This is a genomic window from Pseudarthrobacter sp. fls2-241-R2A-168 (assembly GCF_030209335.1).
GTDB lineage: Bacteria > Actinomycetota > Actinomycetes > Actinomycetales > Micrococcaceae > Arthrobacter.
Genome location: NZ_JARVSG010000033.1, coordinates 113876 through 168606 on the forward strand (window position 1 = coordinate 113876; position 54731 = coordinate 168606).

Below are 54731 nucleotides of genomic sequence, written 5' to 3' on the forward strand. Positions count from 1 at the left end.
TGCAGCGGATTGACGAAGATGGTGGCCACCACAACGTCGTTCTGCTCAACGGCGGTCCGGGCCAACGCGGCATGCCCCTCGTGGAGTGCGCCCATCGTTGGAACCAGGCCCTGGGACGTTCCGTTTTTCACGGTGAGTAGCCGGGCGCTCTGGGCGTGCAGATCAGCAACAGTTGTGACGAGTTTGATGGGCATCTTCAGTCTTCCTCCGGTTCCAGGGCCTCGCGCAGTTCCCCCAGCTGGTCGGGTTTCAGCAGCCCGCGTCCCTCGGCGCGGAGGGCTGTGGCGCGCGCCATCGCAAGGTAGGCGGCCAGCACGTCGCCCTGCCGCCCGCCGTCGAACTCCCGCAGGGCCTCCGCGTGGGCTTTCACGGTTCCCACATCGCCCCGCGCCACCGGCCCGGTCAGGGCGGACTCCCCCGACGCCAGTGCGTTCTCCAGGGTGGCCCGCAACAACGGACCCAGCATCCGCTCCGGCAATTCGACGCCGACATCGCGAAGCAGCTCGGAAGCCTGCGCAACCAGGGTCACCAAGTGGTTTGATCCGTGCGCCAGGGCTGCGTGATAGAGGGTCCGGTCGGCCTCGGCAATGGCCACCGGTTCTGCGCCCATTTCCACCACCAGCGCCTGCGCAATGGGCAGCATGGCGGCATCGGCGGTGACCCCGAACGTGCAGTCCAGCAGCCGGGTCAGGTCCAGGCTCATCCCGGTGAAAGTCATGGCAGGATGGAGCGCCAGCGGGACGGCGCCGGCTGCACGCACCGGACGCAGCACCCCCACCCCGAACCGGCCGGACGTGTGCGCAACCAGCTGGCCGGGCTGCCAGGCACCTAGTTTCGCCAATCCGTCAACCAGCCCGGGCAGGGCGTCGTCCGGCACGGCCAGCAGCACCAGCTCAGCCCGCTCCACGATTTCCTGGATTTCCAGGACGGGAACTCCGGGCAACAGCGTCTCCGCGCGTTCACGGCTCGCGTCCGAAACAGCGGAGACTCCGACGACGGCGTGTTCGGCTGCGCGCAGGGCTGCGCCGAGTACTGCGCCCACCTTGCCCGCACCGATGATTCCGACGCCGAGGCGCCCGGGCTTAGCCATGATGCTGGCCTTTCTGGGTTGGGATCGGGGTTTCAGCAGGCCCCTCCGCCGGCTGATGCTCACTTGCCAGCTCGGGCCCGGCGGCGGGCTTACCCGGAAGCCCCGCATCACCGAGCGGGGTGCCAGGGGCCACCTGGGCCAGCCACTGTTCAGTAGTCTGCCGCTTCCGGGCCAGCCGCGCCCGGGCGGACTGGGCGTCAAAAAGCGCGAGTGCCTGCTCCTCACCTGCCTGCCGCAACCGCGGCGTAACCGGCCCAACGGTGGTGTGCAATACCAGATCAGCCACGCGGAACCGGCGCGCCAGCGGGCCCTGATGCAGTGCCAGGGACTGGGTCCGCTGGTGCGGCACCATCACAAGTTCACGCCACCAGCGGCCGGACCGGATCAGCAGTGCGGTGTCCGTGGCGGCAAAACCGTTCCGGCGCCAGCCCAGCGGCGCAAGCAGGCGGGCCCTGCGCGGCGTGGTGACGAACCCGCCCTCGGAATCCATGCCATGGAGCCCTGCGCCGAAGACGGCGGCAGGATCCGGCGTGCCTGGATCCGGAAGTACAAGCGCAAGGATCGCCATCACGTCCTCCAGCCGGCCCACCGGCAGGAGCGTAGTCCGGGCGGAGCCCTCGGCAGCGTTCTCGACGCCGCCGTACCCGGCCACGTTGACCTGGATCCGGTACCAGCCGAGCGCCCGCCACAACGGAGGCTGGCCGACTTTCAGCGTCTGGATCCGGCCCGGCGGAAGCGTCTGGGCCTGGGTGTCCAGCAGCCCGTAGCGGAGGCGGATGCCGTCCGGCGAGATGGCCGCTGTGAAGTTGTAGCCCTTGTTGAACAGGTTCCAGTAGCTTGCCGCCAGGCCCAGGGCCGCCGGAATCAGGTAAAAGTAGAAACCGCGGTTGTCAGTGACGGCGGAAAGAACAACGGACGCCACCCCGCCCAGCAGCACAAAGACGCTTTGCTCACTGAGCAGCAGGGAACCGATAAGGCGCGACGGCGGCACTGCCAGTACCGGATATTCCGGCGCCTCGGGTGCCGGCGCGTCGGGGCGGGAGGGGTCCACGGCCACACCCGCGGCGCGCGCCAGGATGGTGGCGCGGAGCTGGCGGGCTTCGTCCATGGTGAGGTAGGCAAGGCGTACGGCGGATTCCCCCGCGTCGGCCACCTCGAATTTGAGCTCGGCCAGGCCGAAGATCCGCGCCAGCAGGGGCTGCTCAATGTCGATGGCCTGCACCCGGTCCAGCCGTGCCTGGCGCTGCTGCCGGAAAATGAAGCCGGTATTCACCCGGACGTAGCCTCCGGACACCTGGTATTTGGTGAAGTACCAGGTGAGGATGAAACCCAGCACCGCGATGGCCAGCATGATGCCGCCGCCGGCCAGCAGCCAGGGCGCCCGGCCGGCGAACTCGTCCTCCAGGATCGGCCGTCCCTGGAGCGCCCGCTCAAAAACGTCCCGGCCGAAAAAGAAGCCGATGGCAGCCAGGGCCACCCAGCCACGCACAAAAGGCGACGCCGGGTGCACCCGCAGCCATTCGGCGTCGGCTGTGCTGGCTGGCGCACCTTGGGGTTCCGCGCCTACGGTGGCGGGGGCAACGCGGGGAGCAGCAGGGTCGGTATTGGCCGGGGCGGGGGCTGTACTGGGGGCGCCGGGCTCGGGACGCGGTCCCTCTGCCGTCACAGTCCAGCCAGCCTGGCTTCGCCCCGCGCCGCGAGCTGTTCACGGAGCCGTGCCCCTTCGGCCGCGGGCAGCCCGGGGATGTGTGCGCGGGTCCCCGGCGAGGCGGTGTGAAGTTTCAGGGTGCACAGGCCCAGCCCGCGCTCAACCGGCCCCACGCCGATGTCCACGTATTGCATGCGGCCGTAGGGGACGGCCATGGTGCGCTGGAAAAAGATCCCGGTCCTGATGAGGAGGTCGTCATCGCGTTCCGCGTAGCCGATGGCGCGGACCTGCCGCGGGATCAGCACAAGCCTCCACAGCGCAAGGACCAGCGCCACGGCGGGCACGGTGACGGCAAGCCACAGCGGCGGCCACGTCCACACACCAAGCAGCACAAACAGCAGGGGCAGGGACAGCAGGAGCACAGTGATGAGGTTCGCCAGCGCCCACTCCACCAGCCGGACGGTGACGTACTTTGGTGATACGCGCTGCCAGCTGATTCCCGGCGGGTCAATCGCCCCGGTATGCATATTCGCCTTCCCCTGTGGCTTCGCCGCGTACCGATCGGCCCGTCTTACCGTCTGTGCCGTTGGTATCGCCATCCTCCGGCGGAATCTTGCAGAACCGCTCCACAAGGAAGCCAACCACGATCATCACCAGTCCGCCGCCCGCCATCGCCAGCGCCAGCCAGGTAATGCCCTGGTTGCTGCGCAGGCTCCAGATCCGCAGCTGGTCAAGGAAGATTCCCACGTGCCAGCCCAGCAGGACCGTCCCCGCATAAGCGCAGGCCTGCGCGAGCACCAGCGTCCGGGCCGCGAGGAGCGGATCGAGCAGTGTCTTTTTCTTGGAGCTGTTGGGTTTGTTGCTGTTGCGCCACCGCAGGATCCGGATGCCAAGGATCAGGGTGATGGCCACAATCACGCCCATAGTGGCCAGCGCGGTGGCCGGCAGGACGGGAGTGGCCATGCCGTAGCGGCTGGTCACCACCGTGGCCGACCAGCCCGCCACCGCCAGGATGACGCAGATCAGCATCAGGCGCAGCGGATTGAGGGGTTTCATCGCTCCTCCACAGCTCCTGCCGTGGGCAGGCCGTCGAAGTCGCCGAAGCCGTCGAACAGGGCAAGGTCGCCGAAGTCATCAGCCCGGGCGGCAAGGACGCTGATGCGTTCACCGTTCAGCGTGGCTGCGGGCTCGATCAGGGACCAGGGGTACAGGACGAAGGCGCGGCTTGCCGCACGCGGATGCGGCAGGGTGAGGACAGGGTCATCGCTGCGCAGGTCGCCGTACGTAATGATGTCGACGTCGAGCGTCCGCGGCCCCCAGCGCACCTCCCGAACGCGGTGGTGTTTGTTTTCCACTGACTGGCAGTGTTCCAGCAGCTCCTCCGGGGTGAGGCTGGTTTCGACGGTGATGACCATGTTCAGGAAGTCCGGCTGGTTCGGCGGACCACCCACGGCTTTGGTCTGCACAATGGGCGAAACCGCGAGGAGGCGGACCTCGGGCGGATCCACCAGGTCCGCGACGGCTTCGGTCAGGGTCTCGTTGCGTTCACCAAGGTTGCTGCCCAGGGCTAGCACCGCCTTGGAATACCCGGAGTTCATGCGGCTTCCCCCTGCGCTGGTCTCTCCCGGTAGACGCTGACCGCCACGTCGCCGAAGGGAACCTCGATGGGTGCCTGCGGTTTATGCACGGTGATGTCCACGGCGGCAAGCCGGAATTCGCTGAGCAGGCTGTCCGCGATCCGCACGGCAAGCGCCTCGATCAGGTTCAGCGGTTCGCCGGAAATCCATTCAGTAATACGCTGCGCAACCTCGCCGTAGTGCGCGGTGTCCCGGACGTCGTCCGATTCCGCGGCCTTGGCGAAGTCCAGGTGGAGCACCGCGTCCACCACAAACGGCTGGCCTTCACGTCGTTCAAAATCAAAGACTCCGTGATGGCCGACGGCAGTGACACCGGTCAGCGTAATCCTGTCCATGGCTGGGCCTACTGGCTGGTTCTTGGGGCGGCCATGCGCGCGGCAACCTTCACGGCGTCCAGGCTGGGGCCGACGTCGTGCACGCGCACTGCCCAGGCACCCCGGTAGGCGCTGATGGCGGTGATAGCTGCGGTGGCGTCATCGCGTTCCTGCGGCGCGGCGGTCTTGCCGGCAACGGTCAGGAGCGTGCCGAGGAACCGCTTGCGGGACGCACCCACCAGGACCTTGTGGCCCAGGCTGTCCAACTGGTCCACGTTCTGCAGCAGTTCCCAGTTCTGGGCATCGTTCTTGGCGAACCCCAGGCCCGGATCGATGATGATCTGCTCCGGGCGGACGCCCGCGGCATAAAGCTTGTCCCGGACTCCTGCCAGTTCGGCCACCACTTCAGCGGCCACGTCCTTGTACTCCGCGAGGGAGTTCATGGTGCGGGCGTCGCCGCGGCGGTGCGTGAGGATGTACGGGGCCTTGGAGGATGCCGCGAGCTCAGCCATTTCGGGTTCCATGGTGAGCCCGGAGACGTCATTGATGATGGCAGCTCCGGCGTTGAGTGCGGCGGCGGCAGTGGAGGCGTGGATGGTGTCGATGCTGACCAGGGCGCCGGCCTTGACCAGAGCCTCGATCACGGGAATCACGCGCCGCTGTTCTTCCTCGGGGCTGACGTCTTCCGCGCCGGGGCGTGTGGATTCGCCGCCGACGTCGATGATGTCCGCTCCCGCGTAGAACATGCGCAGTCCGGCGGCGATGGCGGAATCGGCCGTGCCGTGCTGGCCGCCGTCGCTGAAGGAGTCCGGCGTAACGTTCACAATGCCCATGACGAGCGTGCGGTCTGTGGGCAGGTCTTCGAAGCGGGCTGCCGGGCGCGGTTTGCGCAGGACGGGCAAGGGTGAGGTTGCGGGGCCGGTTCCCGGCGCTGCAGCGAGTGAATCCATGGTGTGTTGATTACCTTCCGAGGATGAGGCTCATGGCTTCGGCGCGGGTGGCCGGGTCATGAAGCTGCCCGCGGACCGCACTGGTGACGGTCTTTGCTCCGGGCTTGCGGATACCGCGCATGGACATGCACATGTGTTCGCATTCAACAACGACGATGGCGCCACGCGGCTTGAGGTGGCGGACCATCGCTTCAACGATCTCCGTGGTGAGGCGCTCCTGCACCTGGGGACGGCGGGCGTAGATATCCACGAGCCGGGCCAGCTTGCTCAGCCCGGTGACCTTGCCCTCATGCGAGGGGATGTAGCCCACGTGGGCCACACCGTGGAACGGCACCAGGTGGTGCTCGCAGGTGGAGTAGAACGGGATGTCCTTGACCAGCACCAGTTCTTCATGGTCCAGGTCGAAGGTGGTGGACAGGACGTCGGCGGGGTCGTGGTGCAGCCCGGCAAACACCTCGGCATAAGCCTTGGCCACCCGCTTCGGGGTGTCCACGAGGCCGCCGCGGTCCGGGTCTTCCCCGATAGCAAGGAGAATCTCGCGGACGGCAGCCTCAATGCGCGGCCGGTCCACCTTCTGGTGCTTTGAATGGTGGGCGCCGCCCTCCGCCGGATAGCCGGCGGAGGCGGGAACGTCGTCGTCGTCGAAGTGGGTCACGTAAGAAAGCTTAGCCGCGAAGGGCGTCAGGCCCCGAGTCGGGGATGCCTCCCTGGAACGGGGCGTCTTCCGGAACACCCTGCGGATGCGGCGGCTGGGCGTCCAGCGGCTCGTCCAGGCGGGCCTGCTTGGCTTCCTCCTGGGCTTCGCGCTCAGCCTGCTCCCGGCGGGACTCCACCGGACCGGCCTTCTGTACCGGACGGGTCTCCTTGGACAGCCACACCTCGCGGAAGTCGCGCTTGCGGATGTCACGGAAGATGTCGGCGATTTCAGCCTGGTTCAGCGTTTCGCGTTCCAGCAGCTCGAGGGCCAGGCGGTCCAGGACGTCCCGGTTCTCGGTGAGGATGGCGTAGGCCTCGTCATGGGCCTGGTCGATCAGCCGGCGCACTTCCTCATCCACCACGTAGGCGATCTGGTCCGAGTAGTTGCGCTCGTGGCCGGCGTCGCGGCCCAGGAACGGCTCGCCGCCGCCCTGGCCCAGCCGGACGGCGCCGACGCGTTCGCTCATGCCGTACTCGGTGACCATCTTCCGGGCGGTGCCGGTGGCTTTCTCGATGTCGTTCGAGGCGCCGGTGGAGGGATCGTGAAAGACGATTTCCTCCGCCACGCGGCCACCCATGGCGTAGGCCATCTGGTCCAGGAGCTCGTTGCGGGTCACGGAGTACTTGTCGTTGTCCGGGACCACCATGGTGTAGCCGAGGGCACGGCCGCGGGGAAGGATGGTGATCTTGGTGACCGGGGCAGAGTTCCGCAGCGCTGCCGCCACCAGGGCGTGGCCGCCCTCGTGGTAGGCGGTGATCTTGCGCTCGTGCTCCTTCATGACGCGGCTGCGCTTCTGCGGGCCGGCCATCACACGGTCGATGGCCTCGTCCAGGGCGCGGTCATCGATCAGGTTTGCATTGGAGCGGGCAGTCAGCAGTGCCGCCTCGTTCAGGACGTTGGCGAGGTCCGCACCGGTGTAGCCAGGCGTTTTCTTGGCAACGGCCTTGAGGTCCACAGCGGGCGCCATAGGCTTGCCCTTTGCGTGCACCTGGAGGATCTGGTCGCGGCCGATCATGTCCGGTGCTTCCACGCCGATCTGGCGGTCGAAACGGCCCGGCCGCAGCAGCGCGGGGTCCAGGACGTCCGGGCGGTTGGTCGCGGCGATGAGGATGACGTTGGTCTTGACGTCGAAGCCGTCCATCTCCACCAGCAACTGGTTGAGGGTCTGCTCGCGTTCGTCGTTGCCGCCGCCAATGCCGGCACCGCGGTGGCGTCCGACAGCGTCGATCTCGTCCACGAAGATGATGGCGGGCGAGTTGGCCTTGGCCTGTTCGAAGAGGTCGCGGACGCGGGAGGCACCCACGCCAACGAACATTTCCACGAAGTCCGAGCCGGAGATGGAGAAGAAGGGGACGCCGGCCTCACCGGCGACGGCGCGGGCCAGGAGGGTCTTACCTGTACCCGGAGGGCCGTACAGCAGCACGCCCTTGGGGATCTTGGCGCCAACAGCCTGGAATTTCGCGGGTTCCTGCAGGAACTCCTTGATTTCCTGCAGTTCCTCCACAGCTTCGTCGGAGCCGGCCACGTCAGCGAACGTCACCTGCGGCATGTCCTTGCTGACCATCTTGGCCTTGGACTTGCCGAACTGCATGATCTTGGACCCGCCGCCCTGCATCCGGGTCATCAGGAACCAGAACAGGGCACCAAGCAGGATGACCGGGATCAGCAGCGAGAGCAGGCCCGAGAACCAGTTGCTTTCGATCGGCTGGTCCGTGAAGCCCTCGGCCGGCTTTGCATCAGTGACTGCTTTAACCACGTCCTGGGCGCGCGCATCCACAAAGAAGAACTGGACGCTCTTGCCCTTGTCCTGCCCCTCCAGCTGGAGGTTATCCTTCAGCACCAGGTCAACACGGTTTTCGCCGTCGAAGATCTTTGCCTGCTCCACCTTGTCGCCGGAGAGCAGTTCCAGGCCCTTATCTGTGTCGATCCGGGCTGCACCGCCGGGAGCGAGCGTTGCAAAGGCCACCAGGAGCATCCCGATCACAACGACGATCCAGATGCCCGGGCCCTTGAAGAAGTTCTTAGCTTTCATCTGTTCGGGGCCTGGCCCCGTCCCTCCTGGTAGTGCTGCACGGCGAGTACTCTGCGCGCGTGATGGTGCTGCGTCAGCTTCTAGCTATACACCGTCCGGAGTAGATCACGCATGGTGTGGGGCAAAAGTTCCCTGTGGGCGTACTGGCGCCACGAGGCCTCCGGACAGGAGCATAGGGCCTAAATCCGGGGCGCGGCCACGGAGCCGCGGGCCACCAGGGGGCAGTTGAGGAGCACCGGTTCGGGGACGGCAGCCCCGAACTGCGGCGCCCCCTCCACCGTGTCGATCAACCGTTCCGCGGCCCACGCACCCATTTCGTAGTGCGGCAGCGCGACGGTGGTAAGCCCGGGGTGCAGGTTGGCGGCGATCAGTTCCTGGTCGTCAAAGCCCACCACGGACAGGTCCGCGGGGATGGACAGGCCCAGCTCGGCGGCTGCCCGGTAGGCTCCCATAGCCATCCGGTCGTTGTAGCAGAACAAGGCCGACGGCGGGTTGCCACCTTGGAGGATCCGGCGGGCTGCGTCGTAGCCGCCCTGTGCATCGGAGGAGGCTGACTGCACGGGTGCGGCGCCGCCGTCGAGCCCGGCCCGGTTCAGGGTTTCGCGGAAGCCGCGGAGCCGCCCGCGGGTAGAGGGCACGTCCTCGGTGTTGTTGATGAAGCCGACGCGGACGTGCCCTGCGGCGAGCAGTGTTTCGACGGCGGTACCAGCCCCGCCGTATTCGTCCGGGACTACGGAGGTGAATGGCTCGCCGGTGCTGACTGCATCAACGAGGACCGCCGGCACCTTGCCCAGGTTGGGCGGAGCGTCCACGGTCCGGTGGTACATCGTGGCGTAGAGGATGCCGTCCACCTGCCGCTCAAGGAGCGCCTCCACGTCCGCTTCCCGGGATGCCGGGCCGGCGGAGCCAGAGGTGTTGATGACCATCAGGGTGTACCCGCGGGCGCGGGCAGCATCATCGGCCCCCAGCAGGATGCGGCCGGCGTGCGGAGTGGTGGCGATGTCCTCGCTGACCAGGCCCAGCATTCCGGTCCGTTTACTCCGCAGTGCCTGCGCCAGGCGGTTCGGCCCGTAGCCCAGCTGCGTGGCTGCGGACCGGACCTTGTCCCGCGTTTCGGCGCTGACCCGGGCGTAGGCAACATCGTTCAGGACATGGGAGACCGTGGTGACAGACACTCCCGCGGCCAGCGCCACGTCCTTGATGCCGATGTTTTTACGCAAGGCCCGGGCGGCTCAGCCTACTCGTAAACGTGCGGGGCGAGGGTTCCCACGAAGTCCAGGTTGCGGTACTTCTCGGCGTAGTCCAGGCCGTAGCCCACCACGAATTCGTTCGGGATGTCGTACCCGACGTACTTGACGTCGATCTCCACCTTGGCAGCGGTGGGCTTGCGGAAAGCGGTGCAGATTTCCACTGAAGCGGTGCCGCGGGATTCCAGGTTGGTCTTCAGCCAGGAGAGCGTGAGGCCGGAGTCGATGATGTCCTCGACGATCAGCACGTCCTTGCCCATCAGGTCCGTGTCCAGGTCCTTCAGGATGCGGACGACTCCTGAGGACTGGGTGCCGGAGCCGTAGGAGGAGACAGCCATCCAGTCCATGGAGATGTGGCTGTGGAGTGCGCGTGCCAAGTCAGCCATTACCATCACGGCACCCTTGAGGACGCCCACCAGGAGGATCTCGCGGCCCTCGTAGTCCTTGTCGATCTGCGCAGCGAGCTCGGTGATCCGCTGCTGGATCTGCTCCTTGGTGTAGAGAACGTGCTTGAGGTCTGCCTGGACGTCGTTTGAATCCACCAATGGCTCCTGTGTAGATGCGGGGGTGCGACTATTTTGCGGGCGGTTTTTGAGGCCGGAATACTAGCTTCCCACAGCGTGCGCCTCCGCGGGGAACGGAGCCGGGGCTGCCCTGGGCCGCCGGAACGCCGGCATCCTTCGATCCCTCCCGCTGCGCCAGCGACAACCTGTAGACGCTCACGCCGCCGGGCAGCTCCACCGGGCCGGCCGAACCCTGCCGCCGCAGCAGCGCTTCCGCGGCCAAAAGGCGCTGGTAGCTGGGCTGCTGCCCGCCGACGTCGGCCGCTGCCTTGGCGATGACGCGGAACCTGATGGCGGGAGCCAGGCCGCGCAAGGCGTCCTCCGGAAGACTGAGTTCGAGGCCGTTCCGCTCCACGAGCGAGGCGAAGGTGCTTTCCGCCACATCCTCCAGGTAGTCGGCGTCCAGCTGCAGGATGGAGGCCGTCCGGGCCAGGGATTCAGCGACGCCGGGCCCCAGCTTTTCCTCAAGGTGAGGGAGCACTTCCACACGGGTTCGCGAACGGGCGAAGGCCGGATCCGAGTTGCTGGGATCGTGCCAGGGGTCCAGTTCCTCGACCGCGCAGATTTCCTCCGTGTCCGCCCGGCGGAGTCCCAGGAAGGGCCGCAGCAGCTTGCCGCGGACAGGCCTCATCCCGGCCAGCGACCGGGTGCCCGAACCCCGGGCCAGGCCCAGGAGCACCTGTTCGGCCTGGTCGTCCAGCGTGTGTCCCAGCAGGATGGCATCCGCACCTTGGTCCTGGGCGGCTGCTTCGAGCGCAGCGTGCCGGGCTTCGCGTGCGGCGGCTTCCGGGCCGAGTCCCGTCCCGTCCACGGTCACGGTCCGAATGTCCACGGGGGCAAGGCCCAGTTCCTGCAGGACGCGGGCTGTTTCGGCCGCCACGTGGGCGGAGCCTTCCTGCAACTGGTGGTCCACCACCACGGCACCCACCGTGACAGAGTGGCCGCCGACGTGGCCGCGGCGGGCGAAGTAAGCGGCCACTGCTGCCAGGGCGAGGGAGTCCGGTCCCCCGCTGCAGGCCACCAGGAGGTGCCGGGGGTAGCCGGCCTGGGCCAGGGCGTCCTGGAGCATCTTGCGTGCGGTGCCGACGACGGGCGCGAGCCGGCCGGGCCGTCGTCGCCCTGTTGGCTGAGGTGGTTCGCTGCGCTGGGCTGGATCGCTGGACTGGGCTGGATGGCTGGACTGAGCTGGCTGGCCGGGGTGGGGAACGGTGTTAATCAGAGTCCCATCCGCTCAAGCCACAGCTTGGCATCGTGGATTTCGGGCTCGGTGGGCAGGTGGTCGGCCGACTCCCACACCCGGTTGAAGCCTTCCATTCCGGCGACGTCCACCACTGCGCGGACGAACCGGGCGCCGTCGGAGTACTGGCGCATCTTGGCGTCCAGGCCCAGCAGGCTGCGGATGAACTTTTCGATCACGCCGCGGTCCTTGCCGCGGTCGTTGAACCGCTGCCGGATGGTCTTCACCGACGGGACAATGCTGGCGTCCACGGCGTCCATCACCACGTTCGCGTGGCCTTCGAGCAGGCTCATCACCGCGGTGAGGTGCGAGATGGCGGCCTTCTCCTCGGGATCCTGCAGCAGGTCCAGGATGGCGCCGCGGCCGGGAGTGTTTCCGTCGGCGGTACGGTCCTTCAAGGAGCGGGCGGCGGCGGTGGCGCGCTCCATCAGCGAATCGACGTTGCCCAGTAGGTGGCCGCTGAGTTCGTCAATCTGCTCCAGCATGTGGTGCCGCAGCCACGGCGCGGCCGCGAACTGGACCCGGTGGGTCTGCTCATGCAGGCAGACCCAGAGGCGGAAATCCTCCGGGGTGACGTTCAGTTCCCGCTCCACAGCAACGATGTTGGGGGCCACCAGGAGCAGGCGTCCACCTGACGGCGCGCTGGAACCCTCGGCGAGCGCCGCGAACGGATCGTACTGGCCCAGGACCTTGCTGGACAGGAACGCCAGGACAGCACCGAGCTGACTGCCGGTGATGGCGCCGCTGACACTCGCGGCGGCCGGGCTCAGGGAACCGCGCCTGCTTTCGAGCATCTTTTCCATTGCCGGCTTCAGCATCACGGCGAAGCTTTGGGTGTTGGCCTTGGCCCAGGAAGCACGGTCCACCACCAGCACCGTGGAATCCCGCAGGTTCCGTGCCGCTTCCAGCCCCGTGATCTCGTGGACATGCTCCACCGAAGCGTCGGCGAGCCGGCGGAGGCTGTCCACGGCGTCACCGATGGCGGCCTGGTTCAGGACCGGGCCGGCCGGAGCCAGCCGCGCCGCGGTGGAGGCGGCAAGGTCCCAGTTGATCAGGGACGAGGCCTGGCTGGACAACGTTTGTGCTGACGACTCACCTGTAGTGGACTCCATAAGTCCCATCAGAACACAGCACCCTGTGGATAGTCCTTAAGTTCGCTCACCGGCGAACCAAAGCAGCGCCCTTTCCTGCACGGACGGCCCGGCCCCGCAAAAGCGGCGCCGGCCAGCAACGGTTGAGCGGGGAAGGGCCGCTCCTGCAGATGGGCGGGGTGCTATCTGCAGCCGCAGTCCGCGAGCGCCGTGGCAGCCCGGTCCAGCGCCACCTTGTTGGCGGCGGCGCCGGGCGTGAGCCCGTTGCCGATAAAGGAGAAGACCAGGAGGCGGCCGTCGGCGTCCACCACGTAGCCGCTGAGCGCCAGCACCGTGTTCAGTGTCCCGGTCTTGGCGCGGACCAGCCCTGCGCCGCGGGCGGTTGAGTCTTCGCCGTAGCGGGTGTCCAGCGTACCGGTGAGACCTGCCACGGGGAAGCCGTCCAGCGCCGCGCGCAGGCGGCCGTCCGTGCCGGCGGCGATAGCCCGTACCACCTCGGTGAACTGGCGTGCTGACACCTGATTGCCCATAGCGAGCCCGCACACATCCACGAGCCTGATGCCGTCAACGTCGATTCCGGCGCCGGTGAGCTGTGCCCGGACGGCAGCCGTGGCGCCGTCGTTGCTGCCCGGTCCCCCTGCGGCTACCGAAGCCATCCGGCCCAAGACTTCGGCAAGGTAGTTGTCCGAGGCCTGCAGCATCAGGTCCACCTGCTCGGCCACCGTGGCTGACTGCGCCTCCGCGAGGACCCCCGACTCCCCTACTTCCCCTCCTGTTGGTGCTGGCCGGGGCGAGCGTTCGACGGCGGCTGCCACAGTCAGTCCCGCGGCCGCGCCTGCCGCCCGCAGCCGGGCCGCGAATTCCTCCGCAACTGTGATGGCCGGGTCCTGTGGACGCGGGCCGGTGGTGACAGAGGGGTCGTAGCGGGCCGAGTTCAGCGCCAGCGGGTACACCGGTGCCACCTCCCCGGCAGCAACATCACCGCTTTCCCAGGCCGGATTCAGTGCCGGACCGGTGAACAGGGAATCGTCCACCAGCACTTTGATCTCACCCGTGGTGCCTGCGGCTTTCAGCGCTTCCACAGTTTCCGTGGCGACGGTGGCGAGGCCGGCGTGACCCATCGCCTGGTCCGCGTTCGACTCGCCAGCTCCGAGGAGGACGTCGCCGCCACCCACCAGCACCACCTGTCCGGAAGCCGGACCTTGGACAACGGACGTGGTGAAGCGGTGTTCCGGGCCAAGGGAACGGAGGGCGGCCACAGCGGTCAGCAGCTTCAGGTTGGAGGCCGGCACCCTGCCCTCGGACCCGCCGCGGTCATAGAGGACCTGCCCGGTGAGTGCATCCTGCACCAGTCCCGTAAAGCTCCCGCCGCCGTCGGCCTTCAACAGCGGCTCCACCTGTGCGGTGACGCTGGACGCGGCGGGAATGCTGGCTGACGCATCCAGCGGGGCAAGTCCACGTGCGGCAGACAGTGTGGCAGGGGCCTGCTGCCATTCCGGCGGCGAAGGGGCGGGGGCAGGCGCCGTCGGGCCCACGAACCCCGGCGCTACGAGCAGTGCTGCGGGGACCATCAGGACCACGAGGAGGGCTGTCAGCGCAACCCAGTGCCAGGACCGCTTCAGGGCCGTGACTGTGCCCCGGAAACTGCGGCGGACACGGTCAAGCCACGGTTCCGCGGCAGTTGGTTTGGTCATGCTGGTGCTGGTCCTCAAGTCCTGAAATTTCCCCACAAGTTCCTGATTCCAGGGCCTCTCGCTATATCCTCAATAATAGTCGGCGGCACGGACACTCCCCTTGGTGAGCAGTCAAGTGTGCCGCGAACCCCCTGCAATTGCCGAGGAGCATTCCATGAAGCATGACGTGACCATCGAGATCCCCAAGGGATCACGCGTCAAGTACGAAGTTGACCACGAGACCGGCCGCGTCCGCCTGGACCGCGTCCTCTTCACCTCCATGCAGTACCCCACGCACTACGGATACTTCGAAAACACCCTCGGCGAAGACGGCGATCCCCTGGACGCACTGGTGCTCCTGCAGGACTTCGACCTGCACCCCGGCGTCATCGTTGAGTCCCGCCCCATCGGCGTCTTCAACATGACCGACGACGGCGGCGGAGACGCCAAGATCCTCTGCGTTCCGGTGGATGCCCGCTTCGACCACATCCAGGAAGTCAGCGACGTCAACGAGTTCCTGATCAAGGAAATCGAGCACTTCTTCACCCGCTACAAGGACCTGGAGCCGGGCAAGTGGGTCAAGGCCGAGGGCTGGGGCGACCGCGCCGCCGCCGAAGCCGAGCTGGAAGCCTCCATCAAGCGTTACGTGCCCACCGGCCACTGATCCCCCGCATAAAGCAACGTGGGCCCACGCCCGCAGGGTTCCTTGGCCGAGCTTGCGAGGCTAGGGGGCGGGCGGGGAGGGTCACATCTCGCCCAATTCACCACCGAAATTGGGCCGGAAGTGACCCCGCGTTGTGGTTTAAGAGTTGTGCTTTAGGGTAGGTCGGTGAGCTCATCACCCATCTTTACCCCGCCCTGCGGTCCCGTTACCGGCCGGCGCGACGGGGACGTCCTTCGGGCCACCGGCATCCCCTACGCCCGGGCCGCGCGTTTCCAGACTCCCGTTCCTGTGCCGGACTGGACCGAACCGTATGCGGCCACCTCCCCCGCCCCAGCCTGCCCGCAGGGACCGGTTCCGTTCCTCGACGACGTCCTGGGCACCCGCTACGGGGAACTTCCGGGCAGCGAGGACTGCCAGAACCTCTCCATCACCATGCCTGCGGATCTGGCCGTGGGCGAGCGGCTGCCGGTGATGGTGTGGATCCACGGCGGTTCCTACACCACCGGTTCGGGGGACCTGGCCATCTTTGACCCCGCAGTTCTGGTGGCCGAGAACCGCGTGGTGGTGGTTTCGGTGACCTACCGGCTGGGGCTGTTCGGATTCCTGGCCACGCGGTCGGGGCGTCCCGGAAACTTGGGCCTGCTGGACCAGTTGGAGGCCTTTCGCTGGGTGCAGCGGAACATTGGCGCGTTCGGCGGTGATCCGGGGCGCGTGACGGCATTCGGGCAGTCCGCCGGTGGCGACGCCATCGCGCACCTCATGGCCACCCCTGAGGCGCCGCAGCTGTTCCAGCGGGCCATCATCCAAAGCGCCCCGCTGGGCATCTCCCGGGGCAGGGCAAAGATGAACCATGCGATGGGCATCGCCGCCGAGGCAGTTGACGGCGACACCCCGGCCATGGATGTGGTGGAGCGGGAGGACCACGTGGCGCAGGTGGCCCGGAAGTTCGGAATGCTCGCCGCCATGCCGTTCGGGACTCAGTACGGGCACGCGCCCCTGCCGGAGGAACCGGACATCGAGGCTGCGTGGAACCGTTCCGCGCCCGGGATACAGGTGCTGATCGGGCATACGTCTGAAGAGGCGCGGCTGTTCCTGCCGCGCAGCCCGTACCTGAGCCGGCTGGCCCGCGTTCCGGTTGCTGGAACCGCCGCCGTCCGGGCCATTGACTGGGTGGTCACCGAGACCGTGTACGGCAGGGCCGCCCGGAGATTCGCCCGCCGCCATGCCAGGGCAGGCGGGAAAGCCCACCGCTACGTGCTTCACTGGCATGCGCCGGGCAACATTTTCGGCGCGGCCCACACCATCGACCTTCCCCTTCTCTTTGGCAACCGGAGCACCTGGGACGGCGTGGGGCTGATCGCCGGCGCGGCCTGGAAGGACGTGGACGACGTCGGGCGGCAAGTGCGGAGCCTCTGGGCGGCTTTCGCACGGGGAGACTCTCTCGGCGAAAAGGGCGGGGTCCCGGGCGCGCTGACGTACCAGGCGGCCTGACTAAGGACTTCGTGTCAGGCGGCAACCAAGTTGCGGATGGCTTCCACCAGGATGTCCTGGCGCTGGAAGTAGGCGTTGTGTCCGGCGTCCTCGACCACCAGGAGGCTGGCACCCGGAACGGTGGCGGCCACGTGCTCCGCACCGCGGCGGATGAGCGGCCTTTCCTGGTCTCCGATCAGCACCAGCAGCGGGCTGGTGATGGATTCCAGTCCTTGCTGGAACCAGTCCACATCCGCCGGATCGGCGCTGAGGAACTCGCCCTGGCTTTGCTCGAGGCTGCGCGGGTAGCGGGCGGCTTCGATGGCGGCAGCTGTGGAGCGGACGCGGATATAACGGGCATAGTCCTTGGGGTTCTCGGCGATCCACCACTCCGTGAAGGAATTCCCCACCCCCAGCCAGATCCGCTCGTCCGCATCAAGCGAGCTGAACACCTCGAATTTCTCTGCCTGGCCGGGCTGCCCGGGCGGCGGCACCACCAGCGGCCACCCCATCCCGCAGACCACCAGTGCTGAAGCGCCGCCGGGGTTCCGGACCGCCCAGCGGAGGGCCGTCATGCCGCCCATGGATTGGCCCACAATCACCGGATCCTTAAGGCCGAGTGAAGCGATGAACTGATCCAGCTCTGCGGCCCGGTCCACCAGTGGTCCCTGGCGGGGCGAGTTCGACGACCAGCCGTGATCGTAGGTGTCGTAGGTCAACACCCGGAAATCCTGCTCGAGTTCGGCCGTGATCGGCTCCCAGCAGGCTGCCGCGGAGGCATGGCCGTGCAGCAGCACAATTGGCTGGCCCCGGCCGGAGTCCGTGTAGTGGATGTCGTTGCCGAGCACGTCGAGCCAGGGCATGCGGTTGATCCTTTCGGGCATTGTTGGCAGGCGGCCCACATGCACCAGAGTTCCAGATCAAAGGGTCCGGAGTCACCAGGTGTCCAGAACGGGCCAAGCCATCCTGAACCGGGCCAGGCCGTCACAAATGCAGCCGGAGGTAGAGTCTGGTTCCGTGAGAACGCTCGGAGTGGACCTTGCCGCGGCCACCAAAAAGACGGCGGTGGCGGTCATCGAATGGGGCCAGGGCTCCGCGCGGCTGGCGCACCTCGCACTCGATGTGTCTGACCAGGAGATCGTGGAGCTGTTCGGAGCCACAGACATGACGGGCATTGATTGCCCCGTCGGCTGGCCGCAGGCGTTGATCCCGTTCCTTACCGGGCATCTGGAGTTCGACGGCGGCCCCGTCCTGGCATACGACGGCATTGAGGGCCGGCGCCTCCTCGCCTACCGGGACACGGACCGCTTCGTCACCGCAAGGACCGGCCTGATCCCGCTCAGTGTCTCGGCGGACCGGCTCGCGCACCCGGCCATGCGGTGCGCCGTCATCCAGGCAAAGATCGCAACCCTGCACGGCCCACAGCCAAGGGACGGCTCCGGCAAGCTGGCCGAGGTCTATCCTGCTGCCTCGCTCAAGCTCTGGGGCCTGGCAGCCCGCGGCTACAAAGGACGCGGCACCACGGAGGCCGAACGCCTCTCCGTGCTGCTCGAAAGCCTGCGCGGGCACGCACCCTGGCTGGACTTAGCCGGGCACGAGGAACGGCTGGCCGGCTCGGACGACCTGTTTGACGCCGTCGTCGCTTCCCTTACCGCCCGCGCGGCCGCCGTCGGATTCACCGCGCAGCCTGATGACGCACATTCCGCAGCCGCCATCAAGGAAGGCTGGATCCACCTGCCCACGGGCGGCCTCGACGGGCTGGTGGGCCCGGGCGGCTAAGAGGCGGGGGTCAGCCGAGTTTCCAGTTCCGGATCTCTTCCGGATCCTCGCCGTGTGTACGCGTGTGCTCGCGGGCCCGGATCCGGCGGTCCTGGAGCTCCTGCCGCAGCATGGAGTGCTTCTCCGCCAGGCCAGGCACGCGGTCGATGGCGTCGATGGCCAGCTGGAACCGGTCGATGCCGTTCAGCATGGCCATGTCGAAGGGTGTGGTGGTGGTCCCTTCTTCCTTATAGCCGCGCACGTGCAGGCCCTCCTGGTTGGAGCGGCGGTAGGCCAGCCGGTGGATCAGCGACGGATAGCCGTGGTACGCGAAGATGACGGGCTTGTCCGCGGTGAAGATCCCGTCAAAGTCCCGCGCCGGCAGCCCGTGCGGGTGTTCGCTCTCGTCCTGCAGCCGCATCAGGTCAACAACATTGACTACGCGGACCTTCAGCCCTGGCGCCCCCAGCCGGAGCAGCTCCGCCGCCGCCACCGTCTCCACCGTAGGCACGTCGCCAGCGCAGGCCAGGACGACGTCGGGCTCCTCCCCCGGCACCTCCGAGCCCGCAAACTCCCAAATCCCCAGCCCGCGCTGGCAGTGGGTGGCGGCGTCGTCCGGCCCCAGCCAGGTGGGTGAGGGCTGCTTGCCGCTGACCACGATGTTCACGTAATCGGTGGACGCCAGGCAGTGTTCCATCACCGACAGCAGCGTGTTCGCATCCGGCGGCAGGTACACCCTGATGACTTCGGCCTTTTTGTTCACCGCGTGGTCGATGAACCCGGGGTCCTGGTGCGAAAACCCGTTGTGGTCCTGCTGCCAGACGTGTGAGGACAGCAGGTAGTTCAGCGACGCGACCGGTTGGCGCCACGGCAGTTTCCGGTGCACCTTCAGCCACTTGGCATGCTGGTTAAACATCGAATCAACGATGTGGATGAACGCCTCATAGCAATTGAAGACCCCGTGCCGGCCGGTCAGCAGATAACCCTCCAGCCAGCCCTGGCACAGGTGCTCGCTCAGCACCTCCATCACCCTGCCGGAGCGCGCAAGGTGCTCATCGACGTCGTCAATCCGGTACTGCCACACCTTGTCCGTGACCTCGTAGACGTTCTGGAGCCGGTTGGACGCCGTCTCGTCCGGGCCGAACAGCCGGAACGTTTCCATGTTCAGGGCCACCACGTCCCGCATCCAGGAACCCAAAGTGATCATGGGACTGACGCGCTCGGTCCCGGCCTTGGCAACCTCGACGGCGTGGTCACGGTAGGCGGGCAGCTTCAGCGCGCGGCGGAGCAGGCCGCCGTTGGCGTGCGGTGTGGCGCTCATCCGGAAGTCGCCGGTGGGCGCACCCTCGGCGACGTCGGGCCGGAGCCGCCCGTCGCCGTCGAACAGTTCCTCCGGGCGGTAGGACTGCAGCCACTCCTCCAGCAGCCGCAGGTGGTCGCCGTTGGTGCGGACCTCGGACAGCGGTACCTGGTGGCTCCGCCACGTTCCCTCAACCTGCAAACCGTCCACCTCGCGCGGCCCGGTCCAGCCCTTCGGCGAGCGAAGCACAATCATGGGCCAATGCGGCGCCTCAGCAGCATCCCCGCCTGCCTGCCCGCCGCTCTCCGGCGTCCGCCGGGCGTCCTGGATGGCACGGATATCCGTCATGCAGCTTTCCAGCGCCGCCGCGAAGTCTCGGTGGGCCTGCTCCGTGTTGTCCGGATCCTTCACCGTCACGAAATAGGGCTCGTGGCCGTAACCGCGCAGGAGCTGCTCGAGCTGCGCTTCAGGCATGCGCGCCAGGACCGTGGGGTTGGCAATCTTGTAGCCGTTCAGGTGCAGGATGGGCAGGACCGCGCCGTCCGCTGCCGGGTCGAGGAAGTTATGGGAGTGCCAGCTCGCGGCCAGCGGCCCGGTCTCCGCCTCGCCGTCGCCAATCACGACGGCGGCCACCAGCTGGGGATTGTCGAGGACCGCACCGTAGGCGTGGGCGAGGGAGTAGCCGAGTTCGCCGCCCTCGTTGATGGAGCCGGGAGTCTCCGGGGCGGCATGGCTGGGGATGCCGCCGGGGTAGGAAAACTGCCGGAAGAGTTCCGCCAGGCCATCCTCGTCGTTGCCCACGTGGCCATAAATTTCAGAGTAGGTGCCTTCCAGCCAGGCGTTCGCGACGACGGCTGGACCGCCATGGCCGGGTCCTGCAACAAAGAGCATCTCGGCTGAGTCGCGGCGGATGACGCGGTTCAGGTGGGCGTAGATGAAGTTCAGCCCGGGCGTGGTGCCCCAGTGCCCCAGCAGCCGGGACTTGGTGTGCCCGGCCTTCAGCGGTTCGCGCAGCAGCGGGTTGGAGCGGAGGTAGATCTGGCCTACCGAAAGGTAGTTGGCAGCCCGCCACCAGCGGTCCACCAGTTCGAGTTCGTCCTGCCCCATGCTGCTGGTCATACCCATCCTCACGTCGCGGTCACCGCCCAAAGGCGGCCGTTGCTCCATCGCACCAGATGGGCCCGGACGAGGCAACCCCGCTTGCCCCGCGGAGGCTACCTGCGGGTAGGCTGTGCTTTCAGATGTTCACGCTGACAATCAACCAGACCGATAGCCGGCGCGATGGTGACCGGGTGCCGCAGCTGCTCAAGGACCTGCGGCACATTCCCGCGCGCCTGGACTTCGACCGGTCCGTGGAAGACGAAGTCCAGGGCATCGTGGAGTGTCCGCACCAGGCTGTGGAAGCGGCACTGATCGCGCTGCGGGCCGGTGCGTGGTACGTGGGGATCGGCGTCGGGCCGGTGAATGAACCCCTGCCCAACCAGATCAAGGACGCATCCGGCCATGGGCTGGTGTATGCCCGGCGGGCGGTGGACCGGCTCCGGAACAGCAATTACAGGGTTCCGTTGGCAGTGGAGGGTCCGCTGGCCGAGGTTGCCCATGACGCCGAGGCCGTGCTGCGGCTGCTCGGGCATATTGTCCGTGACCGCTCCGATGCCGAGTGGCGGGTCCTGGACCTGCTGACTCCGGGAGTCCGAGGGCAGCAGAAAGCCGTGGCCCAGGAACTCGGGATCACCACGCAGGCTGTCAGCAAGGCGGTGGCCCGGGCACAGTGGAACGAGGAGCACGCGGCCCGGCCGGCCGCAGCACGGTTGCTGGCCCTGATCCTCGAGGCGCGCTGAGCAGGGTCAGCCCTGGCTGGCCGCCATCACCGGCTCGCCGTTGAAGTATTCGAGCTGCCAGCCGTCGATCGCGTGGTGATGAGCCAAGTTGAGCACCGCGTTGTCGATGCTTTTCAGCGTGCTGCCCACAGCGCGGCTGAGGCTCACGCGCAGGAGCGTCCCGTGCGCGACGACGAGAAGGCGCCGTCCGCGATATTCCGCGGCCAGTGCCTCCAGGGCGGCCAGGCCCCGGTCGGCTGCTTCGTCTTCGCTTTCGGCGCCGCGGAAGCCGCCAGGGATGCGGAGCGCGTCCAGTTCGGGGCCAGCCTGCATCCCCTCGGCCGGCCCAAAGCTCCGCTCCGTGAGTTCGGGCATGCGGCGGACCTCGCTGAGCCCCAGCCCGGCGGCGATCACATCAGCTGTCTCCGCCGCGCGGCTCAGTGGCGAGGACACGATGGCGTCCCATTCGTACGCGGACAAAACGGCGACGGCGTTACGCGCCTGTGCCCGGCCGACGTCGTTCAGCGGGATATCCGTGGAGCCCTGCAGGCGGCGCTCCGCATTCCAGTCAGTCTGGCCGTGGCGGATGAGGGCAAACGTCGTAAGGGTCATGCCTTCCATTCTGCCCGACGGCGGGACCTGGCCAGGAATTGCCGGCCGCCCCGGTAACCGCCCAGGTCCTCCCGGCTAAAGGAGGCTGCGCAGCACGTAGGCGGCGCCGTCGTCGTACACCGAGTGGGTGACCTCGTCAGCTGCCTCGATCACTTCCGCCGGAGCCTGGCCCATGGCAACTCCCCGCCCGGCCCAGGTCAGCATCTCGATATCGTTCCGGCCGTCGCCGACTGCCACTGTGAGGTGGGGTTCGATGCCGAGCCGGCCGCGCAGGTTTTCCAGGGCGCTGGCCTTGGTAACCCCCGCCGCAGCGATGTCCAGCCACGCCGTCCAGCCCACCGAGTAGGTGACACCGGCGAGGCCTACGTGCTCAATGGCCTCATTGAACTCTTCGGGTGTGTTTTCGGTGCTGAAGACCACCACGCGCACGGCGGTTGCTTCGAGCATGGTGTGAAAATCGACCCCCACCGCCTCCACACCAAAACTGGGGTCCTGGAAGCGTTCGGTGGACAGGAAGTTGCCGTCCTCGTCCTCCAGCGCGTATTTGGCGGATGGAAGCCGTTCGCGGAGAGCGCGGAGGGCGGGAGCCGGATCGAACGTGGCCTTGTGGATGACCTCGTAGCCGTTGTCCAGATCGGGGTGCAGCCGCAGGGTCACGCCGCCGTTGCAGCACACGGCGTAACCGCGGTCAATGCCGATGTTTTCAATGATGGGCAGCATGGCGTTGAGCGAGCGGCCGGTGGCGATCATGACCTCGTGGCCGGCGGCTACTACTGCCTGCGCCGCTTCACGAACAGCCGGGGACATGTGCCCGTCGTGGTCCACCAGGGTGCCATCCACGTCCAGGGCGACCATCAGCTTTTGGTCTACGTTGTTGTTTTCGTTGTCTCGCCGGTCATCGTTGCCGGCGACTGAGGTTTCAGTCAGCGTTGTCATCCATCAAGTAGAGCAGAAACCCCCAAAAAACCGCTAGGACGCGCGCCACAGAGTTATTGAACAGTTGGTTAATGGGAGTTGGCGTCCCGCGGGTCCTGCGCTCCTAAGACCGAATGGCACCCGCCAACGGACAGCGCACCCCCGCATGCGCCGGTGTAAAGTCCGTTCCCGGGTGTGCTGAGCCGTTTCCGATTGTTGTCCACATACGCCGGCAGTCGCTTCAGTGCCAACCACCGTTGCAGCAACAGTAATGGACATGCAATTGATTGATGCCGCAGCGTTCCACCGCAGTACCGGAGACTTCCGTTCACTCAGCAGGCGCTATGCCCGCGGGGAGTTGGTCCGCGTCCGGAAAGGCGTCTACGCCGCCAAGGATGAGTGGATCTCCCTGACGCCTTGGGAAAGGTACCGGCAAACAGTCCTGGCGGTGAAGCTTGAACTTCCTCAGTCCAAGTTTTGCCTCAACACCGCAGCGTCGTTATGGGATCTGGAATTGCTCGAGGTTCCGAGCCATGTCCACCTTTCCCGAGCCTCAAGGGGGCACAGGGGTGAGACGCATCCCACGACGTCTGCAGCCGTACTGCCTTCGGGACTAACCGGAATCGAAGGGATCACCGCCTACGGCATCGCACGCCACGGTCCACAGGAACCAACCGTCCGCCACCAGGAGCTGTTGCTGACGCCCCTGCGGGAGACTGTGGCGGCAGTTATCGCAAGGGACAGCTTTGCAGCCGGGGTAGTACTGGCCGACCATGCGATCGGCACCCGGCGCACCTCCGGGCCTCGTGTCAGCCGGGAAGAGTTGCTGGAGCTGGCCGCACGTCTCGATTCAGGGGCGCGCCGACGATGGGTAACCCGGGTGCTCGACTTCGCCGTTGCTAATTCAGGGTCAGCCGGCGAATCGCTGAGCAGAGCACAGATGCACGTTCTGGGTTTCCCCGCGCCCCTGCTCCAGGCAAATTTCCACATAGGAGGGCACTTCATCGCCCGAACCGACTTCTTCTGGCCGAAGTTCAAACTCATCGGGGAGTTCGACGGCGACGCGAAGTACCTGCGCGACGAGTACCTCGGCGGCCAGACCGCACGCCAGGCCGTGTTGGCCGAGAAGAAACGCGAGGACAAACTCCGCGCAGCCGGGTTCAAAGTGGTGCGCTGGGACTGGGCGACCGCTTCGGATGCAGCCCGGCTCGGTGCGCTGCTACGAAATGCGGGGCTGCCTGGCAGCGGGAACAGGAACAAGAACACCCTCTAACGGACTTTGCACCCGTGAACGCGCAGGTGCAGAGTCCGTTAGAGGGTGCGAAACCCAAGCTAGGGACGAGGGCCGAAACCTACAGGACCGGGAGGACCTCGAGCCCGCCCAGGTACTTCTGCAGCGCCTTGGGCACGTTGACCGAGCCGTCGGCGTTCTGGTGGTGCTCCAGGAGCGCCACGATCCAGCGGGTGGTGGCAAGTGTTCCGTTCAGCGTGGCCACAGCCCGGGTGCCCTTGGTGACACCTTCGGAGTTCACGGCCCGTTCGCGGATGTTCAGGCGGCGCGCCTGGAAGGTGGTGCAGTTGGAGGTCGAGGTCAGCTCACGGTACGCACCCTGGGTGGGAACCCAGGCTTCGCAGTCGTACTTGCGGGCTGCGGACGTGCCGAGGTCGCCGGCAGCGGTATCAATTACCCGGTACGGCAGCTCGCACTTGGCCAGCATCTCCTCTTCCCACGCCAGGAGCCGCTGGTGCTCGGCGGCGGCCTCTTCAACCGTGGTGTAGATAAACATTTCCACCTTGTTGAACTGGTGGACACGGATGATGCCGCGGGTGTCCTTGCCGTGCGAACCGGCCTCACGCCGGTAGCACGAGCTCTGGCCGGCGTAGCGGATGGGCCCGGCAGAGAAGTCCAGGATCTCGTCCGCGTGGTATCCGGCCAGCGCCACCTCGGAGGTGCCCACCAGGTAAAGGTCGTCTTCGGCGAGACGGTAGATCTCGGCGTCGTGCTTGACGTCAAAGCCCGTACCCTGCATGGTCTCTGGACGCACCAAAGTGGGGGTGATCATGGGGATGAAACCGGCTTGGATAGCCTGGTCCATGGCCATCTGCAGCAGCGCCATCTCCAGCCGGGCACCCACGCCACGGAGGAAGTAGAAACGTGCACCGGACACCTTGGCGCCGCGCTCCATGTCGATGGCACCGATCAGCTCGCCGATCTCCAGGTGGTCCTTGGGCTCAAAGTCGGGGAATTCGCGGGGCGTGCCCACGGTCTTGACCACCACGTAGTCGTCCTCGCCGCCTTCGGGCACACCGTTCTCGATGAGGTTGGGGATGGTGCGCAGGAGTTCCTCCTGCTTGGTCTGCGCGGCATCGGCTTCGGCGGAGGCTGCCTTCACCGAGTTGGCGAGCTCCTTGACCTCGGCCAGGAGGGCCTTCTTCTCGTCCCCCTTGGCCTGGGCCACCTTCTTGCCGAAGGCGTTCTGCTCCGCCCGGAGGTTCTCGAAGCGGATCAGCGCCGCGCGGCGTGCGGAGTCGGCGGAAATGATCGCGTCCACCACCGATTCGTCCGCGCCGCGGGCGCGCTGGCTGGCTCGGAACTTCTCCGGGTTTTCGCTGAGGTCTTTTACGTCGATCACCACATAAGGGTATCCAATCCGGCGGAGTACGACGGCGGCCGGCCACTATGCCCGAAAGCCCGCCTCCCGCCGGGATACTGTTGAGGAACCATGAGCGACCTGATTCTCTACCTGTTGATAGCGGTGGCGCTTGCCTTCGCCATCTCCAGCTGGTGGGGAGTCCGCAGGCTCAAGGCCCTGCACGTGCGCAGCGCGGTTGCCGGCGAAGCACACGAGGCAGGCCTCAGCCAGCAGCGCGTGGCGGTGATACTGAACCCCATCAAGGCACGCTCCCCCGAAGCGAAAGCCGCCATCCACCGCGCCTGCCTTACGGCCGGGTGGGACGAGCCCGTCTTTTACGAGACGACGGCGGAGGATCCGGGCTTCTCGCAGGTGCGGGCAGCGTTGGCGGACAAGCCCGACGTCGTCCTGGTGGGCGGCGGCGACGGTACCGTGCGGGTGGTGGCTGAGTCCCTCGCAGGCACGGGAGTTGCCATGGGCCTGATCCCGCTGGGTACCGGGAACCTGCTGGCGCGGAATGTGGACCTGGACGTCTACGACCTCCACGGCAACGTCCAGACTGCCCTCTTCGGCCGCCAGCGCTACATCGATACCGCCCGGATGGGCATTGAGAACTCCCGGACCGGGCATTCGTCCGAACACGTATTCCTGGTGATCGCGGGACTCGGCATGGATGCTGAGGTGCTGGCCGATACCAATGCAGGCCTGAAGAAGACCTTCGGGTGGCTGGCCTATACGGAGGCCGGAATGCGCCACCTGCCCGGCCGTCGGAAGAAAATCTCCATTTCCCTGGACGGCAGTCCGGACCAGATCCGCAATGTCCGCAGCATCCTCTTTGCCAACTGCGGCCTGGTTCCGGGCGGCATCGATTTCATCCCGCAGGCCATGATCGACGACGGCATGCTGGACGTGGTGGTGATGAGTCCCCGCAGTGCCATTGGCTGGCTGCTGATGTACGTCAAGATCATGTTCAAGCACAGCGGGAAGCTGCCCATCATGACCGTCTACCGGTCCGGCAGGATCATCATCAAGTGCCCGGAACCGATGCCCACCCAGCTCGACGGGGACACGGCAGGCGAGGCCACCAAGGTCACGGTCCAGGTGGAACCGCGCTCGTTGTTGATCAGGGTTAAGGGTCAGGCGTCACTGGGCTGAACCAGCGGCTGAAGCAGCGGCTGGACCAGCGGGTCAGGCGTGGGCTTCCTTGTTCGCCTCTGCTGCGGCTTTAGCGGCGGCGCGGGCCTCGGACTGCTCACGGATCATGGCCTGTTCCTCTTCGAAGCGCAGGCGGTCAGCACGGTCAGCGTCGTCGCCGTCCCAGTCCTGGTTGTCGGCAGTGGGACGGGGATTGACGATCATTCCCTGGCCATCATTGTCAGTGCTGTTGCTAGTCATGACCCGCTCCCTTCGTTAGGGGCCATCCCCATTGTGGATCAAGCAAGCATACGCATTGTCCACAGCCCGCGGAAGTGGTAGGGAAGGCAATTGCCTACGCTGTGGGCGAAGCGGCGGAACCGTTTTCCGTGCGCGCAGGTCCCGGCTGCAGCCCTGCCACCCATGCCCGGGCCGCCCGGAACGCCGCGTCCGAGGTGTGCGGTTCCACCACTGTCTCCTGCTGGTCCGCCCCCGGGTACGAGCCCAGGAAACGGGTGGCCGGGCTGATGCGGTGGAGCCCCGCCAGGGCATCAGCCAGCCGCGCGTCAGCAAGGTGGCCATCGGCGTCGATGCTGAAGAAGTAGTGGCCCAGGTACTGGCCGGTGGGCCTGGACTCGATCCGGCTGAGGTTCACGCCACGACTCGCGAACTGGTCCAGGATCTCCATCAGGGCGCCCGGCCGGTCTTCGGGCAGCGGCACCACAACTGTGGTCTTGTCCGCGCCGGTGCGCTGGGGGAGGATGCCCGGACGGCTGACCAGGATGAACCGTGTTACCGCATCCGGATTGTCACCAATGTCCCGTGCGAGCGCGGAGAGTCCTGGCTGTTCGTCGGCAACGAGCGGGGCGCAGATCGCGGCGTCATAGGAGCAGTCGTCGGCGAGTAGCCCCAAGGCAGCCGCAGCGGTGGAGGATCCTGGAACGTATTCCGCGTCCGGAAGGTGGGCGTCCATCCACAGCCGGCACTGCGCCCAGGCATGGCCATGTGTGGACACCCGCCGGATATCCTGCAGCCGCACACCCGGCCGGGTCACCAGGACAAAGCTGACAGGCACCAGGACCTCGCGGACGATCCGCAGTTCCTGCCCGCTGGCAATGGCGTCAAGGGTGGCGGTGACACCGCCCTCCACGGAGTTTTCGATCGGCACCATGGCGGCGTCGGCGGAACCCTCGCGGACTTTGTCCAGTGCTGCGTTCACGTTCGACGCCGGCACGCGCCTCGCCTGCGCAGCGCCCGGCACCTGCAGCAGCGCGGCCTCCGTGAACGTGCCTTCGGGCCCAAGAAAGGCATAGGTGACGCGGGACGCAGGCATAGGTATTCCTTTTGAAGCATATGAGCGCCCTGGACAGGCGGCGGAAGGGCGGGGACGCGCGCGGAGGCTAGAGCACCATGGGCTTCAACCCGTTATCCGAGACCAGGGGCTTTCCGGCTTCCAACCACTGGTCCATGCCTCCGGAGACATTGATGGCGGTGTAGCCCTGGCCGGTCAGCCACTGTGCGGCGCGGAAGGACCGGCCGCCGGTCCGGCAAATGACGTAGAGATCCTGGTCCGGATCGAGTTCATCGAGCCGGGCAGGCAACTGGTCCAAGGGAATGTGGAGGGCGCCGTCGGCATGGCCGGCCACCCATTCGTAGTCCTCACGGACATCAAGGATCGCGGCGTCGTCGGGGATGTCATTGACGGGGACGGTATCGAAATCGCTCATGGGGAGTCCTGTCTGGCAGATCGTGGGTCAGCTTTAAGCCTAGTACCCTGCCCTAAGCCATCGGCCGGCACGTCACCGTCCCCGGGACCAGCACCGTCGCCGAACCCAGCGCTGTCCCCCGCATCAGTCCCACTTGCGGCGGCCCGCACCCTTGCCTTTGCGGAAGGGCCGCGGGTTAGGCTTTTTAGGACCATCTTGCAGCAAGAAGCCTGGGAGGATCCTTGCCGGTAGACCACCCCGCCGCCTCCAGCGGCGCGGCCCCGGAGTCCCTGGAGCTGTGCGGAGAGTCTTGGGACCCGGGGCACTTTGGCTGAGCTCCACGAACTTTCCGCCGTTGCGCTCCGGGAGAGCCTGCGCACGGGAGAGGTTTCCTCAGCGGAGGCCACAGCCCACTTCCTGGCGCGGATTGAAGAGCAGAATCCCCTGCTGGGCGCGTTTGTCACGGTGACGGCCGAGCAGGCGATGAAGAGTGCCCGCGCCGCCGACTCGCTCTTTGCCCGAAACCTCCCGGAAGAGCTCCCGCTCCTGCACGGTATGCCCCTGGCTTTCAAGGACCTCACCGACGTAGCCGGCATAGTGACCACCCACGGCAGCGCGGCCCTGGACCACAAACCCGCTGTCACCGACAGCCCCCTGGTGGCGCTGCTCAAGGAAACGGGCGTGGTCTCGCTGGGCAAAACCCAAGTGCCGGAATTCGGACTGACGGCTTACAGCGAAAACCGGGTGGCGCCGCCGTCGCGCAATCCCTACGCCCTGAGCAGGAGCTCGGGTGGATCCTCCGGCGGCAGCGCGGCGGCTGTGGCCGCCGGACTGCTTCCCTTCGCTCCCGGCACGGACGGCGGCGGTTCCATCCGGATCCCTGCCGCGGCGTGCGGCCTCGTGGGGCTTAAACCCGGCCGCGGGCTGGTGCCCGCTGGGGAAAGCCTGGGCGACCCCGGCAGGTTGGTGGTGGCCGGTCCCCTGGCGCGGAGCGCCGCTGATGCGGCATTGATGATGGATGCGCTGGTCCCGGCCGGGTCCGCGGAAGGCAGCTACCTTGCGTCGGTGGAACAGGAGCCGCCTCGGCTGCGGATCGGCGTCACGCTGGACAGCCCCTGGCAGGGGACCTTCCCGTTCACCCCGGACCAGGAGGCCATGGACGCACTCCGTGCGGGGGAGAAACTCCTGGAAGGCGCCGGCCATTCGCTCAGCGAGGCAGCGGTCCGATACGACAACCGGTATCCGGATGCGTTCACTACGGCCTGGACGGCGGCAGTGGGTGCGGCGCGGATCAGTCCCCACCGTGAAGCGTTGCTGGCGCCGCTCACCCGGACTTTCCGCCGCAGGGCCCAGCAGCGAAGTTCTGCCAAGCTGAACGAGGCTCTGGCCTTCCTGCGGCAGTTTGAGCGGGACACGGTGACGCAGTACGCACAGTGGGACCTGCTGCTGATGCCGGCACTCGCCCAAACGCCACGCCCCGTGGGCTGGTTCACGGGAGCGTCGCACGGCAACTCGCCTTGGCCGTCGGCACAGTGGGCCGGTGATGCCGACGGCGACTACCGGAAACAGTGCGAATTCGCCCCGTGGTCCTCGATGGTTAACGTGTGCGGCCTGCCAGCGATCAGTATTCCCGTCCACTGGACCGGTGGCCCACCCGGCGAAGGGCTGCCGATGGGGGTTCAACTGGTGGGCCCCTTGGGCTCTGAGACGCTCCTGCTGCAGGTGGCCCGGCAACTGGGCTTCTAACACTTCCCCGTTCCAAACCTTGGGGTTGTTGACCTGGATCTAACGCCGGCTTCATCCGCCTGTAACCCCGGGGAAGCAGACTGGGCAGGACCAGACAGTTTCCCGTTCCGGGATGTGCCATCACTCGAAGGGGAGTTGCCGCAATGAATGCAGAATCCTCCACCGCAACAAGCAGCGGCACATCGCAGCCGGCAGGTGACAGGCCGGACCTCAGCAACGCCAATGTGAGGGAGGACCTGGCCACCACGGGACGGTGCGCCCTGGTGCACCTGCCCACCGGCTGGACCTGCCTGCTGCCGCTCCGCCACCCGGGGCCTTGCCAGTTCCATCAGCCGCAGGAGGCCGAGGACGTACTGTCCGGTGGCCATTGACCAGGCGTCCAGGCCTTCCCGTCCGCTGCCTGTTTCCACCCTGGCGGTTCACAGCTCATGGACAAGGCAGCACTGTCCACACCTCGACTCCGGGGGCTAACAGGAGGACGATTAAAGGGCAGTCACTATGAGGAGGCCTGTGATGTGCTATTCATCCAGCAAGGACTTCGGGTGGGGCATCAGGAAAGAAACTGAACGCCAGCCCGAGGCGAAGCAGGAAACCCCGGCGGAAACTCCGGAGAAGCCGGTCAAGGCGCAGGACTTCACGTTCTGGGCATTCCCCAACTGGCGCAGGACGCCAGCTCCGCGCACTCCCTCGGCTGAAAAGAGCAAAGAGAGGGTCTGACGCCTTGACGGTGCGTTAACACGGGAGGGACTCCGCCGGAGCCCCTTCCGCTTTGTTTGCGAGGGTTGTGTTCGCGAGGGTTGTGTTTGCGAGGGTTGTGTTTGCGAACTTTGGTTTGTGGTGGCGTAGGTTGCAACGGTTGCCTGCGGAGGGTGTGTTTTATGGAGCATGCCGGGCTGCGGCAGCACGAATCATGTTTTGGCGGAAAGGATCAGCGCGGTGAACGGACTGTATGTGCATGCGGCCACCCTGTTGATGGAAGGCGCCGCCGATCCTGCTGCTCCCGGTGCCGCCATCACTACCGCCTTATGCGGGAACTGGGAACACCCGCCGCCGTGCCCGCTGGCCGCGCACCATACCGGCTGGTCCCGCGAGGGGGACAGCGTTTCGCTGCGGATCGTCTTCGCCACCGCGCCCGCATCCGAGCCCGAGGTGCGGCGGCTCATCGGCAGCGCCCTGGCAGCCGGCGCGTTCGACACGCCTGACGGCACCACTTCCCGGTGGAAACTCCTCACAAGCGGCCTGGCAGAACTGAGCATCGAGGAACTGCAGCACGCTGAACGGATCTCCGGAACGTAGCAGCGATTTCGGGAACCAGGATTGCCGGAACCTGAGCTGCCAAAAGCCGGCCAAGGCATTGTGGGATGCTTGCGTTGGCGGTAGCGGTAGGACTCACCGGGCAGGCCCAGGAGGGACTTCGGCGACCGGACCTGCAGTGCCGGATACCGCTGAATCTCCATCCCGTTGTACTGTTCCGCCGACTCCCATTAGGGTAGGACCATAAGCATGCTTAGTATCAGTCCATAGGAGTCCTGGGAAGGGAACCAGCATGAGCACCGGAAACTACCCGCCAGCCGGACAGCCGGAATCCGCGGGACGTTACGTCGAACCCAACCCGCCTGGCGAAACACCCGCACACGTCGACGCCAACACCGGTCACGGCACGGCCCCGGACACCGCTGGCGTCCAGGCACCGAATTCGACGCCGTCAACCACCCCACCGCCCGCCCGCCCTGCCACCAACCATGCGCCGGTGACCCGCGCCGGCGTAGTGTGGGCCGCCGTCGTGGCAGCGCTGGTACTCCTGATTTTGCTGATCATCTTCATCCTGCAGAACCAGGACCTGGTGCTCGTCCGGTACTTCGGGTTTGAGGGTACGGTCCCGCTGGGGATGGCCCTGTTTATTGCCAGCGTGTCAGGGGCAGTAGTGGTTGCCGTCGCCGGCGGCGCCCGGATTCTTCAGCTCCGCAGGAACGCCCACCGCGCCCGCGCCGCCCAGCGCAGGTAGCCTCCCCCAGTAACAAACGCCTGCAATAAGCAACCTTAACAAGCGTGGCGGCATGCGCCGGTGGCGCAGTCGAGGCAGCCATGGTGGGGTTCAGTGCCGCCAGCGGGCGCGGCACAAGAAGCACTGCCCCACCGGAGTCACCCGTCGCCCAGGCTCCGGTACTTCGCAGAGCGGGCCGCCACCAGCTCCGGCACGGGACTGCTCGCAACGGATGCCAGCTCGTATTCGATAGCGAGCGCCATCCGCCGGCAAAACTCCTGGGGTTCCAGCGAGGCGTCGTCGCGCTCATCCACGATGTGGTCCACCAGGCCGTTCGCGTAGAGTGACGCAACATTCACGCCCTGGGCCTGCGCCATGGCCGGAGCATGTGCAGTGGTCCGGTGGACGATGGCACTGGCCCCTTCGGGCGGCAACGGTGAGAGCCAGCTGTGCTGCGCTGCGATGGTCCGGTCCGCCGGCAGCAGTGCCAGGGCTCCTCCCCCGGCGCCCTGGCCCAGCAGCACCGAAACGGACGGCGCTTCCAGCCCGATGAGCTCGTGCAGCGAGCGCGCGATCTCGCCCGCCAGCCCGCCTTCTTCCGCTTCCTGCGAGAGTGCCGCGCCGGCGGTGTCGATGACAGTGAGCAGCGGCAGCCGCAGTTCCTCGGCCAGCTTCATGCCGCGCCGGGCCTCACGCAGCGAGCCGGGACCCATCCCGGCCGCGTCCCTGCGCAGTGGGCGGGCGTGCCCCAGGACGATGCAGGACTGTCCGCCAAACCGCGCAAGGGCCAAGAGGAGCCCGGGGTCCTTCTCCCCCTGCCCCGTTCCGTTCAGGGGCAGGGCATCGGAAGCGCCGTGTTTCAGGAGCTGCCGCAGGTCCGGCCGGCGGGGCCGCCGGGAAATGCCAATGGAGGTCCATGCGTCCACCGGAGCCGGCGGGACGGCAAGCGAGGGCGGCGGCGCCGGCAGCGGACCACGGCGGGCGCAGAGGATATCCAGCGCCCTGGCCACCAGGCAGGCAAGGTCAGCAGGCTCCACCACGCCGTCGATAAGGCCCTTGTTGAACAGGTTTTCCGCCACCTGGACGTTCTCCGGGAACGCTTCGCCGTGCAGGGCTTCGTAAACCCGCGGGCCCAGGAAGCCCAGGAGGGAACCCGGTTCGGCCACGTTGATGTGGCCCAGGGATCCCCAGGAGGCCATGACGCCGCCGGTGGTCGGGTGGCGCAGGTAGACCAGGTAAGGCAGGCCGGCCTGGCGGTGGGCGCGCACCGCACCGGTGATCTTCACCATGGACAGGAAGGCCAGCGTTCCCTCCTGCATCCGGGTGCCGCCGGACGCAGGCCCGGCCAGCAGCGGCAGTCCCTCCGCAGTGGCCCGTTCGATGGCGGCCACGATCCTTTGAGCTGCAGCATGGCCGATCGATCCCGCCAGGAAGGAAAACTCACTGACGATCACCGCCACCCGTCGTCCACGAATGAGCCCGGCACCGGTGATGACGGATTCGTCAGTCCCGCTGCGTTCACGGGCTTTGGCGAGGTCGCGGAAGTATTCCTCGGACAGTGCGGGCTCCTGCGCAGGTGAATCCCAGGAGACAAACGAGCCGTCGTCCACTACGGCGGCCAGCAGTTCGGCGGCATTGAGGTGCCGCACCTTCTCAACGGTGGGCATGTCAGGACACTCCCGCTGCAACAGCCGCCAGGCCCAGCCATTCACGGATGGCAGGGCCGTCCTCATCCAGCAGCGGCGGCGCGTCGTGCTCGGTGACGGTGGTTTCCGCAGTGTCACCGGGGGCAAAGAACCTCAGCGGCGGCCCGGGCAGGCTGACCTTGCCGAGTACCGGATGGTCCACATCCACCACGAGGCCCTGGGACGCCACCTGCTCCCACGCGTACACCTCATCAAGCGAGCGCACCTTCCCGGCCGGGATCCCGGCGTCGTTCAGTTTCTGCAGCAACTCTGCTGCTCCGTAGTCCGCGAAAGCGCGTTCGACGGCGGCAATCACCGCGGCGCGGTTCCGCACCCTCTCGGCGTTGCTGGCAAAGCCCGGCGCTGCCGGGTCCAGGCCGAAGGCGGCGGCGAAGGAGGCCCAGAGCTTTTCGCTGCCGACGCTGATCTGCACGCTGCCGTCCTTGCAGTTGAACAGGCCGTAGGGGGCGATGGAGGGATGGTGGTTCCCTTGCGCTTCGGGGACTTCCCCCGCCACCGTGGTCCGGGTGCCCTGGAAGGCGTGGACCCCGATCAGGGATGCCAGCAGCGAGGTGCGCACCACCTGGCCGCTGCCGGTCCGCTCCCGCTCAACCAGCGCCGCCAGGACACCGAACGCACCGTTCATGCCCGCAAGCAGGTCTGCAATGGGGACACCGACGCGCTGGGGGTCGTTCGGGCCGGACCCCGTGAGCGACATCAGTCCCGCCTCGCCCTGGAGGATCTGGTCGTAGCCGCTGCGCTGGGATTCCGGCCCGTCATGGCCGAAACCAGTGATCGAGAGAATCACCAGCCGGGGGTTCAGCCCGTGCATGGCCGCGGGCGGGAAGCCCAGCCGGTCCATCACCCCGGGGCGGAAGTTTTCGATCACCACGTCGGCTCGTTCCAGCAGCCCGCGCAGCACTTCCTGGCCGTCAGCGCTTTTCAGGTCCAGGCTGATGGATTCCTTGTTGCGGTTGCAGGACATGAAGTAGGTGGACTGGAGGTCATCGGCGGGCCCGACAAAGGGTGGGCCCCAGCCCCGGGTATCGTCCCCGGTTCCCGGGTTCTCCACCTTGATGACGCGGGCACCGAGGTCCGCCAGCATCATGCCGGCGTGCGGACCTGCCAAAGCGCGGCTCAGGTCAACTACAAGGTGGCCGGACAGGGGGCCCCGTGCGTTATCGGTTCTGCTCATGTGCGGGTTCCTTTTCTCGAACAGGCGGGGAAGTTTGCGCGCGGCCGGCCAGCTACAGCCATCCGGGCACCACCAGTGCCAGCCACGCCAGGATGGGCCCGGCGACGATCACGATGCCGCTGTAGCCAAGGATCTTTTTGTAGAACCGGTCCTTGTCCACGCCTTCGGGGGCGTTGGCGAGCACCAGCGCGCCGTTGGTGGAAAACGGGGAAACGTCCACGATGGTGGCGGAAACGGCGAGCGCGCAGATGACGCCGACCGCCCCGATTTCACCGGTGGAGAGGAACGGCACGGCGAGCGGGATCAGGGCCGCCAGGATGGCGGTGGACGAAGCGAAGGCGGACACTACGGCGCCGATGAAGCAGATGAGCAGGGCCGCCAGCAGCGGCATGCCCATGCCGGCCACGCCGTTGGAGACGAACTCGATGGTTCCGGCTTCCTCCAGTACGCCAACGAAGGTGAGCATGCCGCAGATCAGCAGCACGGTAGACCAGCTGATCTTGTTGATGGCACCTTTCTGGGCTGCCGGCGAGACAAGCGCCAGCACGATGGCGATGGTGATGGACACGAACCCGACGTCCACCTTGAACCCGAGGGCGATGACGGCCAGTGCCACCAGGCCGGCGATGGTGACCAGCTGCGGGATCCGCTCGGAGCGCTCTTTGGTGGCTGCGACGCCGTCGCCTGCGGGATCCCGGGGGCCATACATGCCGGAGCCGAAGCCCTTGAACGGCACATCGGAGCCGGCCTTGGCTCCGACGCTGACGGCCATCCGCGCCTCGGCGGCCTGCTCCACGAAGTGCCCCACCTTGGAAGACAACAGTCCGCGACCGCCCAGGACAACAAAGAGGACCAGCGCGATGAGGAAGTTGAAGACGAAGCTGGAAAGGAACAGTGCGGTGGGGCTGAAGGCCAGGTCGGTCTTTGCAAGAATGCCGTTGACCGTGACGCCGTAAACGGCGATGGGCGAGAAGCCGCCGGCCTGGGCGCCGTGGATCACCATCATGCCCATCAGCAGCGGGCTGATCTTGTACTTCCCGGCGAAGCTGAGCGCGATGGGGGCAATGATGGCGACGGCGGCGGGAGACAGTGCGCCCACGGCCGTGATGACTGCGGTGATGGCGAACATGACCCAGGGGATGAGGGCCACCCGGCTTCCCACCAGCCGGACGGCACCGCGCACGAGAAGGTCGATGGTGCCGTTGTTCTGGGCAATGGCGAACAGGTAAGTGACGCCAACGATGGTCAGGAAGAGGCCGCCGGGGAAGTTGGCCAGGATCTCGTTGGTGGACATGCCCAGCACCACGGCGCCGAGCAGGAACGCGCCGACGAAGGCGAGGGCACCCATGTTAAGGGGCAGGACGGTGGCAAGCAGGAACATCGCCGCCAGGATGATGATCGACAAGACAGGAGCGGACATCGTTGGTCCTCCGTTGGGGAAAGAAGAATGTGACGTGAGTAACTGGCTCACTGGACTAGCCTCTTAGACAGTGAGTCTATCTGTCAATAGGAAGTGGCATGTATTCTGGGAGGACCTACGACGTAGACGAGGCTTTGTGGAGAAGACAGCACGGCTTGGACTGGAGCGGGTGACCCGCCCCCGGCTGTACGAACAGCTGGTGGAGCAGATCCTCGCCTATATCGAATCGGCCCAGCTGGGACCAGGTGATCTCCTGCCCGCGGAACGTGACCTGGCCGAGCGGCTTGGCGTTTCCCGTGCCACCCTGGCCCAGGCCCTGGTGGCCCTTGAGGTGCTCGGAGTCATCGATGTCCAGCACGGAACCGGTGCCGTGCTGGCGCGGCGGCCCAGTGTTGCATCCGTGATCAAGGGGTTGCGCGAACACCGCAGCCGGCTCCCGGAGATCGTGGAGGCCCGCAGCACGCTGGAGGTGAAACTCGCGGCCCTCGCCGCCGCCCGGCGCACGGAGGATGACCTCGCGGCAATAGGCCACGCCCTGGACGTGATGTCCAAGGAGATCGACGACGGCGACCGCGGCACCCACGGCGACGAGCTGTTCCACCAGGCCGTCACTGGCGCCGCTCATTCCAGCGTGCTGGCGCAGCTCATGGCGTTCATCGCCGAGATGATCCTTGAGACAAGGATGGAGTCGCTCGGCCAGCCCGGCCGCCCCGAACAGTCCCTGGCTTCACACCGCAAAATCGCCGATGCCATCCGCGCGCAGGATCCGGAAGGGGCGGCCGAAGCCATGCTGGCGCACATCGAGCTCGTCTCGGATGTGGAGCTGCTCCGCTGACCGCGTCCCGGCAGCGACACGCCGAAACCTGCCTCCCCTGTCTCCTATCCCGGACAAAGCCGCGCTGATTCCGGTTCTCATTGGCCGCCTGACCCGGTGTGATTGAACGAACGTTTATCACAAGGAGTTGGCCATGGCCGCAGCAAGCAGTGCCGTAGAGGCACGATCAATTGAAATGATTCCGCCGGGCGAGCGCCACGGCCATCCGCGGGGGCAGTTCACGCTCTGGTTCGGCGCCAACGCCCAAATCACTGCAATCGTCGACGGTGCGCTGGCGGTGGTTTTCGGCGCCGACGCCTTCTGGGCCATTGTGGGCCTGCTGGTGGGCAACGTGGTGGGCGGGGCTGTTATGGCCCTGCACTCGGCTCAGGGACCAAAGCTGGGACTGCCGCAGATGATCTCCAGCCGGGCGCAGTTCGGGGTTTACGGGGCCGTGATCCCGCTTGCCCTGGTGATCCTGATGTACGTGGGGTTCGCCTCCACCGGAACCGTGCTCTCCGGACAGGCCATCAACCTGATGCTCGGCGTGGACGTTCCCGCCGTCGGCATCCTCATCTTCGGCGCCGCGACGGCACTTCTCGCGATCCTTGGCTACAAGTACATCCATGCCCTCGGACGCATCGCCACGGTGATGGGGCTCGCCGGCTTCCTCTACCTGACCGTCGCCGTCCTCACCAAGTTCGACGTCACCCAGGTGATGATGGTCAAGGGGTTCGAATGGCCCACGTTCCTGACCGCGATCGCCCTCGGCGCCGGCTGGCAGCTGACCTTTGGTCCGTACGTGGCCGACTACTCCCGCTACCTTCCCGCCGACACCTCCGAGCGCAAGACCTTCTGGTACACATTCGCGGGATCCGTGGGCGGTGCGCAGTGGGCCATGACCCTGGGCGCCCTCGCCGGCGGGCTCTCTGCCGCAAAACTGGGCGGGGACTTCCTGAAGAACCAGGTGGGGTACATGGGCGACCTCGCCGGCGGCGGGCTGATCGCCGTCTTTATCTACCTGGTGATCGTCACGGGCAAACTCACCGTCAACTGCCTGAACGCCTACGGCGCGTTTATGTGCGGGGTCACCATCAGCACCGCGGTCAACCGGAAGGACACGGTATCGAAGACGTTGCGGATCGTCTTTATCATCGCCGTTATCGGGGCCAGCGTCCTGATCGCGCTGTTTGCGAGCAAGGACTTCCTGAACCTGTTCAAGAACTTCGTCCTGCTGCTTTTGATGGTGTTCACGCCCTGGTCAGTGATCAACCTGGTGGACTACTACAAGATCTCCCGCGACCGGCTGGACATCCCGGCCCTCTACAATCCGGACGGCCGGTATGGGCGCTGGAACACGGCCGCGCTGGTGTCCTACGGGGTGGGCGTACTGGTCCAGATCCCGTTCCTCGCGCAGGCACTCTACACGGGACCGGTCACCAAATGGCTGGGCGGAGCGGACATCTCATGGCTGGTGGGGATCGCCGTCACCCTCGCCGTCTACTACCCCTGGGCAAAGGCCACCAACCGGGCGCCGGCCGAATCCATTTATCCGGACAGTGCGTACCAGGACAGCTCTGCGGAGGACACCGTTCCGCTTGCAGCCGGCGGTAAAGCCTGAAGAACTAAAAATGCCCCATCACTTTTGGTCCCTAAAACCGCATCTTGGGGACCAAAAGTGATGGGGCATCTGCAGGTTTAGAAGGTGTAGGAGGAACTGCTGGTGGAACTGGCGATGGCCAGGCCGATGATGGCCAGCAGCCAGAACGCGCCATAGCCCAAAAGACACAGGTATCCGAGCACCAGGCCGGTGATGGACATGCCCTTGCCGGACGGCTCCCGCTTAAGCGCCAGGTGGCCGGTGACGATTGCGGCGATCTGCGGCAGCAGGATGAAGCCCATGATCACCGAGGCAATGCCGCATACCATGCTGGTGATGCTGAGCGTCTTCGGTTCGGCCGGCATGCCGTAGTAGCCGGGCTGGGCGTAGGGGCCCTGCTGGCCGTACGGGCTGGGCTGGCCGTAAGGGCTGGGCTGGCCGTACGGGCTGGGCGGCTGGTTGTAAGCGGCGTACTGACCCTGTCCTTCGTAGGGGTTCTGGCCGTAGCCGCCCTCGCCATAGTTGCCCTGCCTGTACCGATCCTGTCCGTACTGATCCTGCCCGTACTGATCCTGCCCGTACTGGGACTGGGACGTGGCCTCCGGACCAAACGGCGGGGCGAACCGCGGTTCAAAGCCCGATGGCGGGTTGCCGTCAGGGTGCTGGGATTCAGGCCGGTGGGCGGGCTGGTCAGTCAAAGTTGTCCCCCTGGAAGTTTTGCTTCCAGACTACCGCCGCGAACAGGTCAACGTCCCAGGTAGGGCAGCACGTACACGGCAAAGATGACGAAGGCAGCGAGGAGGGCCAGCCGCCCGCCCCCAGTTGTGCCGCGCTTGCGGCCCTTGGCTTTGCGGGCGCCCGCACGCGCATTCGGGGGATACCCCCGGACTGCGGAGCTTCCTGACCCGGCGCGCCGTGACACTGTTCGCGCGGGCACGGGGCGCGGTTCGGCCGTCCCCGGACCGCCTGTAACTGACGGGGCGGGCCGTGGGTCCGCCGGCCTTACCACCGTTCCGGGCCGCACGCTCCGGAAGGCGGTGATGCCAGGCTCCTGCTCGTGCGTGAGTTGCTGTCCGAGGTGTGCGTAGAGCCCCACCACCGTTTGCTGGTCCAGGACCGGGGGCAAGGCTTCGATGGCGCCCACCACCCGCTGGGCGCCCACCACGGCAACATCCGAGTTGGTCACGCCGAAGAGGTCCGGCTGGGCCGCCATACAAATCAGGGGGCGCACGGTCCGGCGGTGCGGCGGCGCCAGAACGGAGGCGACGGCGGCGCATTGGGCCAGTGCCCCTTCCACCGCCTGCGTGCGTGCGTACCGGCCCTGCCACAGCACGCCGGAAGCGACCCTGACTTCGCCGGTCCAGTTCTTGGCGTCCACCACCACCACGCCGCCGGGCCCTACGAGGACATGGTCAAGGTTCGCTTTCGGCCGGCCGGGCCAGTGCACGTCATGCAGCACGTACCAGCCGCGAGGGACCAATTCGCTGAGCTTCTCCGCCACAACGCGCTCACCGACGGCGCCTGCGTCCCAGGCTTTGGTGGTGCGTTCGGCTTGGTCGAGCTGCCGTTTCAACCTGGCAACCCGTTCGGCCGCCAGCCTGGACTGCTCCGCTGCCCCGTCCCCTGCCCCCATGGCCGTCCCTGCTTCCCTGCCGCACATATGACGGCGGAAAGCCGCCGTCGTCCTTTAGCTCCCGGACATTCCGCCCGATTTTTTCGAAAGTAACAGGGCGCGAAGGCGGCGGTATATAAGTACTTTGCGGGGCCTGTACTCAGGTTGGCTACTTGTTTTGATGACGCTGCGCCGTCACAGGGCCGGACACATGGGCCGGATTTGGGCCTGGTCGTTTTGACTGTGGCTCCCTTCTGGCATGCTGGTCCCATGGCTAGCCGCGCGGGTACAGTTGCCCAACCCCAGGACCTTGTTGACATCACTGCGCTTCTTGACGCGTATTACGACATCTCGCCGGATCTGGGTGATCCCGGCCAGCGCGTGGTGTTTGGCACGTCCGGGCACCGCGGTTCGAGCCTCAAGGCGTCGTTCAACGAGAAGCACATTCTCGCCATCACCCAGGCGATTGTGGAATACCGGGTGGCGCAGGGCGTCACGGGGCCGCTGTTCCTGGCCAAGGACACCCACGCCCTGAGCGAGCCGGCACAGAACTCGGCCCTTGAGGTGCTCGCCGCCAATGGTGTGCAGGTCCTCATTGACGCGCGCCACGGCTACACCCCCACCCCCGCACTGAGCCACGCCATCCTCACCTACAACCGGAATGCCGGTGCCGGGGCACCCCAGGCTGACGGCATCGTGGTCACCCCCAGCCACAACCCGCCGGGCGACGGCGGCTTCAAGTACAACCCCCCGCACGGCGGACCCGCCGATTCGGACGCCACCGGCTGGATCGCCAACCGCGCCAACGAACTGCTCGAAAACGGCCTCCGCGGCGTCAAGCGCGTAGCAGTGGCCGATGCACTGGCCGCCGACACTACCGGCAAGTTCGACTTCCTCAGCAGCTACGTGGACGATCTCCCCTCGGTCCTGGACCTGGATGCCATCCGCGAAGCCGGGGTCCGGATCGGCGCCGACCCCATGGGCGGAGCGTCCGTGGACTACTGGGGAGAGATCGCCGAGCGCCACCAGCTGAACCTCACCGTGGTTAATCCCACCGTGGACCCGCAGTGGGCCTTTATGACCCTGGACTGGGACGAGAAGATCCGGATGGACTGCTCCTCCCCGGCGGCAATGGCCTCGCTGATCAAGCGCATGTCCGACGGCGGTGCTGACGCCGCTTTCGATGTTGCCACCGGCAACGACGCAGACGCAGACAGGCACGGCATCGTGACCCCCGACGGCGGGCTGATGAATCCGAACCACTACCTCGCCGTCGCCATCGACTACCTGTACCGGAACCGCAGCGGCTGGAACCCCGGGTCCGTGGTGGGCAAGACCCTGGTGTCTTCCTCCATTATCGACCGCGTCGCCGAGAGCCTGGGACGCAAGCTCGTGGAGGTCCCGGTGGGCTTCAAATGGTTTGTGCCCGGCCTGCTCTCCGGCGAGGGCGCGTTCGGCGGCGAGGAATCCGCCGGTGCTTCCTTCAACAAAAAGGACGGCAGCGTCTGGACCACGGACAAGGACGGCATCCTGCTGGCCTTGCTCGCCTCGGAAATCACGGCAGTCACCGGCAAGTCCCCGTCGCAGCTCTACAAGGGCCTGACGGACCAGTTCGGTGCCCCCGTTTATGCCCGTATCGACGCCGCCGCAACGCGCGAGCAGAAGTCGGCACTGGGCAAGCTCTCGCCGACGGACGTTACGGCCACGGAACTGGCGGGCGAGGCCATTACCGCCAAGCTCACCGAAGCACCCGGCAACGGTGCCTCCATCGGCGGCCTGAAGGTGGTCACGGAGAACGCCTGGTTCGCCGCCCGCCCGTCCGGCACCGAGGATGTCTACAAGATCTACGCCGAGTCCTTCAAAGGCGAGGACCACCTCAAGCAGGTCCAGGCCGAAGCCAAGGCGTTGGTGGACAGCGTCATCGCCTAGGGTTCTTCGCCCCGGCTGTTTCGTCCCGGCCCCAGAGCCGGAGGACACGCCGGACGGTACGGTCACCGTCCGGCGCCATGTCCACCAGCGCGATCCGGTCAAGAACGACGACGTCTCCCGGGTATAGCCGTTTGTCACCGTGGTGTGACACGTGGGGCCGGTAGCCGGACAGGGTGTGGGCGGGGGTGAGGACTTTCCCGTCCAGGCTGCCGACCGCCGCGACCAACTGCTCGTGCAGGGTTTGCAGGTCCGGTTGCGGCTGGATAAGGCTGACGGGAACGGAGCCGTTCCGGCCGAACCCCGCGTCGTTCCCCACCGTGAGCCGGGCCCCCAGGGCGGCCCCGGCCGGCGCTTGGGCAAGTGCTGCGATGCCTTCTGCAGGGTCGGCACCGTCTGTGGCGCCGACGTCGAACCTCACCAGGGTGATGTGCAGCGGCCAGTCGGAGCGCGGGAACACCAGCCCCTCCGTCACGGGCTCGACAAAGGCAACCAGGATGAGGTTCCGCATCCGGCCATTGTCCCACCCCCGCCCGGACGCTCTCTCCCTTAACGCCGGTTAAACGCCAACGCTCTTTCACGAATGAGAGAGCATTGGCGGAAAAGGCGCATTAAGTGAGAGAGCGTTCCGGCAGGCTCGACCACCCGCCGGGGGAGGTTAGACGGTGCGGACGACCTCGTCGTAGGAGAACTTGGGCTTGGCTTCGCCCCAGGCGTCCTCGGCGGGCTGGCCGATGTTGACCACCAGGAAGCTCTTCTGGTCGCCGGCCGGGAAGAAGGCGGCGTCGATGGCGGCGAAATCGGCACCGGTCATGGGGCCGGCAGCAAAACCGAGCGACCGGACGGCAAGGATGAAGTACCCGGCCTGCAGGTGGGCGTTGTTGTTGCCCGTGGCGGCAGCCAGTTCCGGGTTGGCGTCGTACATGGCCTTCGGGGCGTTGTAACCGGGGAGGAAGTTGTCCCACTGGCCTGCCCAGTCGGTGTCGTAGCTGAGGATCGCCACGAGCGGGGCGGATGCCGTCTTGGCCTTGTTCCCGTTGGCGAGGGCATCTACGAGGGTGGCGCGGGCTTCGGCGGAGCGGACGTACGTCACGCGCAGCGGCTGCGAGTTGAAGGCAGTGGGGCCGTACTTGGTGAGTTCGTAGATGGCTTGCGCCTGCTCGTCGGTCACCTCTCCGGTGAAGGAGTTGGCGGTGCGGGCCTGGGCGAAAATGGCATCAACGGCGGCCGAATCGATAACCGCTTCTTCGTGGGCAATAGTCATTTGCGTACCTTTCGCTGCGCCGCCCCGCGTGCCGGGGTGGCCTGTTCGCTTTCCATAGTTGCAACTTCAACTACCCGTGTCCTCTTCCCGTGACGGCGCGTGACGTTAGCCACAGCAGCATCCGGCAGCAGCCTGGCCGGCAGCGGCGGAAAGCTTGGCGGTATTCTGGAGCCAGTTGTTCTTCGCCCCTGCGGCAACCCCCTTGAAAGGCCTCCGCCCATGAGCATGCTCGGAATCAAATGGAAGCTGCACGGCACCGGCAAGTCCATCAAGCCGGGCCACGTGGTGGCCCCCGATGAGCGGCTTGCCTGGCCGCTGACCATTGGCGTGGGCATGCAGCACGTGGTGGCCATGTTCGGTGCCACCTTCCTGGTGCCCATCATCACGGGTATGCCGCCCGCCACCACCTTGTTCTTCTCCGGCATCGGCACACTGCTGTTCCTGGTAATCACCAAGGGCCGTGTGCCCAGCTACCTGGGCTCAAGCTTTGCGTTCATCGCCCCCATCATGGCGTCGCAGCAGCAGTTCGGCGTCCCCGGAGCGCTGGGCGGCGTGGTGCTGGCCGGCGCCGTCCTGGCCCTGGTGGGCGCCATCGTGCAGAAGTTCGGTGCGGGCTGGATCAACCGGCTCATGCCGCCCATCGTCACCGGCGCGATCGTGGCGCTCATTGGCCTTAACCTCGCCCCCGCGGCCAAAAACAATTTCGACGCCGCCCCGGTCACCGCGGTGATCACGCTGGCCACCATCATCCTGGTCAGCGTCCTGTTCCGCGGAATCCTGGGCCGCCTCAGCATCCTGGTGGGCGTGGTGATGGGCTACCTCGTGGCCATGCTCCGCGGGGAGGTCAGCTACGACAAGATGGACGCCGCCGCCTGGGTGGGCCTGCCCCAGTTCCAGGCCCCCGAATTCCACCTCGGCATCCTGGGCCTGTTCGTTCCAGTAGTGCTGGTGCTCGTGGCCGAGAACATCGGCCATGTAAAGTCGGTGGCTGCCATGACTGGCCAGAACCTCGACGGCGTCTCCGGCCGCGCCCTGATGGCCGACGGTGCCGCCACCGTCCTGGCCGGCTTCGGCGGCGGATCCGGCACCACCACCTACGCGGAGAACATCGGCGTCATGGCCGCCACCAAGGTCTATTCGACGGCGGCCTATTGGGTGGCGGGCATCTTCGCCATCCTGCTCAGCTTCTCCCCTAAATTCGGTGAGCTGATCGCCACCGTCCCGCCGGGTGTGCTGGGCGGTGCGGCCACCATGCTCTACGGCATGATCGGCATCCTGGGCGTGAAGATCTGGGTGCAGAACAAAGTGAACTTCTCCAACCCCGTGAACCTGACCACCGCCGCCGTCGCCCTGATCATCGGCATCGCGGACTACACCTGGACCATCGGCGAGCTCAAGTTCACGGGGATCGCCTTGGGTTCGGCCGCCGCGCTGGTGATTTATCACGGCATGAAGGCCATCGCGAAGGCCCGTGGAACAGTGGCGGAACCCGAAACCGAGCAGGCCGGGTTGCCTCCTGCCGCCAAGGCCGCCATCAACGCTGCGGCCAAGAAGCGGGCACCGAAGAAGCGCTAGCGCTGGCTAGGCGGCGTCGTGTGAACCGGCATCGCCGTGGCCCACACCGAAGACCGGCCCCGGCAGAGGACGCTTCGGCGCCAGCGCCTCACCGCCGTGGGGCAGCAGCCTCTGCAGGACCCACGGAAAGAAGTACCGCCTCGCCCAGATCAGGTCCTCCGCCCTGGCTTGGGTCCAGCCATGGGCCGGGACCGGCCGCGGCTGCAGGGGCTTGAGGGAATGCGGCACAGCGAGCGCGTCGAGGGCGGCAACGGCAACAATGTGATGGCCCAACGGCGATAGGTGGAGCCGGTCCCTGTCCCACATCCGGGCGTCCCTAAGCGCGGGAAGGCACCAGAGGTCCACCATCAAGGCCTGATGGTGGATGCCGATCGTGTGCAGGTGCTCGTTGTAGATAGCCAGCCGGCCCCGGACCTGCCCCAGGACAGGGGTGCCGCCCCAGTCCGGCGCCGCGAACAACATGACTGTGGCCCCGGTTTCCGTCAGTTCACCAACGGCCTGATCCATCTTCCCGGCCAGTTTGTCCGGGTCCCCGCGCCGGAACACGATGTCGTTGCCTCCGCCGGACATCGCCACGAGGTCCGGCTTGAGCGCCATGGCAGCCTCGAGCTGCGTGTCGATGATCTCCTGGAGCACCATCCCCCGCACCGCGAGGTTGGCGTAGGCGAAGTCATGCTGCCCGATGGCGAGTTCCTCGGCCGCCCTGTCAGCCCAGCCCCGGTACCCGCCGATGCTGCGCGGTTCGGGGTCACCGATTCCTTCCGTGTAGGAGTCGCCGAGGGCGACGAAGCGGTGCCAGGGGGTGCCGCTGGCCGGGGGTATTTCCGCTCCAGGTTTCCTGCTGGTCGATGGTCATGCCCGCCGTCCTTTCGCCGTTGTGGAAGGGGCCTTGTTCCGGCCAGCTCCTGCATCGGGCGGTTGGCCCAACTCGGCCGGAGCCAGCAGTCGGAAGTCCTCAACGTCGTCGGCCATCTCCCGCCGCGGCCCCGAAACGTCCCTTACGGGCCCTGGCACCACAACATTCAAGGCCGCACCATGAAGGTCCAATTCGTGGTGCGAAGCCTCGCGCTGCAGGAAGCGCAGGGCACCCTCCCGGCTGAGCCCGTACTCGTCCATCAGGCTTCGCACCGCCAGGTCAACCAGAACCAGTGAGCTCTGTGCCACGGCAATTCCCGCCGCTGCCTCCGCGCGCTCTGCCACCCGGACCACCACGCGCAGGGCACGCGCAAGCTGCCGCGCGTAGATTTGGGTGCGGAGGAGATCATCACTGGCGAAGGTATGGGGCGAGGAGGCGTAAAGGTTAATGGCGGCGCTGGTCAGGCCCTCGGAGACGATGGGCACTGACAAAAGCGACTGCACGCCATGCCCGGCCGCAGCATTTGCATACCCGGGCCACCGCCGGTCCCGGCCCAGATCGGACAACAGCACGAACTCGCCGCTCCGCAGGGCCTCGATGACGGGTCCGTCGGCGAAGGAACACTGTTCCCGGTCTGCCTCGCGTGCCTGCTCGCTGCTCGCGGCGAGGGTGCGTGCCTTCCCCAGGCGGAAAAGGGTGGCGGCCCAGCCGATGCCGCGGCGCTCACCCTTGATGTCCCTCATAAACTCCTGGGTGACTTCCTGGAGGTAGGTTTCCACGTCCTTGCTGTCGAAAACCGGCTCCGGGGGAAGTGGGAGCGATCCCCAGCCAATCTGTCCGGCGGGTTCAGCGGCCATGTTGCACGCCTTGCTTGTAGCGCTGCGGCCCACTGCAAAACCTCGTGATTACAGAATACGACGCATCGCACCGTTGGCGGGAGGGGGCAGCCCAGTTCCTGGCTAGTCGACGGCGGTGGCTTAGTCGACGGCGCCGCTGTTGCCTGCGTACGCTGCCACAGTTTCGGCCAGGACGACGTCGTAGGCTTCCACCCGCCGGTCCGTCACCGTAGTGGGGGACTCAAGGTGGACGGCCCCCGAGGGCAGGATGCCGGCGGCCCCGTACCTCTCCATCACCTGCCACTGGGCAACCACGTCCTCCCCTGCATGATCCGCAGGCAGGCTCGGCCAGAAACTGAAGCCGCCGGCATCGCAAAGTGCATCGCGCCGGTAGAGCACGCACCCGCCGAGCCACGCCACCCGGTACGGCAGCCACTCCCCCGGCCCCAGGGAAAGATCCGCACTGAGGTGGCTGAGGTTTGCGGCACTGTGCAGCGGCCAGCGCTCAAAGCCGGGGGTGCCGGGACGAATACGTTCCGGCGTCACGGGTCCTTCCCAGACTTCAAAGCCCTCCGTTTGCTCCGGCCGCCTGTCGTCAAGGTAGGACAGGCCCTGCGGCGCCATGCCCACAAAGCCGCAGTCCAGCTCGTCAAGTGCCCGGTTCATCCGCTCCAAGGCACCAGGTTCCAGCCACACATCGTCGTCAAGGAAGAGGCACTTCGCCGCGTTTGACTGGTCGAGCAGGAACTGGCGGTGCTCAGCGAGCCCGCGCCGCGGCAAGTGCCGCAGCAGTGTGACCGGCCGGCCCTGGGCTTCGAGGACCCGAACCATGGCAGCAGCCGCAGGATGCTCCCAGGCGGGCGCATCGCCGGACTGGTCGCTGACCACTACCCGGAAGGAAGGATCAGCCTGCCCGGCCAGGCCCGACAGTGTTACTGCCAGCTCTGCAGGGCGGTTGCACGTGGGTACCAGTACGTCCACGTCCACCCGTTCCGGCACCCCACCACGGCCTGCCCATTGTCCTGATGATCTCCTGCTCACAGCCCACCTCCGGGCGCCTGCATCGGCATAGATAGCGAATGGGTTTCGTCGTGTCCTGTACCCACATCCCCGGGATGTATGCGGCCACGGCAAAGGCCCCCGGCCGCTGCCACAGTGGACAGCAGCCGGAGGCCTTCAGCGGTTCGTGCGGCTGGGCTCAAGCAGCCGCGGCGGCCCGGTCAGCCGGCGTCGAAGCTTTCCCCGCCGTCGTCGTTCGGTGATTTCTCCCGGGGCAAATCATTGCCGGTTCCGTCCGGGATGCCCGCTGCTTCCTGCCCGGACTCAGAGGACACGGGAGCGGACCCCTTTGAATCGTCGTTGTTCTCGTCGATTTCAGCCGCACTCGAAGGAAGGTCCACGTCGCGGGGCAGGGGGTCGCTGCCGGTGCCGGACTGCGGCTCGTTGGTGTCCACGCTTCCTGCCCCGCCGTCACCGGTGGTGGCCGAGCCGTTGGCTGCGCCCTGGGTACCTCCCAGTTCCTGCTCTGCGGTGGGAGTGCCGTATCCGCCCGGATCGGTCTCCGGCTGGGCCTGCTGGTTTTCCTGCGTCATTATTCCTCCTGCTTGTGCGTTGGATGGATGGTGGCTTGGACCTTGAATGGGACCCGGGCTGCTCAGAGCCCCTTTCCGCCGGTCACCGGCAGCACGGCCCCGGAAATATAGGACCCGTCCTCCGAGGCCAGCAGGACATAGGCTGCGGCGAGCTCGGCGGGCTGGCCGGCCCGTTCCAGCGGTGTGTCCTGTCCGAACTTCGGAAGCTTGTCCGGCCACTCGGTGGCCGGGATCAACGGGGTCCAGATGGGTCCCGGAGCCACAGCGTTCACCCGGATCCCCTTGGGCCCCAGTTCCTGCGCCAGCGCCTTGGTGAAAGCCACCTGCGCGGCCTTGGTCATGGCGTAGTCGATGAGGCCCGGCGACGGGTTGAAGGCCTGGATCGAGGCCGTGGTGATGATCGAAGCGCCCGGCTTGAGGTGGGGCACGGCGGCCCTGGCCGTCCACAGCAGCGAGTAGAGATTGGTCTTAAAGACCCGGTCGAATTCCTCCGTGGGCAGCGATTCAAGGCTTTCGCGGTTCTTCTGGTACGCGGCGTTCAGCACCACTACGTCCAGGCGGCCGAACTCTGCCGCCGTTTCGTCAGCAATCCGGGTACTGAATTCTTCCTCGCGGCCGTCGCCGGCAAAAAGCAGGACCCGTTGGCCCGCCTTCCGGATCCAGTCCGCGGTGTCCTGGGCGTCCTCCTCCTCTTCAGGGAGGTAGGAGATGGCTACGTCGGCCCCTTCGCGGGCGAACGCGATGGCCGCCGCCTTGCCGATGCCCGAATCTCCACCGGTGATGAGGGCGGCCTTGCCCTGAAGCTTCCCGTGCCCCTCGTAACTGAGTTCGCCGTGGTCCGGTTTGGGATCCATGGGTGCCGTCAGGCCGGGCTGCTTCTGTTCCTGCTCCGGAAAAGGCCCTGCGTGGTAGCCGCCCCGGGGATCCTTCGGCTGGTCCGCCTGCTTGTCCGTCCCGCTCATAGTCCGCCTCCTCACTGTGTCCGTTTCCACCGTGTCGTTTTCCACTGTGTCGGTCGGTTTCAACTGTGTCGGTTTCGAAGGGCGTGTGCACCGGCCCTTCGAAGCTATCCCGGCCGGAGGAGTAAAGTCCACCGTTCCGGGCGAATAATCAGTAAACTTATCAAATGGCAGGCGCGGTGCAACATTGCCCCCGCTTGTGGGTAGGCAGGGAGTAGAAGGATACCCAGGCACTGGTGGGGGCTGGAGGGAGAGGCAATGTCCGACGTGGAGGACTACACAGGCCGGACCGGCCGCAACGAAACCCGCGAAGAGCAGATGGACCGCAACTGGGCGGAACTGCTGCAGGAGCTGCGGGTGCTGCAGACCGGCGTGCAGATCCTTGCCGGATTCCTGCTGACCCTGCCTTTCCAGTCGCGCTTTGAAGAGCTTGACGACTTCCAGGTGGCCCTGTACCTGGTCAACGTGGTCATCGCAGCCCTGACCACAGCGTTCATCCTCCTGCCGGTCAGCGTGCACCGGAGGCTGTTCCGGAAGCGGCTGAAGGAGACCCTGGTGTCGAGCGCCGATTTCATCACGAAGATTGCGCTTGCCGGGATAGGGCTCCTGAGCGCCGGAACCGCCGCACTGGTGTTCGACGTGACGGCCGGCCGGTCAGCCGGCCTCACCGCCGGAGGCGTACTCCTTGCCGTCCTGGTGGTCCTCCTGGTCTATGTCCCGCTGCACCTGAACAGGCGCGCCACGGCAGGACGCTAGCCTGCCTGAAGCCGGCTTCAAACCCCTTGTTTGACCCATTGACCGTTACCCCTGAACCCGACAGGAGAACTTCATGCGAACATTTTTTCGGACAGCCCTGATGGCCCTGCTGCTCATTGCCGCACCGGCGCTTTCGGCCGGAGCCGCCCAGGCGGCGCCAAGCCCGTTCGTGCAGCACATCACGGCATCCCCCGGAGAGGCGTGGGCGCAGTCGGCCGCGTCTCCCACACCATCCCCCGGGGATACCGCCTCAACCGGCCCTGCTAATCCGGGCACCGGCGAATCGGCGCAAAACGAGTCCACCAGGCTCGATTACACGCCGTGGGTGATCGGCGCGGCGGTCCTGGTGGTCCTGATCCTGATCCTGATTTGGCGCCGCCGCCGCAACACCACCATCGTTTAGACGCGCGGCCTTTAGCCAGCCGCTGCCGGGCTAGGCGCCCTCGAGTACCTGGCTTGTTGCCCAGGCCAGGTACTTTGCGGCGTTGGCCACAGCGTCGTCGGGACTTGAAGCCACGTCCAGCAACTGCGCTGCGGCAACCACACCATGCCCGGCAAGGTCTTCCGGGGTCACCAGGATGCGGCCGGCCACCACGATCACCGGAATGCCACGTTCCCGCGCAGCGTCCGCGAGCGCAATCGGAGCCTTTCCGGTCAGCGACTGGCCGTCCATGGACCCTTCCCCGGTGATCACCAGGTCAGCCTCGGCGAGCTGGTCCGCCAGGCCGGTCAGTCCAGCCACCAGCGCGAAGCCGCCTTCGAGAGCGGCGTCAGTGAAGGCAAGGAACGACGCCGGGAAGCCGCCGGCGGCGCCCGCTCCCTCAACGTTGACGTCCCGGCCCGTCGCCTCCCGCAGGAGGGATGCCCAGTTGCGCAGCCCGGCGTCGAGCAGTTCCACGGCTTCCTCGTCGGCGCCCTTCTGCGGGGAGAAGACGTGGGCAGCTCCCAGCGTTCCGTACAGCGGGTTGCGCACGTCGACGGCGATGCGGAAGCTGGCAGCGGCCAGCCGGGGGTCAAGCGCAGTGGTGTCCAGTGCCACAACGTCTGCGAGCGAACCGCCACCGAGCGGCACCACATTCCCGGCTGCGTCGAGCGGCTTCAGGCCCAGGGCGCGCAGGGCGCCGCTGCCGCCGTCGGTCATGGCGGATCCGCCGAGCCCCAGGACGATTTCCGTGGCTCCCGCGTCCAGGGCGGCCGCGATCAGCTGGCCGCAGCCGTAGCTGTGGGCACGCATGGCATTGGCCGGGGTTGGCTCCATCTCGGCAAGGCCGGACGCCTGGGCGGTTTCAATCACAGCGGTGACCTTGCCGCCGTCGGCCTTCCTGATGGCCCAGGCTGCGCCAACCGGGGCAAGGATGGGGCCAACCACGGCGTTGATCCGCTCTTCGTAGCCGGCTGCCACCGCGGCTTCGAGGGTGCCCTCGCCGCCGTCGGCAATGGGGAACTGCGTGGCGACGGCGTCCGGGTAGACGCGCAGGGCGCCCTCGGCGATGGCGGCGGCCGCTTCAGCAGCCGTAAGGGAACCCTTGAACTTGTCCGGAGCAATAAGAATGCGCATAGGCTCCATCATGCCAGCAGCCGCTGGGAAAGCGCTTGCCCTCGCCGTAATACGGGCGTGCGCTACTTATGGAGTCCCGGCCGTAAAGCTCAGCCAAGCGAAGCTCTAACCTGCTGACTGTTCAACGGCGTTCAGCCGACGGCGGCTACCCCTGCCGCCATTCATGGCTGGTGATGTGGGACCCGCCCTGCGGACCCATCTGCAGCATGCCGCCGTCCACGGCCCAGGAGGCGCCGGTGACGTAGCTCGAGGCGGGGGAAGCCAGGAACGCGATCACCGCGGCGATTTCCCTCGCGTCGCCCGGCCGGCCCAGCGGAACGCCGGGCCTGTCCTTGGTGGTGGGATCTTCGTTCTCCTGCCCCGTCATGGGGGTGGCTATCTCGCCGGGGGCCACGCTGTTGGCGGTGATGCCGTGCTCGGCAAGTTCCAGGGCCAGCGTTTTCATGAGCCCGCCCAGTCCATGCTTGGAGGCGTCATAGGCGGAGGATCCCACCCGCGGCTGGAATTCATGGACGCTGGTGACTGCCACCAGGCGCCCGCCCTTTCCGGCGTGGACCATGCGCCGGGCTGCGGCCTGCAGGCAGACGAACGCGCCATTGAGGTTCGTGTCCAGTGTCTGCATCCACGTGTCGACATCCAGGTCCAGGAACTTTGTCCCGTCACCGGTCCCGGCGTTGTTCACAAAGACGTCCACGCCGCCGAGCTCTTCCGCCAGTTCATCGATGACGGCGCCGGCGCCCTGGAGATCAGTGGTGTCCAGCTGCCGCACCACCGCCTTGCGGCCCAGGCTGCGGACTTCTTCCGCCGTTGCCTCAGCCCCGGCCTTGTCAGAATGCCAGGTGACACCGATATCCATCCCCGCTTGGGCCAACGCCACGGCGGTGGCCTTGCCGATTCCGGAATCTGAGGCGGTGACAATGGCGGTGGCGGGGCTGAAACCTGTGGTGTCCTGCATGGTGGCTCCTCTTGGCAATCAGGTTGGCAATCAGGTTGGCAATCAGGCGGGGCGGCTTTGGCGATCAGGCTGGGCGGCGCAGTTCCGGCGGTGGCGGATACTCGCCGTCGTCCGTTTCCGGCAGCCTGTCCGGGACCGCCATGAGCGGGACAGCAAAGGTCACCACCGGCCGGGGGTGGGCCTCATCGGCGGATCTGACGGTCAGGCTCCGGGTTCCGGGCGGCACCGAGGGGGTGAAGACCTGCAGGTTCCGCGAGCCGATGTTCGCGGACCTGAGCAGCGAGTATTCGGTGCCGAAGTGGTCCTGGAGGATGATGACCGGTTCCGGTTCGTTGTCGGAGGCCAGCTGGATGTTGACCACCAGGCCCGTGGACCAGATTTCCACTGACAGCACGGTGAAGGCGGTGGAATCCGTGACATGCCGGCCGTAGGTGGGTGGCAGCAGCATCCCGCGGAGGGAACCGGTTGGGATTAGTTCGCGCATTGTTGTTCCTGTAGGTTATGCGCCTGCCGTCGACGGGACAGCGCCGGAGGTTCTCCGGTGCAGGTCTTGTGGGGGTACGGCAGGACGGATGCGGCTTAGGCGTCTTCCCGGCCGGGATTTTCCAGCCGGAAGAAATTTGATTGTTGGCCGTCGCTGCGCTGTTCCTGGTAAATGAAACTCAGTCCCCGGGAGTCGAAGGTTTCAAACCATTCCTCCCAGCTGATGTGGCGAAGCTTGTCGTTTTCACCGCCGAAATCGATCCGCAGCACACCGAGATGGTCACCATGTTCAGTGCCTTCGACAGTGGCGGGAACGCCGTCGCGTTCCTCCGCCCACTGCCTGATGACTTCGTGGTGCGTGGTGACCAGGCTGCGGCCCTCGCGCTCCGGCTCGTCCTCCGGTGAGGTGACCTCCTGCGAGTACTTCAGGGATTTTGATGACTCCGGGCCAGTGCGGACCTTTCCGCCATCCGGTCCTGCTCCCAGATCTTCTTCGTCCCGGTCCGCGTCAGCTTCGCGCGTGTTGTTGCCTTTGTCCTGTGCCATGACGGCCATCCTTTCCCCTGGAGGTAACTAGTAAGTCTACTTACTATGGAGCCTCCGGACCAGCCTCCATGTCAAGGGCAGGGCTCGTGGCCGCTGGGGATCCTGAGGCCCGGAACGGCTGGCGGCGCGGGCGCAGCACGGCGTAGTAGCCGGGAATCCGGCTCTGGGCGGGCACGCCGGTCACTGGATTCGTTTCGATGGCGACATCGCCGTCCTCCAGGAGCTCCCAGGCCTCCCCTGGCAGGATGCTGGATCGCTCTTCAGGGCCAAAATGGCCCGGCATCGGCAGTTCGCGGATGGCCCGTTCGAGGGGTGCCGGGATGTCTTTGGCTGTTGCGCCCAGATGCGAGACGTAGTCCAGGGGGTTGCCCTGGAAGTTCGTTTCGGCAAGGAAGACCGTGCCGCCGCTGCCTGCCAGGACCCGAAGGTTCTTCACCAGCGCTGCCTGGTCGGCAGGATTCAGGACGTGGAGCACACCGCGGATGAACACGTTGGCGCCGCGTTCACCGGCGAGCCCGCGGGCGGCACCGGGCGCTGTCATATCCCGGGCTTCGAAATGGATGCGCCCGGCCAGGCCTGCCTGCGCTTCCGACTCCGCGCGTGCACGCGCCACCGCATGGGCGGACACGTCCACACCAACCACCTCGCGGAAGGTCCCTGCCAGCGCGCGGGTAAAACTGCCGTGTCCGCAGCCCACATCAACCAGGGGAAGTTCCGGATCCACATGGCGCAGCAGCACGTCACGGTAACCGAGGAACTCGTGGTCACGGCCCGAATCCCACAAAACCTCGCCGCCCGGGCCGGTGGCCCTGATGCCTGCCCAGTATTTGTCCCACGCCAGGCGCCGGTCCTTGGGCGCAGAACGGGACAGCCGGGCAAGCTTGGGGATCATCAGGTACTTCCGCCAGGAGGAGCGCACCGATTTCGCTGGAGAGGACACAGCCCAAATATATGTTGCGCATGGTCCACGCAGCAGTTTGAGGCCTGGCGGCGGTGCGTCGGCGTCCGCGGAGGGGGCCTCCTTCCGTCACGCTGGGGCGATGTGCAGCTTCCAAGGGAGCATCCGGGGTGCGCCGCCCTACAATGTACTCAACTGGGAGCGAAGGGGGCATTGTGGCGGCTGATTTGCCGTGGGACCCGTCTGTGCCACGCACCGCTTATGTAGCGGACCCCGACGA

General features: G+C 66.6%; 58 protein-coding genes (2 of these 58 running past the window's edge). 18 read left to right on the plus strand and 40 right to left on the minus strand.

Annotated elements, in window-relative coordinates; genetic code table 11:
* From QRN11_RS16630 to dacB, 15 genes are all read right to left on the minus strand, one after another.
* Nucleotides 1-194, minus strand: partial view of a 4-phosphopantoate--beta-alanine ligase gene (locus tag QRN11_RS16630; RefSeq protein ID WP_285313681.1) — the start only. 742 nt of this gene lie to the left of the window's left edge; only the first 194 of its 936 coding nucleotides appear in the window; the start codon lies at nt 192-194; its stop codon lies off the left edge, out of view.
* Between the two features lie 2 nt (nt 195-196).
* Nucleotides 197-1090, minus strand: coding sequence for a Rossmann-like and DUF2520 domain-containing protein (locus QRN11_RS16635; protein WP_285313682.1), 894 nt, complete (start codon nt 1088-1090; stop codon nt 197-199).
* The gene (locus QRN11_RS16640; protein WP_502935044.1) at nt 1083-2756 is read right to left on the minus strand and encodes a PH domain-containing protein; all 1674 of its coding nucleotides are present in this window, start codon (nt 2754-2756) and stop codon (nt 1083-1085) included. The genes QRN11_RS16635 and QRN11_RS16640 overlap by 8 nt, the downstream gene beginning before the upstream one ends.
* Nucleotides 2753-3265 (minus strand): PH domain-containing protein, encoded by a 513-nt coding sequence (locus QRN11_RS16645; RefSeq protein ID WP_285313683.1) that lies wholly within the window; start codon nt 3263-3265, stop codon nt 2753-2755. Before QRN11_RS16645 ends, QRN11_RS16640 begins: the two co-directional genes overlap by 4 nt.
* A complete protein-coding gene (locus tag QRN11_RS16650) occupies nt 3246-3794 on the minus strand; it encodes a DUF3180 domain-containing protein (protein WP_142065023.1) in 549 nt (182 codons plus the stop codon). The genes QRN11_RS16645 and QRN11_RS16650 overlap by 20 nt, the downstream gene beginning before the upstream one ends.
* Nucleotides 3791-4336 (minus strand): 2-amino-4-hydroxy-6-hydroxymethyldihydropteridine diphosphokinase, encoded by a 546-nt coding sequence (gene folK, locus QRN11_RS16655; protein ID WP_285313684.1) that lies wholly within the window; start codon nt 4334-4336, stop codon nt 3791-3793. Before folK ends, QRN11_RS16650 begins: the two co-directional genes overlap by 4 nt.
* Nucleotides 4333-4710 (minus strand): dihydroneopterin aldolase, encoded by a 378-nt coding sequence (folB, locus tag QRN11_RS16660; RefSeq protein WP_285313685.1) that lies wholly within the window; start codon nt 4708-4710, stop codon nt 4333-4335. Before folB ends, folK begins: the two co-directional genes overlap by 4 nt.
* 8 nt (nt 4711-4718) lie before the next feature.
* Nucleotides 4719-5639, minus strand: a complete 921-nt coding sequence (folP, locus tag QRN11_RS16665) for a dihydropteroate synthase (RefSeq protein WP_285313686.1) — start codon at nt 5637-5639, stop codon at nt 4719-4721.
* Nucleotides 5640-5649: 10 nt separating this feature from the next.
* Nucleotides 5650-6294 carry a GTP cyclohydrolase I FolE gene (gene folE, locus QRN11_RS16670; RefSeq protein WP_050056741.1) on the minus strand — a complete coding sequence of 215 codons (645 nt, stop codon included), beginning with the start codon at nt 6292-6294 and terminating at the stop codon, nt 5650-5652.
* Nucleotides 6295-6304: 10 nt separating this feature from the next.
* On the minus strand, nt 6305-8368 hold the full coding sequence (gene ftsH, locus QRN11_RS16675; RefSeq protein WP_091420316.1) for an ATP-dependent zinc metalloprotease FtsH: 2064 nt from the start codon (nt 8366-8368) through the stop codon (nt 6305-6307).
* 179 nt (nt 8369-8547) lie between these two features.
* A complete protein-coding gene (locus QRN11_RS16680) occupies nt 8548-9588 on the minus strand; it encodes a LacI family DNA-binding transcriptional regulator (RefSeq protein WP_285313687.1) in 1041 nt (346 codons plus the stop codon).
* 17 nt (nt 9589-9605) lie between these two features.
* Nucleotides 9606-10157: a hypoxanthine phosphoribosyltransferase gene (hpt, locus tag QRN11_RS16685; RefSeq protein WP_018770260.1), complete on the minus strand. Its 552-nt coding sequence runs from the start codon at nt 10155-10157 to the stop codon at nt 9606-9608.
* 31 nt (nt 10158-10188) lie between these two features.
* Nucleotides 10189-11247 (minus strand): tRNA lysidine(34) synthetase TilS, encoded by a 1059-nt coding sequence (tilS, locus tag QRN11_RS16690; protein ID WP_285313688.1) that lies wholly within the window; start codon nt 11245-11247, stop codon nt 10189-10191.
* A gap of 146 nt (nt 11248-11393) precedes the next feature.
* On the minus strand, nt 11394-12527 hold the full coding sequence (locus tag QRN11_RS16695; RefSeq protein WP_285313689.1) for an Rv3626c family coenzyme F420 biosynthesis-associated protein: 1134 nt from the start codon (nt 12525-12527) through the stop codon (nt 11394-11396).
* A 161-nt stretch (nt 12528-12688) separates the two neighbouring features.
* Nucleotides 12689-14200: a D-alanyl-D-alanine carboxypeptidase/D-alanyl-D-alanine endopeptidase gene (gene dacB / locus QRN11_RS16700; RefSeq protein ID WP_285313690.1), complete on the minus strand. Its 1512-nt coding sequence runs from the start codon at nt 14198-14200 to the stop codon at nt 12689-12691.
* A gap of 154 nt (nt 14201-14354) precedes the next feature.
* Here dacB and QRN11_RS16705 point away from each other — a divergent pair, with 154 nt between their 5' ends.
* Both QRN11_RS16705 and QRN11_RS16710 read left to right on the plus strand, forming a co-directional pair.
* Nucleotides 14355-14843, plus strand: a complete 489-nt coding sequence (locus QRN11_RS16705) for an inorganic diphosphatase (RefSeq protein ID WP_018762663.1) — start codon at nt 14355-14357, stop codon at nt 14841-14843.
* 165 nt (nt 14844-15008) lie between these two features.
* Nucleotides 15009-16334 carry a carboxylesterase family protein gene (locus QRN11_RS16710; protein WP_285313691.1) on the plus strand — a complete coding sequence of 442 codons (1326 nt, stop codon included), beginning with the start codon at nt 15009-15011 and terminating at the stop codon, nt 16332-16334.
* A gap of 14 nt (nt 16335-16348) precedes the next feature.
* Here the strand turns inward: QRN11_RS16710 and QRN11_RS16715 are convergent, their stop codons facing one another.
* On the minus strand, nt 16349-17176 hold the full coding sequence (locus QRN11_RS16715; RefSeq protein WP_285313692.1) for an alpha/beta fold hydrolase: 828 nt from the start codon (nt 17174-17176) through the stop codon (nt 16349-16351).
* Nucleotides 17177-17330: 154 nt separating this feature from the next.
* Between QRN11_RS16715 and QRN11_RS16720 the strand changes: the two genes are divergently transcribed.
* A complete protein-coding gene (locus QRN11_RS16720) occupies nt 17331-18092 on the plus strand; it encodes a DUF429 domain-containing protein (protein WP_285313693.1) in 762 nt (253 codons plus the stop codon).
* Nucleotides 18093-18102: 10 nt separating this feature from the next.
* On the opposite strand, the gene QRN11_RS16725 is transcribed toward QRN11_RS16720, so the two are convergent.
* Complete coding sequence (locus tag QRN11_RS16725) at nt 18103-20490, minus strand: phosphoketolase family protein (RefSeq protein WP_285313694.1); 2388 nt, start codon at nt 20488-20490, stop codon at nt 18103-18105.
* A 122-nt stretch (nt 20491-20612) separates the two neighbouring features.
* Between QRN11_RS16725 and QRN11_RS16730 the strand changes: the two genes are divergently transcribed.
* Nucleotides 20613-21212: a hypothetical protein gene (locus QRN11_RS16730; protein ID WP_142063164.1), complete on the plus strand. Its 600-nt coding sequence runs from the start codon at nt 20613-20615 to the stop codon at nt 21210-21212.
* Between the two features lie 6 nt (nt 21213-21218).
* Here QRN11_RS16730 and QRN11_RS16735 read toward each other — a convergent pair whose 3' ends face one another.
* A complete protein-coding gene (locus tag QRN11_RS16735) occupies nt 21219-21803 on the minus strand; it encodes a histidine phosphatase family protein (RefSeq protein WP_285313695.1) in 585 nt (194 codons plus the stop codon).
* 75 nt (nt 21804-21878) lie between these two features.
* Nucleotides 21879-22739 (minus strand): HAD family hydrolase, encoded by an 861-nt coding sequence (locus tag QRN11_RS16740; RefSeq protein WP_091420306.1) that lies wholly within the window; start codon nt 22737-22739, stop codon nt 21879-21881.
* A gap of 256 nt (nt 22740-22995) precedes the next feature.
* On the opposite strand from QRN11_RS16740, the gene QRN11_RS16745 reads away from it, so the two are divergent.
* On the plus strand, nt 22996-23991 hold the full coding sequence (locus QRN11_RS16745) for a PDDEXK family nuclease (RefSeq protein WP_285313696.1): 996 nt from the start codon (nt 22996-22998) through the stop codon (nt 23989-23991).
* Nucleotides 23992-24070: 79 nt separating this feature from the next.
* Here the strand turns inward: QRN11_RS16745 and serS are convergent, their stop codons facing one another.
* The gene (gene serS, locus QRN11_RS16750; RefSeq protein WP_285313697.1) at nt 24071-25351 is read right to left on the minus strand and encodes a serine--tRNA ligase; all 1281 of its coding nucleotides are present in this window, start codon (nt 25349-25351) and stop codon (nt 24071-24073) included.
* A 90-nt stretch (nt 25352-25441) separates the two neighbouring features.
* On the opposite strand from serS, the gene QRN11_RS16755 reads away from it, so the two are divergent.
* A complete protein-coding gene (locus QRN11_RS16755; protein ID WP_091420303.1) occupies nt 25442-26506 on the plus strand; it encodes a diacylglycerol/lipid kinase family protein in 1065 nt (354 codons plus the stop codon).
* A gap of 33 nt (nt 26507-26539) precedes the next feature.
* On the opposite strand, the gene QRN11_RS16760 is transcribed toward QRN11_RS16755, so the two are convergent.
* The 3 genes from QRN11_RS16760 to QRN11_RS16770 all read right to left on the minus strand — a co-directional run bounded on the left by QRN11_RS16760 (nt 26540) and on the right by QRN11_RS16770 (nt 28212).
* Entirely contained in the window at nt 26540-26746 is a 207-nt protein-coding gene (locus tag QRN11_RS16760) for a hypothetical protein (RefSeq protein ID WP_091420301.1), read from the minus strand.
* A 94-nt stretch (nt 26747-26840) separates the two neighbouring features.
* The gene (gene pheA / locus QRN11_RS16765; RefSeq protein ID WP_285313698.1) at nt 26841-27818 is read right to left on the minus strand and encodes a prephenate dehydratase; all 978 of its coding nucleotides are present in this window, start codon (nt 27816-27818) and stop codon (nt 26841-26843) included.
* Between the two features lie 67 nt (nt 27819-27885).
* Nucleotides 27886-28212: a rhodanese-like domain-containing protein gene (locus QRN11_RS16770; RefSeq protein WP_142063182.1), complete on the minus strand. Its 327-nt coding sequence runs from the start codon at nt 28210-28212 to the stop codon at nt 27886-27888.
* 306 nt (nt 28213-28518) lie between these two features.
* Here QRN11_RS16770 and QRN11_RS16775 point away from each other — a divergent pair, with 306 nt between their 5' ends.
* From QRN11_RS16775 to QRN11_RS16795, 5 genes are all read left to right on the plus strand, one after another.
* Nucleotides 28519-29937 (plus strand): amidase, encoded by a 1419-nt coding sequence (locus QRN11_RS16775; RefSeq protein ID WP_285313699.1) that lies wholly within the window; start codon nt 28519-28521, stop codon nt 29935-29937.
* A gap of 143 nt (nt 29938-30080) precedes the next feature.
* Nucleotides 30081-30308, plus strand: coding sequence for a hypothetical protein (locus tag QRN11_RS16780; protein ID WP_285313700.1), 228 nt, complete (start codon nt 30081-30083; stop codon nt 30306-30308).
* Between the two features lie 142 nt (nt 30309-30450).
* A complete protein-coding gene (locus QRN11_RS16785; RefSeq protein ID WP_091420292.1) occupies nt 30451-30654 on the plus strand; it encodes a hypothetical protein in 204 nt (67 codons plus the stop codon).
* Nucleotides 30655-30873: 219 nt separating this feature from the next.
* Nucleotides 30874-31233 (plus strand): hypothetical protein, encoded by a 360-nt coding sequence (locus tag QRN11_RS16790; protein WP_285313701.1) that lies wholly within the window; start codon nt 30874-30876, stop codon nt 31231-31233.
* A 250-nt stretch (nt 31234-31483) separates the two neighbouring features.
* Nucleotides 31484-31942, plus strand: coding sequence for a lipopolysaccharide assembly protein LapA domain-containing protein (locus tag QRN11_RS16795; RefSeq protein ID WP_285313702.1), 459 nt, complete (start codon nt 31484-31486; stop codon nt 31940-31942).
* A gap of 137 nt (nt 31943-32079) precedes the next feature.
* On the opposite strand, the gene QRN11_RS16800 is transcribed toward QRN11_RS16795, so the two are convergent.
* Genes QRN11_RS16800 through QRN11_RS16810 form a run of 3 tightly spaced genes read right to left on the minus strand, consistent with a single transcriptional unit; the run spans nt 32080 to nt 36221 of the window.
* Nucleotides 32080-33588 carry a carboxyl transferase domain-containing protein gene (locus QRN11_RS16800; protein ID WP_285313703.1) on the minus strand — a complete coding sequence of 503 codons (1509 nt, stop codon included), beginning with the start codon at nt 33586-33588 and terminating at the stop codon, nt 32080-32082.
* Between the two features lies 1 nt (nt 33589).
* Nucleotides 33590-34801 (minus strand): CaiB/BaiF CoA transferase family protein, encoded by a 1212-nt coding sequence (locus tag QRN11_RS16805; protein WP_285313704.1) that lies wholly within the window; start codon nt 34799-34801, stop codon nt 33590-33592.
* Nucleotides 34802-34853: 52 nt separating this feature from the next.
* A complete protein-coding gene (locus QRN11_RS16810) occupies nt 34854-36221 on the minus strand; it encodes an SLC13 family permease (protein ID WP_285313705.1) in 1368 nt (455 codons plus the stop codon).
* A 136-nt stretch (nt 36222-36357) separates the two neighbouring features.
* On the opposite strand from QRN11_RS16810, the gene QRN11_RS16815 reads away from it, so the two are divergent.
* Both QRN11_RS16815 and QRN11_RS16820 read left to right on the plus strand, forming a co-directional pair.
* Nucleotides 36358-37056, plus strand: coding sequence for a FadR/GntR family transcriptional regulator (locus QRN11_RS16815; RefSeq protein ID WP_285313706.1), 699 nt, complete (start codon nt 36358-36360; stop codon nt 37054-37056).
* 133 nt (nt 37057-37189) lie between these two features.
* Nucleotides 37190-38656: a purine-cytosine permease family protein gene (locus QRN11_RS16820; protein WP_285313707.1), complete on the plus strand. Its 1467-nt coding sequence runs from the start codon at nt 37190-37192 to the stop codon at nt 38654-38656.
* A 77-nt stretch (nt 38657-38733) separates the two neighbouring features.
* On the opposite strand, the gene QRN11_RS16825 is transcribed toward QRN11_RS16820, so the two are convergent.
* Nucleotides 38734-39333, minus strand: a complete 600-nt coding sequence (locus QRN11_RS16825; protein ID WP_285313708.1) for a DUF4190 domain-containing protein — start codon at nt 39331-39333, stop codon at nt 38734-38736.
* A gap of 47 nt (nt 39334-39380) precedes the next feature.
* Nucleotides 39381-40268, minus strand: coding sequence for a nuclease-related domain-containing protein (locus tag QRN11_RS16830; protein WP_285313709.1), 888 nt, complete (start codon nt 40266-40268; stop codon nt 39381-39383).
* Between the two features lie 249 nt (nt 40269-40517).
* Between QRN11_RS16830 and pgm the strand changes: the two genes are divergently transcribed.
* Nucleotides 40518-42176, plus strand: coding sequence for a phosphoglucomutase (alpha-D-glucose-1,6-bisphosphate-dependent) (gene pgm, locus QRN11_RS16835; RefSeq protein ID WP_285313710.1), 1659 nt, complete (start codon nt 40518-40520; stop codon nt 42174-42176).
* Here pgm and QRN11_RS16840 read toward each other — a convergent pair.
* Together QRN11_RS16840 and QRN11_RS16845 are read right to left on the minus strand one after the other, a co-directional pair.
* Nucleotides 42166-42684: a 2'-5' RNA ligase family protein gene (locus QRN11_RS16840; RefSeq protein ID WP_285313711.1), complete on the minus strand. Its 519-nt coding sequence runs from the start codon at nt 42682-42684 to the stop codon at nt 42166-42168. The two genes, pgm and QRN11_RS16840, sit on opposite strands and share 11 nt — an antisense overlap.
* Before the next feature lie 147 nt (nt 42685-42831).
* Nucleotides 42832-43437, minus strand: coding sequence for a malonic semialdehyde reductase (locus QRN11_RS16845; protein WP_091420281.1), 606 nt, complete (start codon nt 43435-43437; stop codon nt 42832-42834).
* Nucleotides 43438-43656: 219 nt separating this feature from the next.
* Here QRN11_RS16845 and QRN11_RS16850 point away from each other — a divergent pair, with 219 nt between their 5' ends.
* Nucleotides 43657-45012, plus strand: coding sequence for a uracil-xanthine permease family protein (locus QRN11_RS16850; RefSeq protein WP_285313712.1), 1356 nt, complete (start codon nt 43657-43659; stop codon nt 45010-45012).
* Between the two features lie 6 nt (nt 45013-45018).
* Here QRN11_RS16850 and QRN11_RS16855 read toward each other — a convergent pair whose 3' ends face one another.
* The 5 genes from QRN11_RS16855 to QRN11_RS16875 form a co-directional block, all read right to left on the minus strand.
* Nucleotides 45019-45834 carry an SGNH/GDSL hydrolase family protein gene (locus QRN11_RS16855; protein WP_350224005.1) on the minus strand — a complete coding sequence of 272 codons (816 nt, stop codon included), beginning with the start codon at nt 45832-45834 and terminating at the stop codon, nt 45019-45021.
* 30 nt (nt 45835-45864) lie between these two features.
* Complete coding sequence (locus tag QRN11_RS16860; RefSeq protein WP_285313713.1) at nt 45865-46725, minus strand: GAF domain-containing protein; 861 nt, start codon at nt 46723-46725, stop codon at nt 45865-45867.
* Nucleotides 46726-46845: 120 nt separating this feature from the next.
* Nucleotides 46846-47745 (minus strand): glycosyltransferase family 2 protein, encoded by a 900-nt coding sequence (locus tag QRN11_RS16865; protein ID WP_285313714.1) that lies wholly within the window; start codon nt 47743-47745, stop codon nt 46846-46848.
* 179 nt (nt 47746-47924) lie between these two features.
* Nucleotides 47925-48296, minus strand: coding sequence for a hypothetical protein (locus tag QRN11_RS16870; RefSeq protein WP_091420274.1), 372 nt, complete (start codon nt 48294-48296; stop codon nt 47925-47927).
* A 62-nt stretch (nt 48297-48358) separates the two neighbouring features.
* Nucleotides 48359-49258, minus strand: coding sequence for an SDR family oxidoreductase (locus tag QRN11_RS16875; protein WP_285313715.1), 900 nt, complete (start codon nt 49256-49258; stop codon nt 48359-48361).
* A gap of 255 nt (nt 49259-49513) precedes the next feature.
* Here QRN11_RS16875 and QRN11_RS16880 point away from each other — a divergent pair, with 255 nt between their 5' ends.
* Both QRN11_RS16880 and QRN11_RS16885 read left to right on the plus strand, forming a co-directional pair.
* Nucleotides 49514-50011 (plus strand): DUF6328 family protein, encoded by a 498-nt coding sequence (locus QRN11_RS16880; protein WP_091420270.1) that lies wholly within the window; start codon nt 49514-49516, stop codon nt 50009-50011.
* Between the two features lie 73 nt (nt 50012-50084).
* Complete coding sequence (locus tag QRN11_RS16885) at nt 50085-50414, plus strand: LuxR family transcriptional regulator (protein WP_285313716.1); 330 nt, start codon at nt 50085-50087, stop codon at nt 50412-50414.
* Between the two features lie 30 nt (nt 50415-50444).
* On the opposite strand, the gene QRN11_RS16890 is transcribed toward QRN11_RS16885, so the two are convergent.
* The 5 genes from QRN11_RS16890 to QRN11_RS16910 all read right to left on the minus strand — a co-directional run bounded on the left by QRN11_RS16890 (nt 50445) and on the right by QRN11_RS16910 (nt 54445).
* Nucleotides 50445-51569: a glycerate kinase gene (locus tag QRN11_RS16890; RefSeq protein ID WP_285313717.1), complete on the minus strand. Its 1125-nt coding sequence runs from the start codon at nt 51567-51569 to the stop codon at nt 50445-50447.
* Nucleotides 51570-51714: 145 nt separating this feature from the next.
* Nucleotides 51715-52524 carry an SDR family oxidoreductase gene (locus tag QRN11_RS16895; RefSeq protein ID WP_285313718.1) on the minus strand — a complete coding sequence of 270 codons (810 nt, stop codon included), beginning with the start codon at nt 52522-52524 and terminating at the stop codon, nt 51715-51717.
* Nucleotides 52525-52588: 64 nt separating this feature from the next.
* Nucleotides 52589-53008, minus strand: a complete 420-nt coding sequence (locus tag QRN11_RS16900) for a hypothetical protein (protein WP_091419284.1) — start codon at nt 53006-53008, stop codon at nt 52589-52591.
* A gap of 95 nt (nt 53009-53103) precedes the next feature.
* Entirely contained in the window at nt 53104-53553 is a 450-nt protein-coding gene (locus QRN11_RS16905; protein WP_285313719.1) for a hypothetical protein, read from the minus strand.
* Between the two features lie 43 nt (nt 53554-53596).
* Complete coding sequence (locus tag QRN11_RS16910; protein WP_285313771.1) at nt 53597-54445, minus strand: class I SAM-dependent methyltransferase; 849 nt, start codon at nt 54443-54445, stop codon at nt 53597-53599.
* A gap of 251 nt (nt 54446-54696) precedes the next feature.
* On the opposite strand from QRN11_RS16910, the gene QRN11_RS16915 reads away from it, so the two are divergent.
* Nucleotides 54697-54731: the beginning of a sensor histidine kinase gene (locus tag QRN11_RS16915; protein WP_285313720.1), read on the plus strand. 1588 nt of this gene lie beyond the right edge of the window; 35 of the gene's 1623 nt are visible here — the first part of the coding sequence; it begins with the start codon at nt 54697-54699; the stop codon falls past the right edge of the window.

What these genes read in the sequence shown, in the direction of transcription:
- QRN11_RS16635 (WP_285313682.1), bottom strand. Translation starts at nt 1,090, where the DNA reads ATGGCTAAGCCCGGGCGCCTCGGCGTCGGAATCATCGGTGCGGGCAAG.
- QRN11_RS16645 (WP_285313683.1), bottom strand. Translation starts at nt 3,265, where the DNA reads ATGCATACCGGGGCGATTGACCCGCCGGGAATCAGCTGGCAGCGCGTA.
- QRN11_RS16650 (WP_142065023.1), bottom strand. Translation starts at nt 3,794, where the DNA reads ATGAAACCCCTCAATCCGCTGCGCCTGATGCTGATCTGCGTCATCCTG.
- folK (WP_285313684.1), bottom strand. Translation starts at nt 4,336, where the DNA reads ATGAACTCCGGGTATTCCAAGGCGGTGCTAGCCCTGGGCAGCAACCTT.
- folB (WP_285313685.1), bottom strand. Translation starts at nt 4,710, where the DNA reads ATGGACAGGATTACGCTGACCGGTGTCACTGCCGTCGGCCATCACGGA.
- folP (WP_285313686.1), bottom strand. Translation starts at nt 5,639, where the DNA reads ATGGATTCACTCGCTGCAGCGCCGGGAACCGGCCCCGCAACCTCACCC.
- ftsH (WP_091420316.1), bottom strand. Translation starts at nt 8,368, where the DNA reads ATGAAAGCTAAGAACTTCTTCAAGGGCCCGGGCATCTGGATCGTCGTT.
- tilS (WP_285313688.1), bottom strand. Translation starts at nt 11,247, where the DNA reads ATGCTCCAGGACGCCCTGGCCCAGGCCGGCTACCCCCGGCACCTCCTG.
- QRN11_RS16695 (WP_285313689.1), bottom strand. Translation starts at nt 12,527, where the DNA reads ATGGAGTCCACTACAGGTGAGTCGTCAGCACAAACGTTGTCCAGCCAG.
- dacB (WP_285313690.1), bottom strand. Translation starts at nt 14,200, where the DNA reads ATGACCAAACCAACTGCCGCGGAACCGTGGCTTGACCGTGTCCGCCGC.
- QRN11_RS16705 (WP_018762663.1), top strand. Translation starts at nt 14,355, where the DNA reads ATGAAGCATGACGTGACCATCGAGATCCCCAAGGGATCACGCGTCAAG.
- QRN11_RS16715 (WP_285313692.1), bottom strand. Translation starts at nt 17,176, where the DNA reads ATGCCCTGGCTCGACGTGCTCGGCAACGACATCCACTACACGGACTCC.
- QRN11_RS16725 (WP_285313694.1), bottom strand. Translation starts at nt 20,490, where the DNA reads ATGACCAGCAGCATGGGGCAGGACGAACTCGAACTGGTGGACCGCTGG.
- QRN11_RS16730 (WP_142063164.1), top strand. Translation starts at nt 20,613, where the DNA reads ATGTTCACGCTGACAATCAACCAGACCGATAGCCGGCGCGATGGTGAC.
- QRN11_RS16735 (WP_285313695.1), bottom strand. Translation starts at nt 21,803, where the DNA reads ATGACCCTTACGACGTTTGCCCTCATCCGCCACGGCCAGACTGACTGG.
- QRN11_RS16740 (WP_091420306.1), bottom strand. Translation starts at nt 22,739, where the DNA reads ATGACAACGCTGACTGAAACCTCAGTCGCCGGCAACGATGACCGGCGA.
- QRN11_RS16745 (WP_285313696.1), top strand. Translation starts at nt 22,996, where the DNA reads ATGCAATTGATTGATGCCGCAGCGTTCCACCGCAGTACCGGAGACTTC.
- QRN11_RS16755 (WP_091420303.1), top strand. Translation starts at nt 25,442, where the DNA reads ATGAGCGACCTGATTCTCTACCTGTTGATAGCGGTGGCGCTTGCCTTC.
- QRN11_RS16760 (WP_091420301.1), bottom strand. Translation starts at nt 26,746, where the DNA reads ATGACTAGCAACAGCACTGACAATGATGGCCAGGGAATGATCGTCAAT.
- pheA (WP_285313698.1), bottom strand. Translation starts at nt 27,818, where the DNA reads ATGCCTGCGTCCCGCGTCACCTATGCCTTTCTTGGGCCCGAAGGCACG.
- QRN11_RS16770 (WP_142063182.1), bottom strand. Translation starts at nt 28,212, where the DNA reads ATGAGCGATTTCGATACCGTCCCCGTCAATGACATCCCCGACGACGCC.
- QRN11_RS16780 (WP_285313700.1), top strand. Translation starts at nt 30,081, where the DNA reads ATGAATGCAGAATCCTCCACCGCAACAAGCAGCGGCACATCGCAGCCG.
- QRN11_RS16785 (WP_091420292.1), top strand. Translation starts at nt 30,451, where the DNA reads ATGTGCTATTCATCCAGCAAGGACTTCGGGTGGGGCATCAGGAAAGAA.
- QRN11_RS16795 (WP_285313702.1), top strand. Translation starts at nt 31,484, where the DNA reads ATGAGCACCGGAAACTACCCGCCAGCCGGACAGCCGGAATCCGCGGGA.
- QRN11_RS16800 (WP_285313703.1), bottom strand. Translation starts at nt 33,588, where the DNA reads ATGCCCACCGTTGAGAAGGTGCGGCACCTCAATGCCGCCGAACTGCTG.
- QRN11_RS16805 (WP_285313704.1), bottom strand. Translation starts at nt 34,801, where the DNA reads ATGAGCAGAACCGATAACGCACGGGGCCCCCTGTCCGGCCACCTTGTA.
- QRN11_RS16810 (WP_285313705.1), bottom strand. Translation starts at nt 36,221, where the DNA reads ATGTCCGCTCCTGTCTTGTCGATCATCATCCTGGCGGCGATGTTCCTG.
- QRN11_RS16820 (WP_285313707.1), top strand. Translation starts at nt 37,190, where the DNA reads ATGGCCGCAGCAAGCAGTGCCGTAGAGGCACGATCAATTGAAATGATT.
- QRN11_RS16830 (WP_285313709.1), bottom strand. Translation starts at nt 40,268, where the DNA reads ATGGGGGCAGGGGACGGGGCAGCGGAGCAGTCCAGGCTGGCGGCCGAA.
- pgm (WP_285313710.1), top strand. Translation starts at nt 40,518, where the DNA reads ATGGCTAGCCGCGCGGGTACAGTTGCCCAACCCCAGGACCTTGTTGAC.
- QRN11_RS16840 (WP_285313711.1), bottom strand. Translation starts at nt 42,684, where the DNA reads ATGCGGAACCTCATCCTGGTTGCCTTTGTCGAGCCCGTGACGGAGGGG.
- QRN11_RS16845 (WP_091420281.1), bottom strand. Translation starts at nt 43,437, where the DNA reads ATGACTATTGCCCACGAAGAAGCGGTTATCGATTCGGCCGCCGTTGAT.
- QRN11_RS16850 (WP_285313712.1), top strand. Translation starts at nt 43,657, where the DNA reads ATGAGCATGCTCGGAATCAAATGGAAGCTGCACGGCACCGGCAAGTCC.
- QRN11_RS16860 (WP_285313713.1), bottom strand. Translation starts at nt 46,725, where the DNA reads ATGGCCGCTGAACCCGCCGGACAGATTGGCTGGGGATCGCTCCCACTT.
- QRN11_RS16870 (WP_091420274.1), bottom strand. Translation starts at nt 48,296, where the DNA reads ATGACGCAGGAAAACCAGCAGGCCCAGCCGGAGACCGATCCGGGCGGA.
- QRN11_RS16875 (WP_285313715.1), bottom strand. Translation starts at nt 49,258, where the DNA reads ATGAGCGGGACGGACAAGCAGGCGGACCAGCCGAAGGATCCCCGGGGC.
- QRN11_RS16880 (WP_091420270.1), top strand. Translation starts at nt 49,514, where the DNA reads ATGTCCGACGTGGAGGACTACACAGGCCGGACCGGCCGCAACGAAACC.
- QRN11_RS16885 (WP_285313716.1), top strand. Translation starts at nt 50,085, where the DNA reads ATGCGAACATTTTTTCGGACAGCCCTGATGGCCCTGCTGCTCATTGCC.
- QRN11_RS16890 (WP_285313717.1), bottom strand. Translation starts at nt 51,569, where the DNA reads ATGCGCATTCTTATTGCTCCGGACAAGTTCAAGGGTTCCCTTACGGCT.
- QRN11_RS16895 (WP_285313718.1), bottom strand. Translation starts at nt 52,524, where the DNA reads ATGCAGGACACCACAGGTTTCAGCCCCGCCACCGCCATTGTCACCGCC.
- QRN11_RS16900 (WP_091419284.1), bottom strand. Translation starts at nt 53,008, where the DNA reads ATGCGCGAACTAATCCCAACCGGTTCCCTCCGCGGGATGCTGCTGCCA.
- QRN11_RS16905 (WP_285313719.1), bottom strand. Translation starts at nt 53,553, where the DNA reads ATGGCACAGGACAAAGGCAACAACACGCGCGAAGCTGACGCGGACCGG.
- QRN11_RS16910 (WP_285313771.1), bottom strand. Translation starts at nt 54,445, where the DNA reads ATGATCCCCAAGCTTGCCCGGCTGTCCCGTTCTGCGCCCAAGGACCGG.